We start from the raw sequence: 56743 nt of genomic DNA on the forward strand, positions 1-56743 counted from the left end.
AATAAAACGCTTGCCGAAATCTCGGTGATATTCAAACATATCTTATGACGACACGCCCTAGAACAAGAGCGCGAAGAACAGCGACACCATCGAGGCGGCCGCCACGCCCATCTGTGGCGGGCGCAGAGCCGCGAAGAAGCCCGGCACCTCGCCGCGCCGCGCCGCGCGTGGATCCAGTACCGCGATACCGGCAAAGCCCAATCCACACAGCAGGACGGCGATAATGGCATAGGGCATGATGAAGATCACCAGCCCCAGCGCGAACAACAGTCCCATCGTCAGCAGCTGAGCCGGCTGCGGCCCGCCCTCGGTGAAAAAGCTCAAACCGCGTCGCACGCCGGCCAGGAAGAAGAACAGGATTGCCGACCAGTAGATGGCGGCCGTCACAAGAAACGCCAGCGTCAGCGGCCCGACGAACCACACCAGAATGCCTGCGATCACCAGCGGTGCCATCGGCAGATAACCCAGTACCAGGCTGCGTGTCGGAATCTGGTGATCGGAAGTGTCGTACATGAAAGCCAACGTGTGAGAGGGACTAATCGAGCATACCGTCTTGCGTGCAATCTAACACTGCCCGGCGCCTGGGTTGTCGCTAGTGAAAAGCCACTGCCCAGCTGTCTTCGGCGATCTCGACCGTGCGCGCGATATCGGCGTCGGGAATGGCCGAGGGGTCACCTTTTTCCAACGGGTCATAGTGATAGACAAACAGACGCGAGGCGAAAGCGGAAAACGGCAGACTGGCCTCGCCGAAGAACTCGCCGTGGCCTTCGGTGGAGGTGACCACACCCTTGCCCCAGTCCTGGCCGCTGTCGTTGTTCGGGTTGAAGAAATAGACCCGCATCACGCCGGTGGGGTCACGCCCGATACGCAGGATGGTAATGGCATGGCGCCCGATATAACGCGCCGCGCTGTCGGTGGCCGCGATGCCGGCCGGTTGCGGATGAACCACCGGCAGGTTGTTGTTGTAATCCGGGTGATAGCTGGCATAGAACTGACGCACGAAATCCGCATGATCGACGATCCTGTCGGTCGCCGGGTCCGCCACGACACGAAACCCCTGGCCGACCCACCAGCCGTAGAACTCGGGGTGAATCCAGCGGTGTAGATCATCGTCGCGTGGCCCGCACAGCCGGCCCATCTCGATATAGATCCGGTCCAGATGCGGCACCAGAATCATCGACACCGGGTCGACGTCCAATGGCCGTGTCTTGGCCAGCCCGTCGGCCAGGCCTTTCGAGGATACGGTCTGGCCCTCGAAGCGAAAGAGAATCTCCTCGTCGCGCGCGGCCCAGGCCAGTAGCTGAAGCAGGTAATCCGGATCGTTGGCGGCCCACATCGAGACCCCGATCACCGACTGACAGGTCGGGTTGTTGCCCTGGCCCACGCCCAGGGGTTGGCCCAGTAGCGACAACACGCCGGCCAGCAGGAATTGCCGCGGTGCCAATGCCGTGCCAAAAGCGCTGGCAAGCGTCGCCTGAGTCTCGGCGGACAGGGGCAGCTGAATCTGGCGCCACAGCCCGGCCGAGACCGGGCTGCTGTAGAGCACCCCGCGCTCGAGCAGACAGGCCAGACCGTAGACCGCCTGTGCGGTCTCGACGTGAATACATTCATCGATCAGCGTATGTACCAACAGCTGATAACAGCCCAGGGCATCGCGCCCGGTGGTCGACAGGCCCAGGGCGACCGGGATCAGCGCGTCACCCTCGGCGCCCAGCGCGCGCAGATGCCGCAAGAATACCGCGTGATAATCCGACACCAGGCCCGTCTGGTGAATCGCACGCGCGAAGCCTTCGGCCTCGTCGGTCAGGGCGCCGGGCATCATTTCCGTCAGCCGGGTGGCATAGGTCACGATGCCGGGATCCTCGGCACAGCCCGGGGTGGGCGAGAACAGACAGTTCACCAGGGCCGCCGCCCCGGTATTGTCGGTATCGATCGACGGGTCGTACAGACAGTGCGCGATCTGGATGACCATGCCACGCGCCTGGTCGATATCGATCGGGCGCTGATCGAGAATCCGCCAGACCTCACGCACCAGGCTGTCCAGAATGCTTTCGTAGCCCATCGTGGCCAGCTCAAAGGCATAAAGCGCGGCCACGGCCTCGCCCAGGCCATGCGCGCGTTCACGATCGGACTCGTTGAGCCGCCCGCCCATCAGATCCAGGTTGAGCGCCATGACCTGTGTCATGAACTGATGCGCGCGCCGTCGGGTGATGCGTGGATGTTCGTAATCACCCACGGCCACGGCCAGCAGGCGCAGTTGAGACAATGCCTCGATCGTGGTGATCGCCAACTCGCCGGTGCGCAGCGATATCTTGGCGATATCGGCCTGCAGGATCGCGGGCTGATCCCAGTCGGTGCCTGCAAACACCCGCACCGATTCCAGCCGTTTGACACGCTGATAGAGCGCGGCCGGCCCGCCGTCCTCGAGCAGCACCTGACCGGCAGCCGCCAGCACCTGGATATTGCTGGCATCGGGCTGGGCCTGGCGCGCCTGGCCCAGCGCCATGATCGCCTGATCGAGTTGTTTGACGGCAGGGCTGACAGCAGCGGCGGGTGCGGACATAGACAGGCACGGGTTCAAGTGAGGCCGCTTGCAACATGACGCTGCGCTCGGCGCCTCTAATGTACATGCGAACGTCGCGCGCCGCCGGTCTATCGATGCAGCCCGGGTTCAGCTTTCAGACGCCGCCACGATGGCGCGATCAGGCGTCGTCGAGCAGGGCGCGTAGTTCGGCGTTTTCGGCCTCGAGTTCGGCGACGCGAGCCTTGAGTGCCGCGATGTCTTCATCGGCCTCATGCGGGCCGGCTTCGGCGCCGACCGGCACGCTGCGATCGACCTCGCCGGCCAGCTGGTGCATGAACTGCGCCTCCTTGCGGCCCTTGGCACGCGGCAGACGCACAACAAGGCTCGTCTCGGGCGTGTCGTCATCGATCAACGCGCCGGCCGCGGTCGCCACATCATTGTTATCGGCAAACGTATATAGGCGCCCGGCGCGGGCCCGCAGTTCGCCCGGCGTCTGCGCGCCGCGTAACAACAATAGGGTGACGATGGCAAACTGGGCCGACGTAAGCTGGATATCCACGAAACTGGTCGCCCCGCATAGCCGCTGGCGATACTTGGCCACGCCGGTCTTGAAGTTCTCGTCGACCTGAACCAAGCGCCGATCGGCCAGGGCGCGCATGGCCCGCTGCACCTCCGCCTGGGTGAGCGCCATCACCGGATCACGCGCCGATTTCTGATTGGCCGCGTTGGTCAGCGTGTTCAACGTCAGCGGCATCTGATCGGGTGTCGTCACGGATTTTTCCATCAGACAGCCGATCAGGCGGGCTTCGGTTTCAGACAGGTTCGGGAGCATGGCGCGTCGTATTGAGGCTTTGCGCTCATGCTAACGCGTTGCTGGCTTTTATCCGCAGATGGCGGCCGTTTCAGCGCTCGGCGGCTTCGTTCTTTTGTTTATCCGCAGATGACGCAGATGACGCAGATTACGCAGATGGCGGTTAGGCCGCGGGGCTGTGAACGATTCAGGGGCGCCTTGGTTCAAAGGTGCGCTTCGTTGCGAAGAAATAGAGACCTATTTTTCGAGTGAGTCAGAACCGATAGCGCCGAAAAACGGGGCGCCCGTTCAGCCGAGCCGACACCCAGGCCGCCCGTCATCTGCGTCCATCGGCGGATCAATGCCTTCGAGGACTAAAACGAGGCCCGGAACCTGGCAGCGCCTTGAGCGAAAGACGTTTCGACAGTTCAACCGCCAATCTGTGAAATCTGCGTAATCTGCGGATAAAAAGCCGGCCGTATCTCGTGGCCGGCCACGACTCAGAGGAAGGCGCGCTGTCGGTCGCCCCAGGCTTTGAGTTCCAGCAGTAGTTGCAGCTGTTTGGGCTGGCCTTTCACACGCTCCATGAGCGTGGCCACGACCTCGTCGTATTCGTCGAGCGTCAGGCCGCCGTCGGGGGCGAATTCCAGACGTTTGGCCACCCAATTGTTCCAATCGTCTTTTTCGGCCTCGGCCAGGCTGTCTGGATGGTGCCGGGCGCGCCAACGAAACAGAAGCTCGTTCAGGCGGTTATCGGAAAACACGATATCGCCCTCGGCCAGCCGATCGGCGTGAGTGGTATGCACGTCGCGGGCCCTGGCGCGATCGTCGTTGGAGACGAAGCCGTCGTAGAGCGCGGCCTCGGCGTCGGTTTCAGCGTCGAACACACGTGCCTCGAACACGGCGATCGCCTTGGCCTCGACCTCGCCCATGCGGTCATGGATAGCTTTCCAGTGACGTCGGCACTGGTTGATATCCAGGTTGAGCCGGGTGGCTTCGTTGTCGCGCATCATCTCGAAGGGGGCCAGCACCGGGCACTTGTTCACGTGAACGCCCTTGAGCGCAACGCGCGGGGCATCCTCGGGCAAGTCTTCGCTCGGCGTGAAGATCCGGTCGAAGATCTCGTCGGCTTCCAGTTCCAGCAGCGGGGCCGGATCGTGGCGCAGGTCGTAGGTGATGATGCAGTTCTTGTTGACCGGGTGGGCCGCGATCGGCATCACCGGCGACAGACAGCCGTTGGCCGCGCCGAACTTGGCCGAGACGTGCAGGGCGGGCTTGCGGCTGTTCATGTCCAGCAGGGCGCGCGCGCTTTGCTTGTCGCGATGGCCGGTGACCCACTCGAACAGCTTGGGCTGCTTGTCACGAATCAGCCGGGCCAGGTCGATCGTGGCGTGTACGTCGGACAGGGCGTCGTGGGCCGTCTCCTGCATGAGGCCGTTGGCCTGGGCCAGGTGTTCGAGCTTGAAGCTCGGCGTGCCGTCATCGCGCGTGGGCCACTCGATGCCGTCCGGACGTAGCGCATAGGCCAGGCGCACCATGTTGATGATGTCCCAACGCGAACAGCCGTTCTTGTATTCGCGTTCGTACGGGTCATGGAAATTGCGCCACAGCGCGTGGCGCGTGATCTCGTCGTCGAAAGCCAGGGAGTTGTAGCCCACGCTGCACGTGCCGGGCACGGCCATCTCGGCGAGAATCGTGGCGATGAACTGCGGCTCGGGCACGCCGTGTTTCAGGGCGTACTGCGGCGTGATGCCGGTGATCAGTGTGGCCTCGGGGTGGCCCAGCATATCGGCCGGTGGCTGGCAGTAGAGCGTGACCGGCTCGCCGATGATATTGAAATCGGCATCCGTGCGAATACCGGCGAACTGGGCCGGCTTGTCGCGCTTGGGGTCGGCGCCGAAGGTTTCGTAATCGTGCCAGAAGTAAGAGAACTCGCTCATGACCGGCTCATGCCGCGCTCGGATTGGACAGCGCTTCGAGCTCTTCGGCGGCGGCCATCCAGCGGGCTTCGGCCGTGTCGAGCTGGCGCGACAGGGTGGCGCGCTCCTGGGTCACGCGGGCCGCATCCACCGGGTTGCCATAGACGCTGGGCTTGGCCAGCTCGGCGTCCAGGGCCTCGATCTTTTTCGTCAGCCGCGCCATTTCCTCGTCGGCTTTTTTGATCTGGTTCTTGAGCGGCTTTTCGGCCGCACGCTGTTCGGCCGAGCTTTTACGCGCGGTCTTGTTGTCGCTGACCTTGGGTTTGGCCGTTTCCTTGCCTTCCTTGGCAGCGTTCTGGCGCGACAGCCACTTGGCGTAGTCGTCCAGATCGCCGTCGAAGGGTTCCAGCGCACCGTCGGCCACGCGCCAGAGCTGGTCACAGGTGGCATCGATCAGATGGCGATCATGGGCGATCATCACTACAGCACCCGTATAACCGGCCAGCGCGGTTTCCAGGGCGTGGCGCATGTCCAGGTCGAGATGGTTGGTCGGCTCGTCGAGCAGCAGCAGATTGGGTTTTTCGTGCACCACCAGCGCCAGCGCCAGACGGGCTTTTTCGCCGCCGGAGAACGGGGCGATGGGCTCCAGCGCCTTGTCGCCGCGGAAATCGAAGCCGCCGAGGAAGTCGCGGATATGCTGCTCGCTGGCCTTGGGGTCCTGGCGCTGCAGGTGCTGGGCCGCACTGGCCGTGTCGTCCAGCACTTCGAGCTGATGCTGGGCGAAATAGCCGATCTTCAGATACTTGTCCGGCTGGGCCTCGCCGGTCATCGGGGCCAGCTCGCCGGCCAGCAGCTTCATCACCGTGGACTTGCCGGCCCCGTTGCGGCCCAGAATGGCCAGCCGGTCGCCGGGTACGAGCCGCAGCTTGATATCGCCGACCAACGGGTTGCCGTCATAACCGATATCCGCGTCGTCGATACGCAGCAGAGTTTCCGGCAGCCGTTCGGGCTTCAAGAACTGGAAAGAAAACGGTGTGTCCCAGTGGGCGGCCTCGACTTTTTCCATCCGCTCCATCTGCTTGAGCTTGGACTGGGCCTGACGCGCCTTGGTCGCCTGGGCACGAAACCGATCGACAAAGCCTTGCAGCTGGGCCAGCTTCTTCTGCTGGTTTTCATACGCCGCCTGTTGCTGGGCCTTGGCCTCGGCGCGCATCAGCTCGAAGGTGGAATAGTTGCCGGTATACAGGGTGGCGCCGCCGTGCTCCAGATGCAGGGTATGGGTGACCAGGGCATCCAGAAAATCCCGGTCGTGGGATATGACCACGAGCGTGGCCGGATGGGCCGCCAGATATTCCTGTAGCCAGAACACCGCATCCATGTCCAGATGGTTGGTCGGCTCATCGAGCAAGAGCAGATCACAGCGATGCATGAGGGCGGCGGCCAGGTTCAGGCGCATGCGCCAGCCACCGGAGAAATCATCGATCGGCGCATCGTGCGCACTGGGCGCGAAGCCCAGGCCGTGCAGCAGGCGCGCCGCCCGGGCGCGTGCGGCGTAGCCGTCGATCTCGGCCAGGCGGCCGTGCAGTTCGGCCATGGCGTTGCCGTCGCCATCGGCCTCGGCCGTGGCCAGTTTGGCTTCGACGCCGCGCAGCTCGCTATCGCCGTCCAGCACATACTCGATGGCGGGCTGGCTGCCGGCCGGGGCATGCTGGCGCACGGTGGCGATATCCAGATGCGTGGGGATCTCGATATCGCCGGCATCCGGCGTCAGCTCGCCGAGCATCATCGAAAGCAGCGAGGACTTGCCGGTGCCGTTGGCCCCGACGATGCCGACCCGCTGGCCGGCCTGAATCCGCAGATCCACGTCTTCGAGCAGCTTGCGCGGCCCGCGACGCAGGGTGAGGTGTTTGAACGCGATCATGCACGCATTGTAGAGGACTTAAGCTGCAAGCGAGACGCGCGGGCCGATACGAACACGAAAAGCGACGGTTATACTCGCGCTTATGCTGATACTGACTGGCCACCCGCGTTCGGGCACCGAGCTGCTCTTCGAGCTCTGTAGCGCTCATCCCGATATTGAGTTGACGCTGGAATCCGGCGTTTTTCGTTGCCTGGGCGTGCCGGCGTCGTTGTTTCAACTTTCAATGCTGGGGCGTTCGATCGCCCGACGACACGAAACGGTCTTCCGGCTCGATCAGAACAACAGGACGCGTTGGCAACGCCTGCAGAGCCACCGGTTCATGGCCGGCATCGCGCGCGACGTCGCGGGGCGTCAAAAAGGGCTGGTAAGCGCGGATGATATCGGGGCAGCCTTGCACCGAGCGTGGCCGCATGCACGCATCGTCGGCGACAAGTTTCCGGATTATGTGTTCAATCTCGGCCCGCTCGTGGACGCGCCGACAATGAAAACCATCGTTATAGAACGCGATGGGCGCGACGTCGTAGCCTCGTATCTGGCGCGCCTGTCCGGTGGGTGGGCGGATCTTCCCGTATTTGGCGCGTGGCAAGACGCTGCCTCGATCGCCGGTCGTTGGGTAGAGGCTGTGGAAGCGGTCGAACGCCAGGCCGACAAATTGCTGGTGCTTCGTTACGAGCGCCTGGTGGCCGAGCCTTTGTCAGAGCTTGCGCGAGTCGCTGCGTATCTGAACATCGATCCGGCCGGTTTTGAAGGCGCGGATGAAAAAATTCACGGCGCTAGCGTCGGCGGCTACGCTGAGCGATTGACTGCGGCACAACAAGCTGACGTGATGCGCGTAGCAGGGCCAACGCTTGCGCGTCTTGGGTACACATAAGGACCGCTATCCGTCGGGCGAAGGCTTCCGGCACGGGCAACGTTTGATGGCGAGCCCGGTCAAAATGGCTGATTGATACAAAAAGACGAGCCGTGGCTCGTCTTTCTGCTGCCGGAGCGGTTTAGCTCTGTGGCTTGTTGCCACCGCCGCCAGAGCGTCGCCCGCCGCGACGATTACCGCGTTTGGGGCGTGCGTGGCCGGCCTCGTTGGCGCCGCCGTCGCTGCCCGAACGTCGGCGCCCGCGGTTGCCCGGGTTATTCTGGGGCTTGTCGCCGCCGCCGGAATTGTTCCCGCCGCCGCGGCGCGACGGTTTGTTGCCACCGCGGCCGCCCCGATTGCCGGGTGTCTGCTGTGGCTCGTTCTTGGCCGCCTCGGCGTCGCGTGCGGCGGCGGCCTTGATGATTTCGGGGTCCATGCCCTCGACTTCCATGCGCTCGACGCTCTGGTCGATGAGCTTCTCGATGGCTTTGAGATAGCTGCGCTCGTCCTTGGCCACCAACGAGATGGCTTCACCGGCCGCGCCGGCGCGGCCGGTCCGCCCGATACGATGGACATAATCCTCGGCGACGTTGGGCAGCTCGTAGTTGACCACGTGCGGCAGGCCGTCGATATCGATGCCGCGGGCGGCGATATCGGTGGCGACGAGCGCGGTCACGGTGCCGTCCTTGAAACCGGACAGCGCCTTGGTGCGCGCATTCTGTGATTTGTTGCCGTGCAGGGCGGCCGCGGTGATGCCGTCGGTTTCCAGCTGTTTAACCAGGCGGTTGGCGCCGTGCTTGGTGCGCGTGAACACGAGCACCTGGCTCCAGTCGCCGCTGCGGATCAGGTGCGACAGCACCGCCCGTTTGGCTGATTTTTCGACCAGAACGGCGCGGTGGCTGACGCGTTCGGCCGTGGCGTTGCGCGGGGCGACATCGATTTCCACCGGGTCGGTGAGCAACGAACCGGCCAGCTTGCGGATTTCCTTGGAGAAAGTGGCCGAAAAAAGCAGCGTCTGGCGCGATTTGGGCAGATATTTCAACACGCGCTTGATGTCGTGGATGAAGCCCATGTCGAGCATGCGATCCGCTTCGTCGAGCACCAGTGTGGTCAGATCCGACAGATCGAGACGGCCTTCATCGAGATGATCGATCAGCCGGCCCGGCGTGGCCACCACGATATCCACGCCACGCTTGAAGGCCGAAATCTGGGGCTGATAGCCCACGCCGCCAAAGACTACGGTGTGCTTGAGCTTGGTATCGCCGGCATAAGTGGCCACCGACTCGGCGACCTGGGCCGCCAGTTCACGTGTCGGGGCCAGGACGAGCACGCGTGGTTTTTTCTGATGGCCGGTGCCCAGGCGCTCCAGAATCGGCAGTACGAAGGCTGCGGTCTTGCCGGTGCCGGTCTGGGCCGCACCCAGCACGTCAGCGCCCTTGATGATCGGCGGGATTGCCTGTGATTGAATCGGCGTCGGCTGGGTATAGCCGGCGTTCTCGATGGTCGCCAATAGATGCGGCGACAGGCCCAAGCTGTCGAATGACATAGGTGTCCTGATCGGTCCTGATCGATGGAAGGGCCGAGCGGGTCACATGAACGGGATGTCATGGGGTCGGCCGAGAGTGAGTCGATCGCAAGCCGCGATCGACAGGCAAGTATAGCAGGGCGTGCCGATCGGCATGCGGCTATGGCAGGCTAGTCGCTTGTTGCCATCCCGATCATCGCCCATGGCCGACGCATTCGTTGCTCTTCGTATTGCTGTTCTCACCGTCTCGGATACACGAGACAGCCAATCGGACAAATCCGGTGCCGCACTCGTGGCGCGCCTGGAAAACGCCGGCCATGTGCTACACGACAAGCGGATCTGTCGTGACGATATCTACGAGCTGCGGGCGATCGTTTCGCGTTGGATCGCCGATGAGGCGCCGGATGTTGTCATTACGACCGGTGGCACGGGGTTGACCGGGCGCGATGTGACGCCGCAGGCGCTGTCGATCCTGTTCGACCGCGAGATCGACGGCTTCGGTGAGATGTTTCGCTATCTATCTTATGAAACGATCGGCACCTCCACGCTGCAATCGCGGGCAATCGCCGGCGTGGCCAAGGCCACGTTCATTTTCTGCCTGCCGGGATCGTCCGGCGCGGTGCTCGATGCCTGGGACAAGTTGATCGCCGCGCAGATCGATTGTCGGACCCGCCCCTGTAATTTGCACGACCTGCTGCCGCGCTTGACCGAGCGTTGATCAACCCACGGTAAAACCGATAAAAAAATCTGTCACGCACTGATGTGTCAGTCGCCAATGCGTTGATTGCGCAGAATAATACGCCTAAAGGTGTATGCGACATCCACCTATAAAATCGCTAGTCTGTGCTCGCTTTAATCGCTGGATAAGGGGGCATTAATATGACATCGGTGGTATGTCGACTCATCGGGTCGGCCACGTTGGGTATGACGATCGCGACGGCTTATGTGCCGGTAAGTCTGGCGGCAGACGGCCCGACCAACGAAGAGCTGGCGGCGCTGGTTCAGCAACAGGCCGCACAGATCGCGCGCCTCAAGCAGCGTCTCGACACGGTCGAGGCCAATCAGGCACCGCAATCGTCACGGATCGCCGCCAACGACAAGGCTCGCTCGCCGGCCACGCCCGGGCGGCGCGAACCCGCCAGCGAGCCGTCTCGCCAGAACCAGATCGAGCCGGGCGCCGACGAGGCGACTGCACCGGCCGTGGGTAACCAGGCGACCGGCAATGATCGCTTGGCTGCAATGCAAAACGATATCAATACGCTCAAGGAAACCGGGGTCAAAGTTGACTGGTCATCGGGCACGCCCGAGTTTTCGAGCCCCGACGGGCGGTTCACGTTCGGTTTCGGGGGGCGAATCCAGTACGACGGCTCGACCACGAGCGGTTCGCGCTTTGACGGCGAGTCCGGTGATCTGAACTCGCGCAATATTGCCGGTACCGAGTTTCGGCGGGTGCGTCTGGATGTCGAAGGCCAGATCACCGACCCGATTCTCTACAAGATCGAGATGGAGCTGGCCAACAGCACCATCGGCCTGCGTGATGTCTATCTCGCCGGTCAGCGCCGCTTTGAGCTGGGCCAGGGCATCGTTTATCTGGGCAGCAAGTTCGCCGACTCGGGGCTTGACGGGCGTACCTCGTCGAAGTGGACCTGGTTCACGGATCGTAACGTTGTCTCCAACGATATCGACGGCGTGCCCGGGTCCTACAACGTAGGCTTGACCACCGCGTTCTACGGCAACCACGACGATCATATCTCGTTTGCCGTGAGCAAGGGCTCGACCAACGAAAGCCAGACCTCGTCAAACAATTTCCTGGTGCGCTCGCGGGCGCATTGGAACCCGATCAACACGGGCGACGTGATCCTGCATCTGGGGGCTAACGGTTATTACAAGGACTTTGATCGTGAGCGCGAGCCCAACTTCGTGGATCGCTCAGTCATTGCCGGCGCTTATAACGACAATCTGCGGGTGACCGGTCCGGTGGTGGATGCCAAGGACAGTACCTCCTGGGGGCTGGAACTGGCGGGCCTGGCCGGGCCGTTCGCCGCAGGCGCGGAATACGGCTCGCTCAACGTCAACTCGCGTAGCGGCGGCGACGCCCACCTGGAGGCTTACTCCGCACAGGTCGGCTGGTCGATCACCGGTGAGCAGTTCGGCTATTCCACCAAGCAGGGTGTGTGGACACTGCCCGAGATCGAGAATCCGGTTACCAGTGGCGGCATGGGGCACTGGGAGATTATGGCTCGTTACGGCGCGATCAATAGCGACGACACCCGCTTTGGCGGCGGCAGTGGCCACGGCACCACGTTCGGGGTGAACTGGTATCTCAACCGCTTCGCGCGCTTGATTCTCGCCGACACGATCTGGACCACCAACAACAAGCAGTCGACCCTGGTGGGCGCGCCGACCGATGGCTACAACGGCCACGATGACGGCAACACCGTCAACGCCCGCGCGCAGATCGTGTTCTAGGGCGTGTTGACATAAGATAAGGGGGCGCACCGGCGGCCACGCCGTGGCAAGACAAGGCATCGCGAGTGCGGCGTGGCTGCGCCGTGTAAGCGAGCCAGGCGGATGACGATAACGCCGGATTGCTGCGGCTTGGCCACCGGCCCCTTTTGGGGGTGCTCGCGCCGGACGCGCCATGCTGCTGACGGACTTTAACCTGATACGCCACGCTCGGCGGCCCGCGCCTTGCTCGGCACGCCCGGCGCGAGCGATGCGACGTCATATTTCATGACGACACGCCCTGGCATCCATGCATACCCGCGGCTTCGCCGATCATCCGGCGTGGATCTTGCTTGGCCGTGCTCGGCCCGCGCGTACGCGGCCGAGCACGACAGGGGCAGGGCATGACAACCACTTCGGGACCGCTTGTAGCTAAAGGTCGATCGTTTTCGACGGTCTGCCTGATCGAACTCTGGGAGCGCTTTGGCTATTACGGCATGCAGGCGCTCATCGTCTATTTCATGGTCCAGCAGTTGGGCTTTGATGATCGGCGAGCCAATTTGGTCTGGGGGGCCTGTGCAGCATTGATTTATGTCTCGCCCGCGATCGGCGGCTGGATCGGCGACAAGATACTGGGCACGCGGCGCACGATGTTGCTCGGTGCGGCGGTGCTTTCATTGGGCTATGCGTGCATGACCATGCCCACGGTGAACAGCTGGCTGCTGTTTTCAGCGCTGGGCGTGATCGTGGTCGGCAACGGCCTGTTCAAGGCCAATGCCGGTAATCTGGTGCGCAAAATCTTCGAGGGCGATGATTCGAAGCTGGATAGCGCGTTCACGATCTATTACATGGCGGTCAATGTCGGGGCGGCTGTCTCCCAGCTGTTCACGCCCTGGGTCAAGGATTACGTCAACGTGGTCTACGGCCACGGGTATGGCTGGCACGCGGCGTTTGCGGTGTGTTGTATCGGCCTGTTGTTCGGGCTGGTCAACTATTTCCTCATGCGTCAATCCATGCGGCATATCGGCTCCGAGCCGGATTACCGGCCGATCCAGTGGGGCCGGTTTTTCGCGGTTGTCGCCGGGGCGGTGGCGCTGGTCGGGCTGTCGGCCGCGATCCTGCAATACGAATGGTTGGCCCGCCTGTTCGTGATTGTTGCAGGGCTCAGCGTGCTCGCGATCTTTTTGTTTCTGATCAACAAAGGGGATCGGCGTGAGCGCGCCGGTTTGATCGCCGCACTCGTGCTGATCGTTCAGACCGTGTTTTTCTTTATCTTCTATCAGCAGATGTCCAGCTCGCTGGCCTTGTTTGCGCTGCGTAACGTGGACTGGGATTTCACGCTGTTCGGTACTCATTTGTGGACATGGTCGCCGGCACAGTTCCAGGCTCTCAACCCGATCTGGATCATGGTGTTGTCGCCGATTCTGGCCACGATCTATGCCCGAGCCGGTAGCCAGGGCCGGGATCTGCCGATCGCCGCGAAATTCGCGCTGGGGTTCGCGGTCGTGGCCGTTGGCTTTTTTATCTATGGCTTTGCCGCGCAATTCGCGACCCAAGGCAAGACCTCGTCCTGGATCATGATCTGGGGCTATGGTTTCTACTCGCTGGGCGAGCTGTTGGTCAGCGGTCTGGGATTGGCCATGATCGCGCGTTATGTGCCGGCCCGGATGGGCGGCTTCATGATGGGCGCTTATTTCGTCTCCTCGGGCTGCTCGCAGTATCTGGGCGGTATCGTCGCCAATTTCGCCAGCGTGCCCGAAGGCATCACGAACCCGCTACAGACGCTGCCGATCTATACCCGACTGTTTTTCAATCTCGGCTGTGCCGCGGTGATTTGTACCGTACTTGCCCTGGCAGTCCTGCCCTGGATGCGACGCCTCACGCGCATTCATCAGGGCCTGGACTGATCGAAAGCCGCGTCTGACAAAGTCGCAACCGACGGGTCACGGCTTCGGCGTTGCATCGTCTTTTGTCGAGGCGGTGCCGGCCGTCGTTGTCGTGTCGTCGGCGTTGTTGTGGGGTGCCGCCCGGTTTTCTTCGTGCCGATCATCAAACGGTTGTTCGTCGGCCAGGCCGCGATATTCAAGCATTGGGCCCACGGTAGGGTCGTGGCCCAGCCATGCGAGATAAGCATCATGCAGATCTCGGGTGTTGCCGATTGACAGGATCATTCGACGAAACCGATCCCCATTATCTCGGGTCAGTCCGCCGTGGGCCTTGAACCATTCAAAGCCGTTGTCGGCCAGCATCTGGGTCCAGAGATAGGCGTAGTAACCCGCAGCATAGCCGTTGCCCCAGATGTGCTGGAAATAACTGGAGCTATAGCGCGGCGGTACCTTGTGCGGTAGATAGATATTCGCGCTCTTGAGCGCCCGTTTCTGAAAGATGGCCGTATCTTTGTTGGCCGCGCCGGCAGAGATGGTGTGCCAGGCCATGTCGAGCAGGGCCGCGCTGATCAGCTCGGTCATGCGATAGCCCTGATTGAAATCGCGTGCGGCTTTCAGCTTGGTCTTGAGCGTCTCGGGCATGGGCGCGCCGGTCTTGTAGTGCAGCGCGTAGTGGTCGAAGACTTGGGGCGCCATTGCCCAGTGCTCATTGAACTGTGACGGGAATTCGACGAAATCCCGGGGCGTCGCGGTCCCGGATAGTGTGGGGTAGGTCGTATTGGCGAAAAAACCGTGCAGGGCATGGCCGAATTCATGGAACATCGTGATCACATCGTCATAGCCCAGCAGCGCAGGCTCACCCGGCGCCGGTTTGGCGAAGTTGCAGACGTTGTAGATCACCGGTTTTGTGCCGAAGAGTGTGCTCTGGCCGACAAGGCTGGACATCCATGCGCCGCCGCGTTTGTTCTCGCGCTTGAAATAGTCGGCGTAGAACAGGCCGAGTTCGCTGCCGTCGGCGTCGTATACCGTGAAGACACGAACATCGGGTTGATAGACCGGCAGGTCTTTTCGTTCTTTGAATGTCAGGCCGTAAAGCTGATGTGCGGCATAGAAAACGCCTTTTTGTAGGACGTTATCCAGTGCGAAATACGGTTTGACGGCGGCCTGATCGAGATCGTAGCGCTTCTTGCGGAGCTTTTCGGCGTAGTAGTTCCAATCCCAGGGCTCAAGCTTGAACGACTTGTCATCAGCTTCGATCTCGGCCTGAAGATCAGCGGCCTCAGCGTTGGCGCGCTCGACCGCCGGTTTAGCCAAGCGGTGCATGAAACCCAGGGCAGTCTGCGGCGTTCGAGCCATCTGGTCATAGAGTTTGTAATCGGCGTAGGTGTCATAGCCCAGCAGTGCCGCCTTGTCAGCGCGCAATCCGGCCATGGTTTCGATCACATCGCGGGTGTCTTCGTCACCGCCCTGGGCGGTTCGTGTCCAGGAAGCCTGGAACAGCGTCTTGCGGGTTTCGCGGTTTTTAAGATCTGCCAGCGGTGGCTGCTGCGTGGTGTTCTGTAGTGCCAGGCGATACGCATCCTCTTGGTCGTTGTCGGCCGCTGAGCGCTTGGCTGCGGCGATATCGCTTTCAGAAAGCCCTTCCAAAGCCTTGGCGTGTTTGAAGATCGGTGCTTGCGCCTTGTTTGCGGCCAACAGCTTCTGCGTAAATTCGGTGGCTAGGCTGGACAGCTGCTTGTTGATCTCGCGCAGCTGGGCCTGGTCAGCGTCGGAGAGTTTGGCGCCGCGGTGCACGAACGTCTTGTAGTAATGGCGTAGTAAACGCTGTGCCTCGGCGGACAGGTCGAGTGAGTCGCGCTGCTCGTAGAGCCGGGCCACACGTTTGAACAGGGCCGAGTTCAGATAGATCCCATCCTGATGGGCGGCAAGGCGCGGCGCCTCGACCTGTTCAACGTGCTGCAGGGCGTCGTTGGTGTCGGCGCCGGTCAGGGCATGAAAAACGTTCGTGGTTCGCTCGAGAAGTCGGCCGCTCTTTTCAAGTGCAACGATCGTGTTCTCGAACGTTGGGGCCGCCTCGTTCTGCGCTATCGCAGTGATTTGCCGGGCCTGGCGGCGCATGCCTTCGTCGATCGCCGGCATGAAATCAGCATCGTCGATCGTGTCGAATGCCGGGGCCTGGAAGGCCAGTCCGCTCGGTTGAGCGAACGGATTATCGGCGGTGAAGGCGGATTCGGTAGCCGGTGGTGTCTGTTGCTTGGCTTGGGTTTTTTCGGTCGTCTCAACGTCGCCCGGCTCCGGCGTATCCGCAGCCTGGGCAAGCCCCGTCGTACTGCCCAGAGCGGCCAGACATATAAGCAGCGCGCGGGGCTGCACACACCGCTGGCGGTTGTCGAAAGGTTTCATAGTCGGTATGTCCTTTGAGAAGACCGCCGCCGGGCGCGCGTGGCGATGGGGCAAACGCTGGGCCCGTACCAAAGCAGTCGATATATCCAATATCCATGTTTGCGGGTTTGGTCGGCGCGGCCAACCAGCTGCTCTATCTGCACGAGATATGCCATCTCGGCGCGCCAGGTGTCGTGCTCCAGCTTCGGGGCGGCATGGCACGTTGTTTGCTTCAACCCTGTCGCTGGCCGGCACGGCTGACAGCCGGGTCGTGGTTTTCTATTTCGAAGCAGCCCTACACGTATGACCGAGGATTTCGAGATCAACGACTCGCGGCCGCCCCGGGCTCGTCGGCGCGGCCTGGGCACGCTCGAGATCGGCGGCGTCATTTTGCTGTCGGGCCTGATTCATTTCGGGCTGTGGACGCTGTACCAGAAAGCGCCGATAGAACAGCCCGAACCGCTGAAGATCGCCAGCCCGCCGCCGGTACAGGTAACTCTGAGCCAGCCGACACCGCCGAAGCCAAAGGCGCCGGTCGTGGACAAGCATGCGGTCAAGCCGCCGGAAGAAAAGAAACCCGAGCCGGAACCCGAACCGGAGCCGGAGCCCAAACCCAAACCCAAACCCAAACCGGAACCAAAGCCAAAGCCTGAACCCGAACCGAAACCCGAACCGAAACCGGAACCGAAACCCGAACCAGCGCCCAAGCCGGCACCGGAGCCAGAGCCGGCGCCGGAACCCGCTCCGGCACCGGCCCCAGAAAAAGTCACGCCGGCGAAGTCATTCGGGCCCGGCGGCGTGGCCGGAAACCCGCATCCGACATATCCGTCTCGTGCGTTGCGTCGTGGGCACGGCGGCACGGTCCAGCTCAAGATTCTGGTCAGTCCGGACGGTAGCGCCAAGACCGTGACCGTCGTGTCGTCCAGCGGCTATTCCGAGCTGGACCAGGCCGCGGTCGAAACGGTTCGCAAATGGCACTTTGAGCCGGCTCATCGCGGCGATCAGCCGATTGCCGGTTATGCCCTGCAAAACATCAGTTTCACGCCGCCGAATTGATATCGCCACGCGCATTTTTTTTTAAGCGTTCCAGGAGCACGCCATCATGTTGAGTACGTCTATTTCATCCTTCGTGGTACCCGGTGTTCTGTGGTGCCTGATCCTGTTGTCGGTGGTGACCTGGGCGCTGCTGGTCATCAAGTTGATCCAATATGGCCGCGCGCGTGCGCTCGACGGTCGTTTCCGCCGTAATTTCTGGGCCGCAGACAGCCTTGAGCAAGGCGAGTCGGTGAGCGACACCGCCAGTGGGCCAATGGCCGAAATCGCCAAAGCCGGCTTTGCGGTAATCACCGGCCGGGATATCGCGCCCGGCAATCGGGATCTTGCCCACCAGATCGACAAGGGGGAGCGGCTCGAGCGCACCCTCAAACAACAGATTGAGCGCGAGCGGCGCTCGCTGGAAGGCGGTTTGGCTATTCTGGCCAGCTTCGGCAGTACAGCGCCCTTCATCGGCTTGTTCGGCACGGTCTGGGGCATCATGGAAGCGTTGGTCAATATCGGTGAAAGCGGGGCGACAGGCCTCGAAGCGGTCGCTGGGCCGGTCGGACATGCATTGATCGCCACGGGGCTGGGTATTGCCGTGGCGGTGCCGGCCGTTCTTATTTATAACTTTCTGGTGCGTCGACTCAAGGTCGGCACGCACTCAATGAATGATTTCGCCTCGGATTTCTATGCCTTGTGTCAGCAAGGCGGCTTTCGTATCGAGGGGGCAACGCTGGGCTCGCGACGTGAGACGCCGAAAGCCAACGCGACTGTCGGTCAAAAAACCCATGCAACGGCCTGAATCTCGATCGCGTTTGATCGATTCCAACGACTCGGAGAATTGACTATGGCCATGTCAGGTGGTGGTGGAGAAGACGACGAAGTCCTGAGCGAAATGAACGTAACCCCGCTCGTGGACGTAATGCTCGTGCTGTTGGTCATGTTTATCGTGACGGCGTCGGCTGTGACCACGTCGGTACACGTTAATTTGCCCAAAACCGATGCCGTGGCGCCGCCGGATACCAAGGAACCGCTCGTTATCGCGGTTGATAAATCCGGGCAGTATTTCCTTGATGACAAGGCGATGGATCTGGACACGCTCAAGCAGAAGCTGGCAGCAGCACATCAACAGAATCCGAAAGTAGCCGCGCAGCTGCAGGCTGATGAAGGCGTTCCCTACGGTAAGGTCGGGAAAGTCATGGCCGCGTTACAGGCCAACGGAATACAGAAGATCGCGGTGCTCTCCAGCCCGCAGTGAATGGCCGGGTGCCGTGGCGGTGCATTGGCTTCGCACCGGCTGCTCGGCTTTGAGGTGTGTCGTCACGGTGAAAGATGTCTCGTTGACGGCGCCCCGGACAACAGCCAGAGCGGCCATAGGGCCTCTAGTTGCTTGGAGTCACATCATGCCGGTCTTGGCCCGTAGCGTCTGATTGGACCAAAAAATTCTTTTGATTCGACGGCATCGTCATCGTTATAGCCATTCATTAATGAATGTATTTACAGGAACGGAAAAAATACCGTTCGGTCGTGCTAGATGTTTTTCTAGATAAATAATTTTGTTTTTTTGTTTAATAAACAGTTTTATTAAAAACTGGCACGCCCTGTGCTTTTGCTTGATTACGACAAGCCAGCGACTATCGCTTGTCGTGGGGGACGCCGAAGTTGATCGGTGTCGCAAACGTCAGTACAGGGGAATTTCGCATGACGGTAGAAACCAACGGGGCCGCCGTTGCAGCGCTTTCGCGCCGTAAACGACGGTATGCTTCGGCCAGTTCACTAGGCCTCACCTTAGTATCGGTCTTGGCGCCATTCTCCGGCGCCTGGGCCCAGCCGGAAGAGCTCCAGGGCGATATGCGCTACATAGCGCAAACGAATGCGGCATCGGAAGACACGGATCCAGCCGCACCGGCGCCTGCCGAACCTGCGCCGGCAGCGCCTGCGACACCGGCAGCACCGGCAGCCGCCGCCGCGCCTGCTGCTGCCGCGCCTGCTGCTGCCGCGCCTGCTGCTGCCGCTGCGCCCGTGTCGGGCACCACCACGCGCCAACTCAGTGATATTGCGGTCACCGGTAGTGCACTGGCCGGCACGACATCGGCGACCGCGTTGCCGGTAAGCCGCTACTCCAAGGAACAGCTCGTTCAGCAGGGCATTACGTCCACCGAGCAGGCACTGGCCCAGATTCCGGCACTCAGTACGTCGACCGGGGCCGGGGCGGCAACGGGTACAGCTATTCTGGGCGGGGCACGGTTTGCATCACTGCGCAGCTTACCCTCGGATTTCACGCTCGTATTGCTCAACGGCAAGCGTCTGCCGCTCGAGCCGTTCAACGGCGGCGCGGCGGTCGATATCAACCAGATCCCTTTCGCGGCGATCGAGCGCGTCGAGGTGCTTCGAGACGGTGCTTCGGCGCTTTATGGTTCTGATGCGGTCGCCGGTGTGATCAACTTCATCACAAAGAAGAATCTGCAAGGCGGCGATGTGGCGCTGCAGTACGGTATCCGTCCTGAAGATGGCGGCGGCAATCAGCGTTTTCTGAGTGGCACCTGGGGCAAGGGTGATCTGGAAGAGGATCGCTACAACATCCTGGCCACATTCAATTATCGCCGACAGGATGCCGTGAGTGCCCGGGGTCAGGATTTCGTCGTCGACCGGGACCTGCGCCGTGGCATTGATGCCACGTCCAGCTTTCCGATTCCGGCAAGTTATCGGGTGGGACAGAATCTGTATAACCCGGCCGCCCCGGACTGTGGCGGCCGCTTGTTGAGTGCGTCAGGCGACAACTGCCGGTTCAATTATCAACAATACGGCAATATCGTCACGCCCAGTGACCAGTTCTCGTTGTATACCGATGGTACTTACAAGATCGCGGACAACCACGAGGTTTCGTTGTCGTATCTGTACTCGGCCAACGACAGCACGGATATCGGCGCGCCAGGGCTGACCTCCAACACCGTGGGCTTGTCGCCACAGTCACCGTTTTTTCCGGGGAACGCCCAGGGTCCGGCGGTGCCTGATGCCGACATGTTCGACCCGGATAACGAGGTGCCCTTGTACTACCGAAACGCCGGGCTGGGACCGCGAGTCACGGAGAACGAAAATCGCTATCATCATGCCGTGCTGACATTCGATGGCCGTTTCGAGCGCGTTGATTACAATACGGCCTTCACCTTCAACCAGGGCGATACCGAAATCGCCTATGCCGGCGGGTATTTCAATCCCGGCCAGCTCGGCGCCTTGTTCAACAACGGCACGGTCAACCCGTTCACACGCTTTGACGATCTGACACAAGCCGAACGCAGCGCCATTGGGGATACGCAGTCCACAGGTACGGTGACCGATAACCGCTTTCGTGAATATGTCTGGGATGGCCAACTCTCGCGCGAACTCGGGGATTGGTTCGGTGGCGGCCAGGTCGCGATGGCGCTGGGCAGTCAGTATCGTCATCAGCTGTTCGAGGTTAGCCGCAACGGCGGCTTGCTGACCCAGGTCGCCGGTTCCGGCGGCGGGCTGTCGCCGGCCGATCCGGTGTCGGAAACACGTGATATCGGCAGTCTCTACAGCGAGCTGAACGTGCCACTCATCGATTCGCTCGAGGTCACCGGCTCGTTTCGTTACGATAACTATGACGACGTTGGGGACACCGTGAACCCCAAGGTCACATTGCGCTATCAGCCGTTCGAGCAGCTCGTTCTACGCGGCTCCTACGCCGAAGGGTTTGCAGCGCCCACGCTTAGCGATCTCTATGACCCGGCCTCTACCACGTTCACGACCGTACTCAACGATCCGCGTTACTGTGACGAGCAAGGCAACCCGCTGGGCGGCGCACCGGCCAATAGCTGTAACTTCCAGTTCAATCGTCAGAACGGCGGCAATGCGGATCTCGACCCGCAAACTTCGAAAAGCTGGACACTGGGCCTCGTGGCCACGCCGATCGAACGCATGGATATCGGCGTCAGCTTCTGGTGGATACAGATCAAGGACCAGGTATCTGCGCTTTCGCCCTCGTATGTGTTGGACAATGCCGGCCAGTTTGCCGACAACATCGTGCGCAACCCGGATACCGATGCGATCGATTTGATTCGTACGCCGAACTTCAATTTGGGCAGCACCTATACCAACGGGGTAGATTTCACGTTCGATTACGTTCTGCCGACAAAGTCCTTCGGTAGTTTTGCACTGCAATTTAACGGCACGTTGACCAACAAGTACGAGTTCCAGAGCATTCCCGACGGCGAATATATATCGGCCGAAGGGCGTTATGCCGTTGCCACTGACCAGGTGGTGCCCGACTGGAAACATTTGATTCGTCTATCGTGGGTACGCGGGCCTGTGTTCGCTAACGTTACGAATAATTTCTTTTCCGGCTACGATGATTTTGACCCGACGCTCAACCCCGAGGTCAACGATTACACGACTTTTGACGTGTCCACCGGCTATCGCTTTGACAGCGGCATCGAGCTGTTGCTGGGCTCGCGAAATATCTTTGACCAGGATCCAGTGTTTTCCAACCAGCCCTCGGTCGGATTTCGGGGCTACAACGCGTCGTATTCCGATCCCCTGGGGCGCACCGTATTCGGTCGCGTAAGCTATGAGTTCTAGCGACGCGGGATGACCGATGACAGGAGCCGCCACCCAATAAGGTGGCTCTTTTTTTGGCCATTCGTCACCGGCTAACAAACGAATACGCGCCCGCCCCCCCCAGCGCCCGCAGCCGTGATCTACAAGCCACGCCAAGCCCACATCGGCGCAATCTGTGTAATCTGCGGATAGTCTTGAAAGAACAAAGCCTAAAATCAAAAAAGCCTCCGATGCATACAGCATCGAAGGCTTTGAAGCGCGATACCGGCTTCGATCAGGCGTTGTTATAAGCGTCGATCGATTTCTGGATTTCGGCCTTGGCTTTCTCGGCGCCTTCCCAACCGGAAATCTTGGACCACTTGCCTTTCTCGTGGTCTTTGTAGTGCTCGAAGAAGTGGGCGATCTTGTTCTTCAAGCGCTCGTCCACGTCGTCTAGATCCCGCACGTCCTTGTAATAGTCCGTGGCGACCTTGTCTTTCGGCACGGCCAGGATCTTGGCATCCAGGCCGGATTCGTCTTCGGTGCCCAGCACGGCCACGGGGCGGCATTCGATCACCGAGCCGGGTACGATCGGCTCGGGGGTGAGCACCAGCACGTCGACCGGGTCGCCGTCGTCGTACAGGGTCTTGGGTACGAAGCCGTAGTTGGCCGGGTAGTGCATGGCGACGTTCATGAAACGATCGACCATCAGACAGTTGCTGTCCTTGTCGACCTCGTACTTGACCGAGGATGCGCCTTCGACGATCTCGATGATGACGGTGATTTCCTCGGGCGCCTTATCGCCCGGGGTCAGTGCTTCATAGCCCATGAGCTGTCCTTTTGTGCATGAATGTGAAAACGGGTGTTGAGTGTCTCAAACCTCGAAAGAGGTGCCGAGTTTTTTCGCAACCGGCGCCAGTGTGAGCCGCGCATAGTCCGGCAGCCCGTCAACATAGGGCGGGTAGCTTTCTCCGGCGATCAACGGCTTGAGATAGCGTCGCGCGGCGTCGGTGATATGAAAGCCGTCGTCGCTGATGAAGTTACGCGGCATGAACTTCTCGACGTTGGCCACTTCCGAAAGCGGGGCCTCGCCGATCGTCCACTCATAGGGGGCGTCGTTTTGGCGATCGATGGTGACCATCACGCCGGATTTGCCGGCCACGGCGTATTCGACCGCGGCCCGACCCACGGCATAGGCCTGCTCGACGTCGGTGGCCGAGGCGATATGCCGGGCCGCGCGCATCAGATAGTCGGCGATCGCATAGTGGTATTTGTAGCCTAGCTCTTTCTTGATCAGCTCGGCCAGCGTGGGCGCGACACCGCCGAGCTGAACATGGCCGAAGGCATCGATATCGCGGTCGTCACGATCGTTGGCCACCTCGACGCCCTCCGAGGCCACGATCGTACAGAAACCGTGGGCCTTGACCGTGGCATCGACCTTGGCCAGAAACTTGGCCCGGTCGAACTCGATTTCCGGGAACAGCAGGATATGCGGGGCATCGCCCTCGACCTCGGCGGCCAGGCCGCCGGCCGCGGCCGTCCAGCCGGCGTGCCGGCCCATCACTTCGAGAATGAAGACTTTGGTCGAGGTCTTGCACATGCTGTGTAGATCAAAGCCGGCCTCACGGATCGACACGGCCGTGTACTTGGCCACGCTGCCAAAGCCCGGCGAACAGTCGGTGTGCGGCAGGTCGTTGTCCATGGTCTTGGGGATATGGATGGCCTGGATCGGATAGCCCATCTCGTCGGACAGATGGCTGATCTTTTCGCAGGTATCGGCCGAGTCGCCGCCGCCGTTGTAGAAGAAATAACCGATGTTGTGGGCCTTGAAGACCTCGATCAGCCGCTCGTACTGGGCCCGGTTCTCTTCCAGGCTCTTGAGCTTGTAGCGGGCCGAGCCAAAGGCGCCCGCCGGGGTATGGCGCAGGGCCGCGATGGTCTCGTCGGTTTCGGCCGAGGTATCGATCAGGTCCTCGGTCAGCGCGCCCACGATGCCGTCGCGCCCGGCATAGACCGTGCCGATGGTGTCGTGGTGTTGTCGTGCGGCCTCGATGACGCCGGCGGCCGATGCGTTGATTACGGCGGTCACGCCACCGCTTTGGGCATAGAACGCGTTCTTCTTCGTCATCGAGTTTTCCCCTTGCCGAGTGGTTGTACTTTTGCGGTCCGGCGACGGGCGGGCCAGCCGGTGATGCATCGATCAGGGGCCAGAGCATACGCGAGCGCTTCTGGCGCCGACAATTGACTTGCCGCAGGCGCACCGCTAAGTTGCTGGGTCGGTCGGTGACGGGCAGGAACGCTCGTGCGCAGATGACCGCAAAAATGTTTTATACCAAGGTCTTTTGGCGGAGATGACATGCTGAAAATCGTGCTGCTGGGCGCGCCCGGCTCGGGCAAGGGAACACAGAGTGCCAAGCTCGTGGAGCGCTACGGCGTGCCTCAGGTTTCGACCGGTGATCTGCTGCGAAACGCGGTGGCCGAACAGACCGAGCTGGGCCAGAAGGCCAAGGCGGCCATGGATGCCGGCGAGCTCGTCTCCGACGATATCGTGGTGGGCATGATGCGCGAGCGCCTGACCCAGGCCGATACCGAGAACGGTTTCATTCTGGATGGCTTTCCGCGGACTGCCGCTCAGGCCGAGGCACTCGATGAGCTGCTTGCCGAGCTGGATCGCCCGCTCCAGGCCGTGGTGCATCTGCAGGTCGACAACGAAGAGATCGTGGGCCGGCTGATGGCCCGCGGGCGCTCGGACGACAACGAGGACACGATCCGTAATCGTCTGTCGGTGTTTTCTGAGCAGACCGCGCCACTTGCCGAGCACTATCGCAAGCAGGGCCTGCTCAAGGAAGTGCACGGCATGGGCGAGGTCGATGAGATCTTTGCGCGTATCGAGGCTGCGCTCGAAGACGTCTAGCGTCGACTCATAAACAGGCCAAGGGCCCGGTACGCGTTCGCGCGACCGGGCTTTTTTGTGGGGCTAGTTGGCCGCCTGATGGGCCTGGATGGCGGCGAGCACATCGCGCCCGGCGATTTCCTCTCGCCAGCCGGTCAGCAGGCGCGTATCGCGCCGGCCGGCGACAAGACGCGCGATCTCGGCGCGGCTGCCAAGCGTGGCCGCGGGCAGCTCGGCCGTCTTTGCGGCCTGCTCCAGGGCCTGCATGCCGTGCTTGATGGCGCGCTTGGTGGGGCCATCGGGCGGGCCGGCATCCGGATCCAGCACGGTGGCCGGGGCGGCCTTGCCGCGCTTGATGGCGGCCAGCAGCTCATCGGCGTGGCGGGCCAGCATCTTGTCAGACAGCTCGACGGTGTCGGCCAGGGCCATGTCATCAGCCGGGCCCTGTTCGGCCAGCGTCATCAGGGCCGTATCGCTGACGATCCATCGCCGCGGCCGGTCAGCCTCGATCGCCACCCGCTCACGCCAGGCGGCAAGCTCGGCCAGTATTTGCTGGGCGCCTGCGGGCAGATGGAACCAGCCTTTCACGCGTCGCCAGGCGGTTTCCGGCGCGGGGGCAAAGCGGGCGGGGTCAGTCATGCGGGCCGTGTCGTCCATCACCCAGCCCAGGCGATCACGTGCGTTCAGAGCCGCGACCAGCCGCGGATAGGCCACGGCCAGATACCGCACGTCGTCCGCGGCGTAATCGATGGCGCCGGCGGGCAGCGGACGCCGACTCCAGTCGGTGCGGGTATGGGCCTTGGACAACGAGACATCCAGCAGTGCCGCGATCATGCGGGCATAGCCCATCTGATCATCCAGGCCGACGAGCGGGGCGGCCAGCTGGGTATCGAACAAGGGCGCGGGCATGACGCCGAAGGTATGCAACAGGACTTCCAGATCCTGCTCGGCCGAATGAAAGACCTTGATCGTCTCGGCATCGACCAGCAGTGCCACGAGCGCGGATAAGTCATCGATCGCCAGCACGTCGATGACGCCCGATATGTCGGCGTCGGCAATCTGGACCAGGCAGAGCTTCGGGTAATAGGTTTTTTCCCGCAGGAACTCGGTGTCGATCGCGACCCACGCCCGATGCGCCACGGCATCAATGAAGCGTACAAGCTCAGCTGTGGTGGTTATCGTTGTCGCTTGGGCCGGTGGCTCGGGTATCATCGGGTTCGCCAACTCGCGCTTGGACTGCATAGGACGCGCCTTGAACATAGGAATTGTCCGCCGACTCATCGATCTGGTGCTTTTCCGCTGCGGTCCACAGGACCTGCCGGGCAACCAGTCGACGCTGATCGCGACGGCCGTCGCTTATTGTATCGCTCAATTCGCCCAGATCGGCTTGCTGGGGGCGCCGACGGCTGCATTCGTCCAGGCGATCCTGGCGACGATCCTGCTCGGCCTGTATGCCGCGGCGGTGCTGCGTATTCGTAAACTGTCGAACCGGCTTCACCAGACCGGTACGGCGCTGTTCGGCACGGGCAGCTTGCTCACGCTGGCCATGCTGCCGGCGACCTGGGCCTTGTTGCCGTATCTGGAAAGTATTGCCCAGGCTCAGCGCGCCAGTGATATCACCCTCAACTCGCCGCTTGCCGCATTGGCCTACGTGATCATCGGCATCTGGGGCCTGGCGGTCTACAGCCATATCTATCGTCATGCCCTGGATGTATCGATCGCCCTGGCGATCGGTGTGACCATCGGCTTCGAAGCGCTCGTGCTCGTGGTGTTTTCGGTTCTGGGGTAGGCGGGTAGCGCCCGGCTGCCGGCGGGCACCAAAACGACCTGAATTGTCGGCGACAGGCTGTCGTCGTGTTTCCAAGGAGTGCTGATGCACGTTCATATTCTGGGCATCGGCGGCACGTTCATGGCCGGTGTGGCCATGCTGGCCCGCGCGGCCGGCCATCGCGTGACCGGCTCGGATGCCAATGTCTATCCGCCGATGAGCACACAGCTGGCCGAGGCCGGTATCGCGGTCTGCCAGGGTTATGATCCGGCCGATCTTTGCCCGCACCCGGATCAGGTGATCATCGGCAACGCCATGAGCCGTGGCAACGCCTGCGTGGAATATGTTCTCGATGCCGGCCTGGCCTATGTCTCGGGCCCGCAATGGCTGGCCGAGAACGTGCTGGCCGGGCGTCATGTGATCGCCGTGGCCGGCACCCACGGCAAGACCACGACCACGAGCATGATCGCCCACGCGCTGACCCATTCCGGGCGCCGCCCCGGGTTTCTGATCGGCGGCATCGCCCAGGATCTGGGTGTGTCCGCCGCGCTCGGCGATGCCGACGAAGTCTTCGTTGTCGAGGCCGACGAGTACGACACCGCGTTTTTCGACAAGCGCTCGAAGTTCGTCCATTACCGGCCGCGCATGCTGGTGTTGAACAATCTCGAGTTCGATCACGCCGATATCTTTGATGATCTGGCCGCCATTCAGCGCCAGGTTCATCACTTGATTCGTACGGTGCCCGCGGCCGGGCAGCTGGTGGTTAACGGCGCCGAGCCGGCACTGGCCGACGTATTGGCCCAGGGATGTTGGACACCGGTCACCGAGTTCAACAGCGCCTCCGGCTGGCACAGCCAGCAGGCGAGTGCCGATGGCCAGCACTGGACACTGGTACGCGGGGCACAAACGCTTGGCGAGCTTGAGTGGCGACAGCGCGGGGCCCATAACATCGCCAACGCCTGTGCCGCGCTGGCTGCTCTGGATGCGGTAGGCGTGGCGCCCGGCGAGGGCTTGGCCGCGCTGTCGGTCTTTCGCGGTGTCAAGCGACGCCTGGAGCTGCGAGGGACACCGGGCGGTATCGCGGTGTTTGACGATTTCGCCCACCACCCGACGGCCATCGCGGCCACGCTCGACGGGCTGGCCGGTGCCACCGCCGGCCGGCTTGTCGCGGTGTTTGAGCCGCGTTCGAACACCATGCGTGCCGGGGTACACGCCGCCACCCTGGCGGCCAGCTTTGCCAGTGCTGATCGCGTGTTTGTCTATGCCGACGGGCTGGACTGGTCGCCGGAAACCGTCTTTGCCGAGCACAAGACGGGCGTGGCCAGTGCCACCGATATCGAAACCCTCATCGACGATATCGCGGCGGTCGTACAGGCCGGGGATACGATCGTGATCATGAGCAACGGCGGGTTTGGCGGTATTCACGAGCGCCTCATCGCACGCCTAGAGCAGGCTTTATAGACACAAAAACGGATCATCGCAGATTAGCGGGACGCCACGCCGCGCAAGCGAATCGTCCGCAAAGAACGCAAATGAGCGCAAATAACGTGCGATGTGGCATCGAAGCGACTCGGGCAGCCCGAACGCGTGCGCGCTGAAAGGGAGTTATTCCGAAAGACGTCTTTCATGGGCCTTCATCGCCCACTTGATCCGCATGAATAGACCGTAACCGCTATGGCCTGTGGTCTTTATTTGCGTCTATTTGCGGACTGTCATTGTCGAATCCCGGCGATCTGCGAACAACCAAAAAAAAGGCCGCTTGCGCGGCCTTGGATCGCTGATTCAGCGACAGTAAAAGAGCTGTTTCAACAGCTTTTATATTTCAGATCCGTTGAGCCGAGCCGACGACGCCGAGGCACGAGGGGGGACCGGGAGACGCCGGCACGATCAACGAAACATCTGGCGATCTCGAAGATCGCTTCTTAATTCGCCTTGATCGGGCCACGTTGCCGAGGCACGAGGGGGGACCGAGGGTTCATGGCCCGACCAGGCGAAACCGGGACCGAGCACGCCGTTGCGGCTCGGCCTTGAACGGTGTTGTGTCACGGTCTAAAACGCGATCGCACCCGCGTTTCTGTTGGTGTTGATCTATACCTAAGCAAGCCGCGTGCCAACTTAAAAACAGTTATTAATCAGTGGCTTGAAAAGCAATCGATCAAACATCGTGGTCACGGATACGCTGAGTGCGGCGTGTGGGCGACGAAACGTTGCCTGACGGCGACACATCATGGCCGAATTCGGCCAAAGCCTTGATTAGAGGAAGACAGTGACTGTCGTCGATAGGCGACATATGGGCCGTGTCGTCGCAGATACTGTCGTTGATCGGCTACAGCGAGCCGGCATCCGGCTTGTAGCGGCCGGCGTCCACGCCGTGTTTCGACAACAGTTTGTAGAACTCGGTGCGGTTGCGCTCGGCCAGACGTGCGGCGCGCGAGACGTTGCCCTGGGTCAAACGCAACAGGTGGATCAGATAATCGCGCACGAACTCGTCACGCGCCTCGGCCAGTGGGCGTACCAGCGTGGCTTCGGCGTGTGCATCGCCGTATTGTGCCAGCGCCTTGTCCACGGTCTGTCGATTGATCACCGGCCCGCGCGAGAGCGCGATATTGTGTTCGACCAGGTTGGACAGCTGGCGAATATTGCCGGGCCAGCCATAAGCCACAAGGCGCTCCATGGCGTTGGGTGAATACACCTTGGCCCGGCTGCCATCGACCGCGCTGAAACGCTCGAGAAAATGCCGTGCCAGCGGGGCGATATCTTCCGGGCGCTGGGCCAGCGGAGGCAGCGCCAGCGTGACGACCGCCAGGCGGTAGTACAGATCCTGGCGAAAACGGCCCTCGGCGATCGCGGTATCGAGCTGGCGATGGGTGGCCGACAGCACGCGCACGTCGATGGGAACCGTCTGGCTGGCCCCGACGGGCTGCACCTCGCGTTCTTGCAGCACGCGCAGCAGTTTGACCTGTAACGACAGCGGCATATCGCCGATTTCGTCGAGCAGGATCGTGCCGCCACGCGCGGTGCGTAGCAGGCCGGGCTTGTCGGTCTTGGCGTCGGTGAATGCGCCTTTTTCATGCCCGAAAAGCTCGGATTCCAGCAGCGACTCGGCCAGCGCGCCACAGTTGATGGCCACGAACGGCCCGTCGGCTCGCGGGCTGGCCTCGTGAATCACGCGCGCCATGACTTCCTTGCCGGTGCCAGAGTCGCCGGTGATCAACACGCTGGACTGGGTGGCCGCCACGAGCCGGGCCTCTTCCAGGCGCTCGGCCATGAGCGGCGAGCGGGTGATCAGGCGTTTCTGCCATACCCGTCGCCAGCCGCCGCGCGTGGTGCCGCCCTGGGCCAGCGCCTGATCCACGCGCGCAAGCAGCTCGGTCTTGTCGATGGGTTTGGTCAGAAAATCGAGTGCGCCGGACTGGGTGGCCGCCACGGCTTCGGGAATCGTGCCGTGCGCGGTGATGAGAATCACCGGTAGATCGGCGTGCTCGGCACACAGGCGTGTCAGCAGGCCCATGCCGTCGATACCGGCCATGCGCAGATCGGTGATCACGCATTCAACGGGTTGCTCGTTGGCGACGACCAGCGCGGCCTGTGCATTGTCCACGTCGGTGACCGTATGGCCCACGCTTTCCAGGCGAAGTGTCAGAAGCCGGCGCAGGCTCGGATCATCGTCGACGAGCAGGATATGACCGGTGCGCGGGCTTGACGTCATTGTCCGCCCCGGTCGCGTTCGATCTGGCGCTCAATATTCGAAAGCGCGGATATCTTGGCCCGGGCCGCGGCCAATTCCTGCTCGAGGTCGGCGATTCGTGCGCGGTCGCGTGCGGGCGCTGGCGTTACGTTGTTATGGCGCGCCGCTTTGCTGCTGATGCGATCCATGTGGCGTGCCTGATCGATCAGAAACCGACGGCTGATCCGGTCCCAGTCGTTGGGTGTCGTGGCCAGTGCCTTGCGCGCATAGCGCGCGGCTTCGTCGGGGGTATACAGCCGCTGACGCGGCATCCCCAGCGCGATCGACAGCCGCGCATAGTTGGCCGCCGTGGGATGAGCGCGTACCCCGCGGCGCATCTGATGCACGGCTTTTTGTCTGACTTCGGGATTGGCCCGATCCAGCATATCGCTGTACTCCAGCAGGCCCACCACCGGTGAAACACGAGGGCTGGCCACGCGATCCGGGGCCGACGAACCGGTCGACGGCCGATGGGCACAGCCGACAGCCGTCAGCGCGGCGATGAAAGCCACGAGATTAACCAGCGCGATTTGTCGGATGCGGGATATGGACATGAAAGACACTTGAATGAACAGAGTGAGCTGCGACCTCGGCATACCCGCCATGTGCCTCGGCACACTCGCGAACCACGGACAGGCCGATGCCGGTCCCGGTGACATGGGCTCGACCGGCCGCGGGGCGTTCACCGCGTTCGAACGCCTGGAAGATGCGGCGCCGATCGGCTTCGGGCACGCCGGCGCCTTGGTCGATCACATGGAAATCCAGGCCGTTGTCGTCGCGACTCAGCGTAATACGAATATCGCTGTTATCGGGCGCGTATTTCAACGCGTTGGTCAACAGATTGTCGACAATCAACTGCATTCGGTCGATATCGAGTGCGAAAATGATGCTTTCGGCCGGTGTGTGGACGGTCAGGCCGCGTGCCTGCTGGACAAGACGATGCCGCCTGACCTGGGCCTCGATCAAGCCCGAGACATCACACTCGGCGATATCCAGACGAACCTGGGCATCCTGCCAGCTGGCGAAGTTCAACAGGTTATCGATCAGGCTGGTCAGTTCCTGAGTATTGGCATCCACCAGGCGGGCAACCTCGGTCTGAGGCGTGCTCAAGTGGCCCAGCGAACCATCCACCAGAAGCGCCGAGCCTTCGCGTATCGAGGCCAGCGGTGTTTTCAGCTCGTGCGACATATGTCGTAGAAACTGTTGCTTCTGGGCTTCCTGATCGACCAGGCGGGCGCGCATCCAGTCCAGACGCTCACCGATGCGATCGAATTCGGCCACCGGCGCCCCGATCTCGATCGGCGAACGCATATCGCCTTCGCCCAGGGTGCGGATTGCGGCCACGATTTCGCGCATCGGCCGGGCAATGAGAAAGCCCAGAAACACAGCCAGGGCGATCACGATCGGCACGAGCGCAAACAGACAGACGAGCATCACATGGCGCGCGGTGGCCGCGGTCGCACGCAGCGCGGTCAGACGCTCGCGCACGAAACGCCGCCCGTGTGCCGCGAGATTCTCGATGACCGTGCGACTGGTATCCAGATCGGCGATGACCCGGCCGACATCGGCCGGATCGGCACGCAGATGTGACGTCATGGCCCGGGTGCGCCGGGCCAGCGTGGCCAGGCGACGATCCGGCAGGCCGGTAATATCAAGGTCTGCGAGATCGTTCAGGGTTGCGGTCACGGCCTCGGCCTGGCCGGCGAAGCGATCGATCAGGGCCGGATCGCCCAGCACGCGATACTGACGCGCGCTGCGTTCCATATCCACGACCAGCGAAGCCAGGTGACGCGACTGGCGCGTCACGGTCACGCCCTGAATCACCAGGCGCTCGCTTTGTTGATACAGGCTATCGACATAAAACAGCCCCGTGCCGATCGCCACGATCAAGGGCAGGGCCACGATGGCAAAGGCCGCGAGCACCAGGCCGATGATCGAGCGCGGTCGAAAGTAACCACGACGGTCGCGAGCGATATCGGCTGGAGGTTGCATGGCCGCATCATAACCGGCACCGGCCCGGATTGCGCCGCAGGCCCCACCCCGTTATTTTGGCCTGCTTTCCCGAACGAGCCGCCTGCGTATGGCCACCGATACCGAACTGACCGCGGCCTGGCGTGATCTGCCCGAGCGCGACACGCTCGAGGCCTCGATCTGCGACATGCTCGCGCAAGCCAAACGCCTGGGGGCGGATGCCGCCGAAGCCAGCCTGAGCGCCTCGCGCGCCCTGTCGGTCTCGGTGCGCGACGGCAGGCGTGAGGCACTGGACTTCGAGGGCGATCGCACGGCCTCGATCACGGTCTATCGGGCGACGGGCGATGGCCAAAGCAAAGGCCAGGCCAGCGGCTCGGCCTCCACCACGGATCTCTCCAGCGCCGGCCTGACCCAAGCGCTGGAATCGGCTTTCACGATCGCCCGCTTCACCGAGGCCGATCCCTATGCCGGGCTGGCCGATGCCGATCTCATGGCCGGTGAGCCGCCGGATATGGGCCTCTACAACCCCTGGCCGATCACAGCGGCCGAGGCAGAGGCGATGGCCGGCGAGATCGAGCAGGCCGCGCTGGGTTACGACGAGCGGATCACCCAGACCGAGGGCGCGACCGTGGCCACCCAGGACGCAATCTCGGCCTATGCCAACAGCCACGGTTTCATCGGGATCGAACAGGCCAGCCGGCACGTGCTGTCGTGCAGCGCGATCGCCCGTGATGCCGATGGCGGCATGCAGCGCGAGATCGCGTTTTCCCAGGCACGCCGGGCACAGGATCTCGAGGCCAGTGCCGCCATCGGGCGTTTGGCCAGCCAACGCGCCATCGACCGGCTGGGCGCGCGCTCAGCCACCACCGGCAGCTATAGCGTGGTGTTCACGCCGCGCGTGGCACGGGGCTTGTGGGGCCATCTGCTGGGGGCGATCTCGGGCGGGCCGCTCTATCGCGACGCCAGTTTTCTCAAGGACGCGATTGATACCCAGATTGCCAATCCCGCGCTGACAATCACCCAGCACCCGCACCGACGTCATGGCCTGGCCAGTGCCGGCTTCGACGGCGACGGTGTGGCCACGCGTGATCGCACGCTGGTCGCTGACGGCATTTTGCGCGGCTATGTGCTTTCAGCTTATTCCGCGCGTCGGCTGGGCCTGCCGCCGACCGGCAATGCCGGCGGCGTGTTCAATATCGATATTGCACCCGGCGCGGACTCTTTTGAGGCACTCGTGGCCAATATGGGCACGGGTCTGGTCGTGACCGAACTCATGGGCCAGGGCGTCAACCTCGTCAACGGTGACTACTCGCGTGGAGCCGCCGGCTGGTGGGTCGAAAACGGCCAACTGGCCTATCCAGTTGAAAACGCCACCATCGCCGGCAACCTGGCGGATATGTATCGCGGTATCACACTGGGTAACGACGTCGATCGCACCGCGGCACTGGCCACCCCCAGCGTACGTATCGAGCGCATGACCGTCGCCGGCTAGGCGTTTTCTGGTTTTGTGAGACTGATTCTTTGGAAACGATCCACAGATTTCACGGATTGCGCAGATTTGGCGGACGATTGCCACGGCTTCGAATGCTTTGGAGGCGCCATTTCGTCGTCTCGGCTTCGTTCTTTAAGGCAATCCGCAGATGGGCGCCGATGAACGCAGATAAGCACGAATAAGGCAGTAGAAGACAGGTCAAACGCCAATGCCCAGGTTTCAAGCGTTGGCCTGAACTTGATGGATAATCAAGAAGCGGATTGTTTTATTTTGATGGATTGCCGGCATCGCCAAGCCCGAGCGAAAGCCGTCGTGATCGCGGAGGACCACCCAATGCACATCGGCGGCCATCTGCGGATTAAGTTAAGTCAAGGACAGCGCCCCGAAAAGCGATGGCGCCACGCTCTCGAAACATCTCGTGATCGACCGCCACAATCTGCGCAATCTGTGAAATCTGCGGATAGTTCTTAAAGAACGAAGCCCCAAAAGACAGCGGCGCGGAAAAACCGGCAATGTCTCATGACAAAATCCGCCATCGGCGCTTATCGGCGCGCATCGGCGGATTGTTTTCAGAACTTCGCTCGCGCCAGGCCAATCAGTGCATGAGGAACAGGGTGCCCAGACCCAGAAAGGTCCCGAAGCCGACGACGTCGGTGAAGGTTGTGAGCACCACGGAGCCGGCCAGGGCCGGATCGATGCCCATCTTTTTCATGGCCAGCGGCACCGCCACGCCCGTGATCGCGGCGTTGAGCTGGTTGAGCACCAGCGCGGCGGCCATGATCAGGCCGAGGGTGAAGTTGCCGAACCAGACGAGGGCGATGCCGCCAACCACGACGCCCCACAGGATGCCGTTGATCAGGGCCACGGCCAGTTCCTTGGCCAGCAGCGCACGGGCGTTGGCAAAGCCGATCTGGCCCAGCGACAGGCCACGGATCATCAGGGTCAGCGTCTGTGAACCGCCGATGCCGCCCATGCTGGCCACGATCGGCATCAGCACGGCCAGGGCGACGACCTGCGACAGGGCCTCGGAGAACAGCCCCACGACCTGAGAGGCCAGAAACGCGGTGGCCAGATTGGCACCCAGCCAGACCGCGCGGCGCCGGGCGCTACGCGTAATCGGGGCGAAAACGTCTTCTTCTTCATCCAGGCCGGCCAGACTCATGATGCTGTGCTCGGCCTCGTCGCGAATCACGTCCACGACGTCATCGATGGTGATGCGGCCCAGCAAAATACCGTCGGCGTTGACCACGGGGGCCGAGATCAGGTCAAGATCCTGAAATCGCTTGGCCACCTGAGAGGCCGGCATGTCCACGGCCAGGGCATCGATATCGGTATCCATGATCTCGGATACGTCACGCTCGGGATCCAGCGTGACCAGCTTGGACAAGGGCAACATGCCCAGATAGCGGCCGTAGCGGCTGACCACGAACAATGCCTCGGTGTCTTCGGGCAGGCTGGCGCGCTGCTTGAGATAACGCGAGACGACATCCAGCGACACGTCGGGGCGGACCGTGACTGTGTCGTTGTTCATCAGACCGCCGGCCGAGGCCGGGTCATACGACAGGACGACTTTGAGGCGTTCCCGGTTCTCGATATCCATCGCCCGCAGCATTTCGCGGGTGACCTGTTCGGGCAGATCCTCGATCAGATCGGCCAGGTCATCGATGGCCAGGCCTTCGGTGGCGGCCAGCAGCGTATCGTGCTCGAGCGCGTCGATCAGCTCGGCGCGGACTTCGTCGTTGACGTGGAGCAGTGTCTCGCCGTGGTCGGCCTCGGGCACGAGGTTCCAGACCACCTCGCGCTTGTCGCGCGGGATCGATTCCAGCAGCAGCGCGGTTTCGGCCGGATGCATCGAGGCCAGCATCGGTTTCAGGCGACGCATGCGGCCCGAGGCGACAGCCGAATCGAGCTTTTCCAATCGCTCTTCAAGTGCTTTTTGATCGGTCATGCGCGCTCTCGCTGGCCGGGGCTGGCCCCGGGTGGATTACCGTATCGTCATACGATCAACATGCCACGTTGCCCTGCGGCCCGGCAGCTTGCCTGGCAGGGGTGGCGCCGCGATCAGACGCGGCCACGAGGCATAGCCTACGCCAGACCGGCTGAACTCAGGCCGCGATCTCGCGGCCCAGGGCGTCGAGTGCTTCGCGATAGGCCGCGACATCGGTCAGCGCAAGGATCTCGCTGGCACGCTGGCGCAGGCGGGCGACATCGGCCCCCATCACGGCGCGTTTGACCTCGAGCACGCTGGCCGGGTGCATCGAGAACTCGGTCAGCCCCAGGCCGAGCAGGAGCGCGGTATAGCGTTTGTCCGAGGCCATCTCACCGCACATCGAAACACTGATACCGGCGGCCTTGCCGGCCTCGATGGTCATGCGGATCAGCGTAAGCACGGCCGGGTGGAGCGGGTCATAGAGATAGTTGATCTCGTCGTCGATCCGGTCGATGGCCAGGGTGTACTGGATCAGATCGTTGGTGCCCAGCGAGAAGAAATCGCAGTAGCGTGCCAGCGTGGGTGCGGCCAGTGCGGCGGCCGGCACTTCGATCATCGCCCCCACGGCCAGATTCTCGTCGAAGGGGATGTTCTCGCGCTTCAACTCCTTGCCGACTTCGTCGATGAGATGACGGGCCTGGCGCATTTCACCCACGGTGGAAATCATGGGCAGCATGATGCGCATGGGGCCTTCGGCCGAAGCCCGCAGCAGGGCCCGTAGCTGGGTCCGAAACAGGCCGGTTTCCTTCAGGCACAGACGAATCGCGCGCAGGCCGAGCGCGGGGTTGGTCGCGATCTTGCTGGTACGGCCCAGCTGCTTGTCGGCGCCGGCATCCAGGGTACGGATCGTGATCGGCCCGTCGACGGCGGCCAGAACCTGTCGATAAGCCTCGAGTTGTTCTTCCTCGCTGGGGGACTCCTCGCGATTCATGAACAGAAACTCGGTGCGATACAGGCCGACGCCTTCAGCGCCGACCTGGCCGGCTTCTTCGGTATCGGTGGGCAGCTCGACGTTGGCCAGCATGGTCACGTGTACGCCGTCGGCCGAGACTGCCGGCTCGTCTTTCAGAACCGCCAGCATGCGTTGATAGCGTGCATTGGCGGCCTGGCGATGCCGGAAGAACGCCAGCGCGCCCTCGTCCGGGGTGGCCAGCAGATGCCCGGCCTCGCCGTCGATGATCAGCGTTTCGTCATCGGCCAGAATACGCCGCACGCCGCGTACGCCCACGAGTGCCGGGATACGCAGGCTGCGCGCCAGAATCGCGGTATGCGACAGCGGCCCGCCGTGCTCGGTCACGAAACCGGCAATGCCCTGCTGGTGCAACAGGATGATATCGGCCGGGGCCAGCTCGTCGGCGACCACGATCGGCGGCGGTGTATCCGTGTCTGGGTCGGCCGGGCGTACGGGCTGCTCCTGGTTGAGCAGCACCCGCTGCAGGCGCGCGGTCACATGCGCGATATCGTCGCGCCGGGTGCGCAGGTAGCTGTCGTCCATCTGATCGAAGACATCGATCAGCTCTTCGGACTGGAGCTTGAGTGCCCATTCGGCGTTGCACAGATCGTTGGTGATCCGGGCGGCCACGGTATCGATCAGGGCCGCATCGTCCATCATCAAAAGATGGGTCTCGATGAAGGCGCCGATTTCCGAGGGCGCGTTGGCCGGTATCTGTTCGCGCACGGCCGCCAACTGCTCGCGCCCGTCGCGTGCGGCCTGTTTGAAGCGAGCGATCTCGGTGTCGACATCGCTGGCCTCGATCCGGTATTCCGGAATATCCAGATCCGTGCCGTGCATGCGATGACACCGTCCGATGGCGACACCGCGCGAGATCCCGATTCCTGATAGCCAGAGACTCATGGCGTGCCTATTGGGATTCGCCGAAGCGATCCGCCACCAGATCGGCGATACCGTCCAGGGCTTCTTCGGCGTCCGGGCCTTCGGCGGTGACCGAGATATGGCTGCCGCGTGCTGCTGCCAGCATCATCACGCCCATGATCGACTTGCCCGACACCTCGCGCCCGTCCTTGACCACGGTGATCCGTGACTCATAGCGCGAGGCCACGGTCACGAACTTGCTGGCCGCCCGTGCATGCAGGCCAAGCTTGTTGACGATAGGCAGATCACGCGTGGGCATAGGTCGTTCCTTGTTTCAAGACGGCGGTCAGGCCGGCGGCGTCAGTCGAGCGGTGCTGCGGCTGCCGGCCTCGGCGGCCAGCGTGGCCAATGTCGCCAGATCGCTGTCGTGGTAATTATAAACCCGCAAGAGCATGGCCAGGCTGAGGCCCGCCACGATCTCGATATCGCGACGGTCTCCGGCCGCGCGCAGGACACTATTACACGGCGAGGCGCCGGCGACATCGACCAGTACCAGCGTATTGGCATGCGCTGAAGGGGCCAGAGCGGCTACGATCTCGCGCGCGGCGCCGCCCTCGGCGCGAGCGTGGTCGAAATCGATGGCCACGGTCGACAGCATCGGCGGGCCGAGAATCGTCTTGGCCGCTGTGGCCAGCGCCGAGGCCAGCGGGGCGTGAGCGACCAGTACCAGACGCGGGCTCATAGCTCGTTGTGGCGGACCAGGACATGGTCGTTATCCGCGCGCAGACAGGCCGCCACCGCCTCGGCCAGATAGACCGAGCGATGCTTGCCGCCGGTACAGCCGATCGCCACGGTGATGTAAGTGCGGTCCTGGGCGGCGAAATCCGGCAGCCAGCGGGTCAGAAAGCCGGCGATATGATCACGCATTTCCGGCAATGCCGGCTGGGCGTCCAGGTGATCGATGACGGGTTGATCCCGGCCGGTCAGCGCGCGCAGCTCGGGCACCCAGTGCGGGTTGGGCAGACAGCGCACGTCAAAGACGAAATCGACCGCCGGCGGCAGGCCGTATTTGAACCCGAACGACTGCACCAGGATCGCCAATTCGCCGGCCACGCGGCCCTCGACCTCGTTGCGCACCAGATCGCGCAGCTGATGGATATTGAGCCGGCTGGTATCGATCGAGACATCGGCTTTTTCGGCGATAGGCCGGGTCAGCGCGATATCTGCGGCCACCGCATCCACGAGCGTGCGGTTGTCGCCGGTCAGCGGATGCCGTCGTCGTGTCTCGGAATAACGCCGTAGAATCGTCTTCTCGTCGGCGTAGAGATAGAGCACGTGCAGATCGATGCCGGCGGCGCGCAGGGTATCGATGCGCTCGGCGAAATGGCCGATTTCGGCCTCGCGCGCCCGTGCATCCACCCCCACGGCCAGACGATCGAAATCCAGGCCCTGGCGGTGCAACGTCTCGGCCGAGACCTCGCCGAGCAGGCCCAGCGGCAGGTTATCGATACAGTAATAACCCAGATCCTCGAGCATGTTGAGCGCGACGGACTTGCCGGCGCCGGCCAGCCCGCTCACGACGGTCAGTCGCATTCGTTTCTCCCGATCGCCTGTGCTTGACGGGCGGCAAACTGCTCGTCGGAGTGCTGGCCCTGCATGCGCAGCAGATGATCGCGGGCCGCGGCCTCGACCAACACCGACAGATTATGCCCAACGGCCACGGGCAGACAGATCTCGGGAATCCGGGTATCCAGAATATCGCGCGTCGTGCGTGCCCCGGTCAGCCGATCCGGCTCCAGCGGCACCTCGGCGTCGGGGCGTACCAGCCGGATGATCAGGCCGAGCTGCTTGCGGCGTTTGATCGCGGCCTCACCGAACATGGCACGGATATTGAGAATACCCAGGCCGCGCACTTCCAGAAAATCCTGGAGCAGGGGCGGGCTGCCGCCGTTGAGATCGTCCGGGCCGAGCAGCACGAACTCCGGCGCATCGTCGGCAACCAGGCGATGCCCGCGATTGATCAGCTCCAGAGCCAGCTCGGACTTGCCCACGCCCGGATCACCGATCAACAACAGCCCGATCGAGAGCACTTCAAGAAACACGCCGTGCAGGGTGATCTGACGCGCCAGGCTTTCGCCGAGGAAATGACGTAGCCGATACGCCACGCGATGGCCGCTGGCCGCAGTCGTGAATACCGCGATATCGGCGCGGCGCAGGGCGTCGTGCAGGCGTGATTCAAGCTGACAGTCGTCGGCCAGGATCACCAGTTTGGTACGCGCCGTGGACAGCTGTTCGCTGACATGAGCGGCCAGCTCCGGCGACAGCCCGGCCAGGTAGGCGATCTCGGGCTCACCGACGATCTGTACCTGGGGCGGGTGAATGAAATTGAGATAGCCGACCGTTGGCACGCGCCAGCCGCGATGTTCGGTCGGCCCAATCGTCTGGCCCGCGCCGATATCGCGATCGGGCCAGGCCAGCGCCAGCGAGGCCGCCAGCTGTTCATGGACGGTCTCGATAGCCACCCGCCGTTCGCTGGCATGGGCTTCAGCGCTCTGGGCCACGTGTTCGGACAGGTCTTCGTGCATCAGCTGAGCACGACGTCGTTTGCCAACAGGGTGCGATAAAGCGCGGCGTCATCGTCGGCATCGCGCAGCTCGATGATCACGGCCTCGTTGGAAAACAACTCGGCCAGGGCGCGCAGCAGTTTCAGGTGCTCGTCGGTCGCGGCCTCGGGGACCAGCATGCCGAAGATCAGATCGACCGGCATATTGTCGCTGGCCTGGAAATCCACGCCCTGGGGCAGACGGATGAACGCGCCGATACAGTCATCGGTGCCTTTCATGCGGGCATGCGGCAGGGCCACGCCGTCGCCGACGGCCGTGCTGCCCAGTTTCTCGCGCCCGATCAGGCCGTTGAAGACATCGGCCGCCGTCAGATACGGGGTGCCCTCGGCCAGGATCTCGGCCAGCTGTTCGAGCGCGCGTTTCTTGGATTGAACATCCGGCACGCGACGCACGCGCTCGGGGGCAACGATATCGGCGATGGTCATGCCGAACAGCCCGCGGGCACGAAACGAGACAAACCGAAAAGACTGTTCATGCGACACCGGTATCAATGGACGAATAAGGCCGGCCGAATCAGATAGATCCGGCCGGCAGGTGATGATCACCGACGGCCCGACCCGGGCAACGGGCCGAGCCGGAGACTGTCTAGTCGGTGCTCATGTCGATATGACGGGCCTCGCGATTGTGATGATCGCAGGCTTTTTCCTTGTGCTTGACGGTCTGGCGATCGAGCTTGTCCACCATGGCGTCGATCGCGGCGTACATGTCGTCCTTGGTGGCCTCGGCATGCAGCTTGGCCCCACGGATCTGCATGGTGGCCTCGGCCTTGTGACGCAGCTTTTCCACTTCCAGAACGACCTCGGCATCCAGCACGTGATCGAAATGGCGCTCGATGCGCTCCATCTTCGAGCCGACGTAGTCTCGCAGGGCATGGGTCATATCCAGATGATGACCAGAGACATTGAGGTTCATTGCGTGCTCCTTGGCAGCAGTGGGTAAACGCTGCGACCGGTGCGGCGACAAGACCCGCGCCGGTCGGATCCGAATCTATGTCTTTCTGCGTCGTTCGTGCGAGGGCGCGATCGATAGCGCCTCGCGATACTTGGCCACGGTACGCCGGGCGACACGGATGCCGTTATCCAGCAGCCGCTCGGCGAGCTTGCTGTCGGATAGCGGCTTGTCCGCGGCTTCGCCGGCCACCATGCGCTTGATCATGGCCTGAATCGCCGTGGCCGAGGCGCTTCCGCCGTCGGTGGTCGATACATGGCTGGAAAAGAAATACTTGAGCTCGAACACGCCGCGCGGCGTCTGCATGTATTTGTTCGCCGTCGCCCGGGAGACGGTCGATTCATGTATGTCCAGTCGTTCGGCAACATCACGCAGCACCAGCGGCTTCATGGCCTCCTCGCCATATTCCAGAAAACCGCGCTGGGCTTCAACTATGGCGTGGGCGACCTCGAGCAGGGTGTCGTTGCGCGACTTGAGGCTGTTGAGAAAGAACCGGGCCTCCTGCAGATGCGAGCGCAGCGTGCTCTGGTCGGCCGACTTGTCCGCGCGCTTGATCAACGACAGGTAGTGCGCGTTGATACGCAGTTTCGGCGCGATCTCCGGGTTCAGCGCCACCTGCCAGCCGGCCGCACTGCGCGTGACGTGAACCTCAGGCACGACGTAGTCGGCGGCCTGGGCCGAAAACGCATCCCCCGGATAGGGCGTAAGTGAGCGCACCACGCGCCGGGCGGCCGCCAGATCGTCGGCGTCCACGCCCAGCTGGCCCGCCAGATCCGCGTGCTCGCCCTCGGCGAGCACGGCCAGCCATTCATCGCTGAGCAGGCGGCCGGCCAGGGCATGGCCGGGCAGGCTCGAATCCAGGCCGGCCCATTGAATCTGCAAACATTCGCCCAGCGAGCGCGCGGCCACGCCCGGCGGGTCAAACGCCTGGATCGCGGCCAGCACGGCCTCGGTCTCGGCATGATCCAGCGTGGTGTCGCGCGCGACGGTGGTGGCCAGCTCGTCCCAATCGTCGATCAAACCGTTGCCATCGATGGCATCGATGATGATTTCGGCCGCCGCCCGCTCGGCGGGTGAAAAACCGGCCATGTCGGCCTGCCAGATCAGGTGCGTGGCCAGATCCGGGGTGCTCGACAGATTGGCCTGGCGATAGGCCCAGTAGTCGTCGTCGTCACCGGCGGGCGCGCTGCTGGTCGGGGCGGGCGCACTGGCGTAGATGTCGTTCCAGTCGGCGTCCACGGGCAGGTTTTCCGGAATATCGGGGCTGTCGCCGCCCGAGGCGTCCGGCTCGGCCTGGCGCGTCTTGGCATCAACTTCCTGTGTGCCGTCGTCGGCCTCGAGCATGACGTTGGTTTCCAGCGCTTCCTGGATCTCGGTCTTCAGGTCGAGCGTGGACAGCTGCAGCATGCGGATGGCCTGCTGCAGGGCCGGCGTCATGGTCAGCGTCTGGCCGAGGTTGAGGCCCAGTGACTGTTTCATGCTCATTGGGCTCAGGCACCGCCCGTCGTGGCGTTGCAAACACGGCTCATAGCCGGAAATCTTCGCCGAGATACACGTCGCGCACCTTCTGATCGGACAGGATCTTGTCGCCTGCACCTTCAGCGATCACCTCGCCGTCGGCCAGGATATAGGCCCGGTCACAGATCGACAGCGTTTCGCGCACGTTGTGATCGGTGATCAACACGCCGATGCCGCGATTCTGCAGGTGGCGGATGATCGCGCGGATATCGCCGATCGAGATCGGGTCGATCCCGGCAAAGGGCTCGTCCAGCAGCATGAAGGTGGGCTCGGCCGCCAGGGCACGGGCGATCTCGACCCGGCGCCGCTCGCCGCCCGACAACGACAGGCCGGTCGAATCCGCGATATGCCCGATCGACAGCTCGTCGAGCAGCTTGGTGAGCTCGGATTGAATATCGGCCCTGGACAGGCCGGGCCGAACCTGCAGGATCGCGCGGATATTGTCGGCGACGGTGAGTTTGCGAAACACCGAGGCTTCCTGCGGCAGATAGCCGATTCCGAGCCGGGCGCGTCGATGCATGGGCAGGCCCACGAGATCGGTCTCGCCCAGCCGGATCTGGCCGGCATCCGGGGCCACCAGGCCCACGATCATGTAAAACGAGGTGGTCTTGCCTGCGCCGTTGGGCCCCAGCAGGCCCACGACCTCACCGCGGGCAACGCGCAGATCCACCCCGGCGACCACTTCGCGGGCCTTGAAACGCTTGCGCAGGCCCGTGGCCACCAATTCGGCGTGTTCATCCGCCCGAGTGGCTCGGGCCTGGCGTTCGGCTTTGGAATCCGCCATTACGAGCCTGCCTCGCCGGCGCTGTCGGGCTGGATCGTGATGCGTACCCGGCCATCGTTGTTGGCCCCGGCGCCGCCACTGCCCTGGGCCTGGGTCTGGCCCGTGTCCAGATTGCGCGTGATCACCGGCGAGTTGATCGTGTCACCCCCGGCACGGTTGAGCACAGCGTCGCCGCGCAGGGTCAGCGTGGCGTTGGCATTGGTGTATTCGAGCTGGTCGGCGTGGCCGGTGATGCGCTCGGGGCTCGTGCTGTCCGGCTGCTTGTCGATATGGGCGGGGTTGCCGGTCAATACTGCTTTGACGTTACCGCGGTCATTGATACGGGTGATCACCAGCCGGGCGCCGGTCAGCGTCAGCCCGCCGCGGGTGAGATGCACGTTGCCCGTGTAGGTCGATACCCCGGTTTTCTGGGCGAAATCCGCGCTGTTGGATTCGATCTGGATCGGCAGGTTCGAGTTGCTTTGGGCGATGGCGGCCAGCGAGACACCGGCCAGCAGCCCGGCGGCGCCCAGGCGCGACAGACAGGTCAGACGAAGAGTGTTACGGCGCATAGCGGGCCTGTACGTTGCTTAAGAGATAGATCGTGTCGCTGGCCAGATCGGCGCGCATGCCGTCGCCTTCGACCTGTTCGCCCGGCTGGCGCGCCACAACGTGGGCGTCGGAGTCGATCTGATCCTGATCGGGCCGGATCCAGGCGTGATCGGTGGTGACATGCACGACCTCGCCGTTGGCCTGTTCATGGGTGGCCACGATGCCGTCATAGAGATAGATATCGTGGGCGCCGGGCGGCATGCGTGCGCGTTTGGCATCGATATCCCACGGGGCAGCCAGTTCGCGCACGTAGTGCACGGTTATATCCTGCAGGCGCGCGGCCTCGTCGGGAAAATGAAGCGCCTGAACGGTGTGGGCCCTGTAGGCCAGCGCGCCGTCCTTGTCCAGCTGATAGAGCGTGGCGTCTTCGAGATAATAGTCGCTGTTGTCCGGCGTGGTGACGACATCACGCGCCGGGTCGGCGGCGCTACGCTGGCCACCGAGCCAGCGCCCGACCCCTATGATAATGACGAGCGCCACAACCAGCGCAATCGCATAGCGCCACATGGCTCAGCTGCGCCCGGCCGCGCGGGCGCCAATCAAGAGTTCACAGGCCTCGCGCACGGCACCGGCGCCGCCAGGGGCCGCACTGATCCAGTCCGCGGCTCGGCGCAGCTCGACCACGGCGTCGGCGACAGCCAGTAAAAGCCCGGGCCCGCCGGTCAGGCTGTCCGCCAGGGCCAGGTCGGGCAGATCATCGCCCATCACGGCGATATCGCGTGGGGCCAGGCCCAGCGCATCGCGGATGCCGGCCAGGGCGCCGGCCTTGTCCTGGCAGGCCAGATGGACACGCTCGATGCCCAGTTCCGCCATACGACGGGCCACGGCCTCGGAGGGCCGGCCACTGATCACGGCGATCTCGATACCGGCGGCCTGCAGGCGTTTCAGGCCCAGGCCGTCGCGTACGTGCATGGTCTTGATTTCGCCGCCGTGGGCGTCGAGATACAGCCGGCCATCGGTCATCACGCCATCGACATCAAAGACCGCCAGGCGGATGGCGGCCGCCCGGGTCTGGATATCGTGGGCGCCGTTGTCGCTATCCAGAAAGGTCATAGCACACCGGCCCGCAGCAGGTCCTGCATGTTCAGCGCGCCCACCGGGCGATGCGCGTCGTCCACCACGATCAGCCCGCCACCGCCGATACGATGTGTCTCGAGAACATGCACCGCCTCGGCGGCCAGTATGTCGGCAGTGACGGTCTTGGGCGATACGGTCATATGATCCGCGATGACGGCCTGTTTGATATCGATATCACGATCGAGCGTACGCCGTAGATCGCCGTCGGTGAATACACCGAGCAGGGCGCCGTCGCCGTCCACCACGCCGGTCATGCCCAGGCCCTTGGCCGTCATCTCCAGCAGTGCGGCGCGCAGGCCGGCGTCGTGAGGCACCAGGGGCAGGGCATCGCCGGTGTGCATCAGATCGGCCACGGTCAGCAGCAGCCGACGGCCCAGCGAGCCGCCGGGATGGCTGCGCGCGAAATCCTCGACCGTGAACTCTCGTGCCTCGAGCAGGGCGATCGCCAGGGCATCGCCCATGACCAGTGTGGCCGTGGTCGAGGCCGTGGGGGCCAGTTCCAGCGGGCAAGCCTCTTGGCTGACCGAGACATCCAGATGCACCTCGGCGTGGCGGGCCAGTGTCGAAGTCGGGCGCCCGGTCAAGGCGATGATCGGCGTGCCGATGCGAGCCAACGGGGCCAGCAGGGTCAATACCTCGGCGGTCTCGCCGGAATAAGACAGGGCGATGACCACGTCAGCCGCGGTGATCATGCCCAGATCGCCGTGGCTGGCCTCACCGGGGTGCACGAAAAACGCGGGGGTGCCGGTCGAGGCCAGTGTGGCCGCGATCTTGTTGCCCACATGCCCGGATTTGCCCATGCCGGTGACGATGACGCGCCCGGTGCAGCCCAGAAGCGTGCGGGTCGCCCCGGCGAAGGTTTCATCGATGCGATCAGCCAGGGCGGCCGCTGCCGCGGCCTCGATGCCGATCACGCGTCGGCCGGTGGCCATGAGAGTCGCAGTGTCCATGACGCGCCAGTCTATCGCAGCTGGCCGGGCTCGCGTGCAACATCGATGCCACAACGAGGCCGGTCGGGCGATGAGGCGGCGGATCGCTGGGAGCGGCGGGGCACGAGGCGTATACTCCGCCGCCTTGCCCGATCATCGAGCCTTGCATGACGGAACCGGCGATCTCTTTCAAAAACGTCCAGAAACGCTATGCCACCACGCATGCGTTGAAGGGCGTGTCCTTCGATATCAAACGCGGCGAATACTTCGGCCTGCTGGGGCCCAACGGCGCCGGCAAGTCCACGTTGATCTCGATCACCGCGGGCCTGGCCCAGGCCAGCGGCGGCAGCGTAGCTGTGCTGGGCCACGATGTCGTGACCGACTATCGCGCGGCCCGTCGGGCGCTGGGCGTGGTGCCCCAGGAGCTGGTCTATGACCCGTTCTTCTCGGTGCGCGAGATGCTGCGCCTGCAGGCGGGCTATCAAGGCTGTGGCAAAGAGGTCTGGCCGTGGATCGACGAGCTGCTGGAGCGCCTGGAGCTCGAGGACAAGGGCGCGAACTCGATCCGTCAGCTCTCCGGTGGCATGAAGCGGCGTGTACTGATCGCCCAGGCCCTGGTGCACAAGCCCGAGGTCGTGATTCTGGACGAGCCGACCGCCGGCGTAGACGTCGAGCTGCGGCGCACGCTGTGGAAGTTCACCCGGGATCTGAACGCGGCCGGCCATACCATCGTATTGACCACACATTATCTCGAAGAGGCCGAGGAGCTGTGTGATCGCATCGGTATCCTCAACCACGGCGAGCTGCAGGTGCTCGAGGACAAGGCGGCCCTGCTGGGGCGCCATCCGTATCGCTTCCTGTCGCTCGAGCTGTCGGCCCAGGGTGAAACACAGGCCCTGCCCGACCACGTCGAGCGCTTGGTCGAGGCCCGCCGCGGCGACACGCTGGATCTGAAGCTGCGCCAGGGCGAGGACTTTATCGGCGAAGTGATCGAGGGCGTACGCGGGGCGGGCTATCGCATCGTGGATGTGCATACCCGCGAGCCGTCGCTGGAGAATATTTTCGTCGAGCTGACGATGGATAAGGATCAGAACACCGATAACGAGGTGACGGCATGAACTGGCGCGGCTGCTACACCCTGTTCGTCAAGGAGATCCGGCGTTTCTACAGCGTGATCCTGCAGACCGTGGGCGCGCCGGTGATCACGGCGCTCTTGTATATGCTGGTCTTTGGTCAGGTGCTCCAAGGCCAGACCATCGAAGGCGTGCGTGCGGTGGAGTTTCTGGTGCCCGGGCTGATGATGATGTCGATCATCCAGAACTCGTTCGCCAACACGTCGTCATCGATCACGCAGTCCAAGATCATGGGCAACCTGGTCTTTCTGTTGATGTCGCCGTTGTCGGCCTTCGAGATCTATCTGGCTTATATCGCGGCCTCGTTGGTGCGCGCGGTGCTGGTGGCGATCGTGCTGTATCTGGTGACCCAGTTCTTCGTGAGTGTGCCGATCCACGAGCCGCTGCTGATGCTGGTGATGTTGATCTTCTCCGGCGGCACGCTGGCCGTGATGGGGCTGATTGCCGGTATCGTGGCCAACAAGTTCGATCATCTGGCGGCGTTTCAGAATTTCTTCATCCTGCCGATGAGTTTTCTCTCCGGCGTGTTCTACTCGATCCAGAACCTGCCGCCGTTCTGGCAGCAGCTGTCTTATTTCAACCCGTTCTTCTACATGATCGACGGGTTTCGCCACGGCTTTTTCGGCGTGGGGGATGCCAACCCGCTGGTCAGCCTGATCGTGGCCGCGCTCTTCTTCGTGGCCGTATCGGCCGTGGCCATCACCATGCTCTCGCGCGGCTACAAGATCCGTGGTTGATCGCGTAGCATTTCGCGTCAGTTTTTAGAAGGAACACGTCATGTACAGCCCAGACGCTATTCGCGAACTCATCGAAACCGGCCTGCCGGACGCCAGTGTCGAGGTGATGGGCGACGACGGCACTCATTTCGCAGCCCGCGTGATCAGCGCCAGCTTCGAAGGCAAGGGCATCGTCGAACAGCACCGTATGGTCTATGCCACCCTGGGTGATCGCATGGGCGGCGAGATCCATGCGCTGTCGCTCAAGACGATGACGCCCAAGCAGGCCAGCCAGGCCGGCCTGGCCTCGTAACCGGAAGCGAAACATGGATCTGTTGCGTATCCAGGGCGGTGGCCCGTTGACGGGCACCGTACGGGCCAGCGGGGCGAAAAACGCCACGTTGCCGATCATGACAGCGGCGTTGCTCATCGATGAGCCGCTGTTCGTGGAAAACGTGCCGCATCTCGAGGATGTGACCACCACCAACGTGCTGCTGGCGCATATGGGGGTATCGGTCACGGTGGGCGACTACATGGTCATCGAGGCCGATGCCTCGACCATCACCCGCTGTGTGGCGCCGTATGATCTGGTCAAGACCATGCGCGCCTCGATCCTGGTGCTTGGCCCGCTGCTGGCCAAGCGCGGGGAGGCTGAGGTGTCCTTGCCCGGCGGCTGTGCCATCGGTGCGCGGCCGGTGGATATCCATCTGCGTGGCCTGGAAGCCATGGGGGCCGAGATTCGCGTCGAGAACGGCTATGTCAAGGCACGTTGCAGCCGCTTGCAGGGCGCGCATATCGCCATGGACATGGTTACGGTCACCGGTACCGAGAACCTGATGATGGCGGCCACGCTGGCCGACGGCGTCACGATTCTCGAAAACGCCGCCCGCGAGCCCGAGATCGTCGACCTGGCCAACTGCTTGACGGCCATGGGCGCAGACATCGAGGGGGCCGGTACGTCGACGATCAAGATCCGCGGCAAGAAAGCCCTGCACGGGGCGACGCATCGCGTGGTGCCCGACCGGATCGAGACCGGCACTTATCTGGTGGCCGGTGCGGCCAGTCGCGGCAAGGTCACGGTCACGCACACCGAACCCGCGCTCATTGATGTAGTGCTGGCCAAGCTGGAAGTGGCTGGTGCTCAGGTCGAGCAGGGCAACGACTGGGTCAGCGTGGACATGAAGGGGCGGCGCCCGACATCGATCGATGTGCGTACTGCCCCGCATCCGGGCTTTCCCACGGATATGCAGGCCCAGTTCTGTGTCCTGAACGCCGTGGCCGACGGCGTCGGCATGGTCACCGAGACGGTGTTCGAGAACCGCTTCATGCACGTCTCCGAGCTCGAGCGCATGGGCGCGCGTATCCGTCAGGAAGGCCATACCGTTCGGGTCACCGGTGTGGAAAAGCTCACCGGTGCGCCGGTGATGGCCACCGATCTACGGGCCTCGGCCAGCCTGGTCATCGCCGGGCTGATCGCCGACGGTGTGACCGAGGTGCGTCGCATCTATCACATCGATCGCGGCTATGAATGCATCGAGGAAAAGATGGCCCAGCTCGGCGGTATCATCCAGCGCGTGCCGGACAAGGCACCGGTCAATGCGCGTGAGGTCACCCCATGAATCAAAGCCCCGATACGCTGACGCTGGCCCTGTCCAAGGGCCGTATCCTCGAGGCCACGCTGCCGCTGCTGGCCTCGGCCGGTATCACGCTGCAAGATGATCCCGAGACGTCGCGCAAGCTGGTGTTCGAGACCAACAAGCCCGGTCTGCGCCTGTTGGTGATTCGTGCCTCGGACGTGCCGACGTTTGTCTCCTACGGCGCGGCCGATATCGGCGTGGCCGGCAAGGATGTACTCATCGAGCACGGCGGGGCCGATCTCTATGAGCCGGTGGATCTGGGCATCGCCAAGTGCCGGCTGATGACCGCGGGCCTGCCGGGTGCCATGGACGCCGCCAAGCATCGCCCGCTGCGCGTGGCCACCAAGTATGTCGAGACCACGCGGGCGCACTTCGCCCGCATCGGGCGACAGGTCGAGATCATCAAGCTCTATGGCTCGATGGAGCTGGCCCCGATCGTTGGCCTGGCCGATGTTATCGTGGATCTGGTGGATACGGGCAACACGCTCTATGCCAACGGCCTGGAGCCGTTCGATCTGATCGAGGACATCAGCGCGCGGCTGGTGGTCAACAAGGCCGCGCAGAAGATGAAGCACGCCCAGATCGGCGAGCTGGTGTCGTTGTTCGGCCAGACCGAGGCCGCGTGATGCAGCGGATCAGTACCACCGACGCCGATTTCCAGGCGATCTTCGAGCGTCTGATCGATCGTGATGCCCCGGGCCTGGCGGAAATTGACACCCGCGTGAGCCAGATCATCGCCGATGTGCGCCAGCGCGGCGACGCGGCCGTGCTGGAATACACCCGCACGCTCGATCGCCGGCCCGAGGCCGACCAGGCCGCGCTCGAGGTGTCTCAGGCCGATATGCAGGCTGCGCTGGACGGTCTGGCCACCGAGGATCGCGCAGCCCTCGAAGCCGCGGCTGAGCGGATCGCCGACTATGCCCGCTCGCAAAAGCTGGTTGACCATTCGTATGAGGATGACCACGGCAATCGTCTCGGCCAGGTGGTGCGCCCGATCGAGCGCGCGGGGGTGTATGCGCCCGGTGGCAAGGCAGCTTATCCCTCGAGTGTGCTGATGAACACGGTGCCGGCGAAAGTCGCCGGTGTTTCCGAGATCATCATGGTCTCGCCCACGCCTGACGGCCTGCGCAACCCCTGGGTATTGGCGGCCGCTGCCGTGGCCGGGGTGGATCGGCTGTTCACCATCGGCGGGGCACAGGCGGTGGCCGCGCTGGCCTATGGCACCGAAACCATCCCCGAGGTGGACAAGATCGTGGGGCCGGGCAATGCCTATGTGGCCTCGGCCAAGCGACAGGTCTTTGGCCGGGTGGGCATCGAATCCGTGGCCGGGCCGTCGGAGGTGTTGATCATTGCCGACGGCACCGGCGAGCCCGAGTGGACCGCGCTGGATCTGTTCGCCCAGGCCGAGCACGACGAAATGGCACGCGCCATGGTCGTCTCGCCCGACGCTGATTTTCTGGATCGGGTAGCCGCCGCGGTCGAGGCGATGATCGAGACCCAGCCCCGGGCCGATATCATCCGGGCGTCGCTGTCCGGCCAGGGCGCGCTGATTGCCACCCGCGACATGGCCGAATGCGTGGCGTTGTCCAATCGGATCGCCCCCGAGCATCTCGAGCTTGCCGTCGATGCGCCCTGGGCACTGGTCGAGGATATCGTGCATGCCGGTGCCATCTTCTGTGGCCACCGCACGCCGGAGGCTTTCGGCGACTACTGCGCCGGGCCGAACCATGTGCTGCCCACCGGGCGCACGGCACGCTTTTCATCGGCGCTGGGCGTCTACGACTTCCAGAAACGTATCTCCGTGGTCGAAGCCAGCGCCGACGGCGCGGCCCATCTGGCCCCCATCGCCTCGCGCCTGGCGCGCGGCGAAGGCTTGTTTGCGCATGCGGCGTCGGCCGAGGCTCGGGCGCGCGACTCGTAAGTCTGGCCGCGAATGAATAAAGACAGGAAGACAATCCGCCGATGAATGCCGATGGCCGCAGATGAAGATTACGATGGCCTGAACTTAGTGGCTGATCGTGCAAGATGTTTATCCGCAGATTTCACAGATTAAAAGACTAGGTTTATGAGCTGATTGACCCGGTGAGTGCGATGACTCCGGGCCCGTGACACCGCCCAGCCAATCTGCGTCATCTGCGAAATCTGCGGATTATCTTCCTGCCTGTATTCATTTGCGCGTATTAGCGTTCATTCGCGGACGATGCTTTGCTAGTGCGCGCTTTCAAAGCCAAGGCTTCTTGATTGATTGACTTGGTGAGCGCGATGACTCCGGGCTCGTGGCATCGCCCAGCCAATCTGCGTCATCTGCGCAATCTGCGGATTGTCTTCCTGCCTGTATTCATGCGCGGATAACCAACCAAGCGTTCTCCAAACGCCGACCGAAGCCCGCAGGCCGCGTGCTATAGTCGATGATCGTTCGGCGCGCGTTGTTTGCGTCGCGTTACGGGAAATCGTCTATGGCCAATCGCCGCGCATCCATCACCCTCTACAGCCGTCCGGCCTGTGTGCACAGCCATCGTGTTCGTCTGGTGATGGAAGAAAAAGGTGTTGCCAACTACGATATCGTCGAGCTGCGCGAGGGTGAGGAAAGCGAAGACCTGCTTGATCTGAACCCGTACAACACGGTGCCCACGCTGGTCGAGCGCGAGCTGGTGGTCTATGACCCGCGCATCATCATCGAATACGTCGACGAGCGTTATCCGCATCCGCCGCTGATGCCGGTCGATCCGGTGTTGCGCGCCCAGTATCGTCTGGCGATCTATCGCATGGAAAGCGATCTGTACCCGTTATTCGATGACCTGGAATCTACGCCGGCCGTGGCCAAGAAGGCCCGTGCCCGCATGACCGAACTGCTCACCACGCTGGCTGCCGATTTCGCGCCGAAAAAATGGATCGGCGAAGAGTTCTCGCTGTTGGATTGCACGCTCGCGCCCATACTTTGGAGGCTGGAGCATTACCAAGTGAAGCTGGGCGAGCGTCACGGCGAACGACTCGAAAAATACGCCGCGCGCCTGTTCGCGCGCGACGCGTTCAAGCGGAGCCTGTCCGCGATCGAAGCCGAGATGCGCCCGTCGCTTGCCACGCACTGATTCAACGCATTCGAGGCAATCCCATGGCCGACGAGCAGAAACTCACCTCGCGCCGTCCGTATCTCATTCGTGCCCTGTACGACTGGGTGCTGGATAACGATTTGACGCCGCATCTTCTGGTGGCCGCTGACGCCCCGGGCGTGGATGTGCCGCGCCAGTTCGTCACCGAAGACGGCAAGATCACGGTTAACGTCGCCCCGGGTGCGGTGCGTGCGCTCGCGCTGGAAAACGACATCATCCGCTTTTCGGCGCGTTTCTCCGGTGCCAACTACAACGTCGTCGTTCCGCCCGGTGCGGTGCTGGCCCTGTATGCGCGTGAAAACGGCGAGGGCATGCTCTTCGGGGAAGTCGAGGAGAGCGAAGATGTCGCCATCGCCGACGGCGAGAGCGGTGACGAGCCAGCCGCCGAGGAAAGCGCCGAAGAAGCCGCCAAGAAGAAACGCTCGCATCTGAAGGTCGTCAAATAGCGATTCGTCGGTTTGCGGGCAGTTCGCATAAGGCTGTCTGCGAATAAGCGCGAATGAATACAGGCAGAAGACAATCCGCCGATTAACGCCGATGGCTGTAGATGAAGACTACGGTGGTCTGAACTTCGAGGCCGACCGTGCAGGATGTTTATCCGCAGATTTCACAGATTGAAAGATTAGGCTTTCAAGTCGATTGATCCGGTAAGTTCGACGACGCCAGGCTCGCGGCATCGCCCAATCAATCTGCGTCATCTGCGGATCGTCGTCCCGCCTGTGTTCATTTGCGCTTATCCGCGTTCATTCGCGGACGATGCTTTGCTCGTGCGCGGTTTCAAAGCCTAGGCTTATTGATTGATTGCCCTGGCGAGCGCGATGACTCCGGGCTTGCGGCATCGCCCAACCAATCTGTGTCATCCGTGTAATCTGCGGATTGTCTTCAGTCGAACGCGCGCCCAGCGGCTCGATCAGTCTTCCGAGGCGATGCGATCCTCGATCAGCCGACAGATGCAGTGGATGAACAGCAGGTGGATCTCCTGGATTCTTGCGGTCACGGGATCGGCGACCCGTAGCTCGATATCCTCGGGCCCGAGCCGGGTGGCCATTGTGCCGCCGTCGCGGCCGGTGAGTGCCAGTACGGTCATGTCGTGTGCGTGGGCCGCGCGTATGGCCTCGACCACACTGGCCGATTGGCCACTCGTCGAGATGGCCATGAGTATGTCGCCCGGGCGCCCGAACGCCTCGACCTGGCGCGAAAACACGGCCTGATAGCCGGCGTCGTTGGCGATCGCGGTGAGTGTCGATGATTCCGAGACCAGCCCCATGGCGGGCAGGGCGCGCCGGTTACGTTCGAAGCGATTGACCAGCTCGGAGGCGAAGTGCTGGGCATCGCCCGCCGAGCCGCCGTTGCCACAGGCCAGCACATGGCCGCCGGCGTTACAGCTGGCCAGGATCCGGTCGGCGGCGGCGATCAGCCCGGCCTGATTGGCCGCCAGCGCGTTTTCGTTGGCCTGCCGGGACTCGGCAAACAGGTCAGCGATGAGCGCCCGGCGTGGGTCGGTGTCATTCGGCATAGAAGGCATTCTCGATCCAGTCGATCTCATCGTTGGCATCCACGCCGACCACATCAAAACGTATCGGCTGGCGGGCCAGGCGCGGGCGTTCGGCCAGCAGGTGGCGCGTGGCCAACACCACGCGGCGCTGCTTGTGGTGGGTGACGCTGGCCGCGGCCGTGCCGTAGTCGGCCCGCGAGCGATACCGCACCTCGACGACGATCACGCTGTCCGGGCCTTGATAGACGCGGTCCAGCTCGCCGCCACGCACCTGATAGTTGGCGGTGATCAGCCGCCAGCCCCGTTTTTTTGCTGCCGCGTCCACGCGCGCCTCGGCGGCATCACCGAGGCGCTGGCGTCGCGTGCGGGACAACATGCGGCTACTTCAGGCTAGTTCAGACCGGCGCCGACGTTACCTTGGGTAGGCGCTGTGTTGGTGCGGTAATCGCTGCCGCGACTCGGGGCGCGCGAGCTGGGCATGGCTCGCACGTCCGCGGTCGACGGCATCGAGAGCGTCTGTGGCCGGCCGTTTCGGAACACGGCCCAGCCCAGATAGCGCGTGATGTGCCCGTCGCTGCGCGGGGCCAGCACGCCGGTCATGCCTTCCAGCGGTTCGTCGGCGCTCAGCTCGGCTTTGGCCACCCGGCGAGCCAGTACCCAGGCATCCATACCCATGGCAAACAGACGCGCATAATCGGTCGCGCTACTGCCATACGTGCTGGCTGCCTCTTGGCGCAGGCGTGCGATGGTGCCGCCATTGCCCAGCACCCAGGGCATGTCCACGAAGTTGACGCCGTTGAGATCGATATCGCTGTCCGGATCCGGCTGGCCGGCGTAGGCATGCGAGGTGGTGACCATGGGCAGGTCGCCGGCGTGGTAATACTTGAGCTGGCTGCGGATCAGACGTGCCTGCGTGGGCTGACCGGCCACGAAGATGACGTCGGCGTTGGCCTGGTTGCCACGCCCCAGCACGGCCTGGATGGCCTGGCTGTGATCGTGGGTATCGCTGTTGTAGGTGCGGTAATCGACGAGCTGGCCGCTTTCGGCGTTGAGTGCATCGCGAAAACCGTCGAGCACGCGATCGCCCCAGTCGCCCTGGGGCACCAGGGCGATGGCGTTACGATCCCCCTCATCGACGGCATGACGAGCCGCCGAAGCCGCCTCGTCCGCCGGATCCAGGCCGAACTGATAAAAACCGTCCCGACGAACCGGCTCATCGATCGTGTTCAGCCCGATTTCCGGCATGGGCAGCTGCTGACGTGCCATGGCCGCGACCTTGTCCTTGTCCAGCGGGCCGACGAGGATGCCGATACCGTCGTTTTCGGCGCGCTGGGCGAGGGCCTGGGCGTTCAGGTTGCTCGAATCATAAGAGATCGGGCTCGGCAGGCCGCCGGTGTTGTTGCGATAGGCAAAGGTAAAGCCATCACGAATCGCCCCGGCGGCATTCTTGAATGCACCGCTCATCGGCAGCGCCAACGCGACCTGATCGCTGCTGGGCTTGGCCGCGGCGCTGCCGGCGGTGTTCACGCCGCCGCGCGTGACCGGCTGTACTGCCATCGTGCCTTGATAATCGAACTGATCGGCCAGCACGAAGCGATTGGCGGGGTGGCCGCGATAGGTCTGCTGCCACTCGGCCAGGGCGTCGTCGCGCTGGCTGCGATCAGAAAACGCGCGCTGGCCGATATCGGCCAGGGCCAGCCAGCCGCGCACGGTGTCGTCGGCATTGGCGGCATCCGTGCTGTCCGGGCCGATCCCCAGGCCGATGGCGTCGGCGGCCGCATCATAAGTGCGCTCGTCGTTGGCTTGAACCGCGGTCTGGCGTTCGAGCCAGGCGCCTCGCTGGACAAGGGCCGCGATGCCCTCGACCGGCCGGTTGGCCGAAAACTGGATTTGGGCGCGTTTTTCCCACACGCGCTCAGCCACGGCCGGTGCCGTGTTCTTGGCCGGCGGTGGCAGGTTGGCCAGTGCCTTGCCGGGTGCCATGTCCGCGATCGCGATTTCACGCTGCGCCAGGTTGTAGCGGGCGTGATCGACCGGGCCGAGCGTTGACGGATCCAGGCTGGCCAGCATCTGACGCGCGGTCTGTACATCACCCGCCTGAGCGGCGGCCAGGCCGGCCTCGAGTCGATACATGCGTTGGGTATCGGCGTTCGTGGTTCGGCCAGCGGCTTCGCCGTAGCGCGCGGCCGCCTCGGCGTAATCGCCCTGGTCGGCGGCGCGCTGCGCGGCATCGGCCGGTGACAGTCGCGCCTCGCCCCCGGCGGTGCCCGGGCCGGCGTTCTGGCTGGCACAGCCGGCGACAAACAGCATCAGCAGGCCGATACAAAAAAGACCGGCGCGTGTGCCGGCGCCGCCATTCAATCGGATCATCATGATCAAACTCCCGAAGACGTGGCCTGGCAGATCGCCCCCGTCTAGGCCACTATGCGCGCATCATAGCAGTGCCACCGTGTGGTCGTGCCAGCCCGCCGGCCTGGGGCTGTTCGACTGCGGTTGCCTACGACCGCGCCGCCATCGCGTGGCCACGTCGATTCGCCACCCCTGAAAGCGATTCTTTATCTCGAGTCTCTTATGAATCAAGCATCGACGCCCGGCATTCTATGGATCGTGGCCACGCCCATCGGCAACCTCGGTGATCTGTCGACGCGAGGCGCTGCGATCCTGGGCGAGGTCGATCTGATCGCGGCCGA

The 56743-nt window shown here is 63.1% G+C and carries 51 protein-coding genes (1 of these 51 cut by a window edge); 21 read left to right on the plus strand and 30 right to left on the minus strand.

Features of this window, described 5'->3' with window-relative positions; all coding sequences use genetic code 11:
* Positions 1–57: 57 nt before the first annotated feature.
* The 5 genes from SAJA_RS06115 to SAJA_RS06135 form a co-directional block, all read right to left on the minus strand.
* Positions 58–513 (minus strand): DUF3429 domain-containing protein, encoded by a 456-nt coding sequence (locus tag SAJA_RS06115; RefSeq protein WP_123657782.1) that lies wholly within the window; start codon positions 511–513, stop codon positions 58–60.
* A 79-nt stretch (positions 514–592) separates the two neighbouring features.
* Positions 593–2563, minus strand: coding sequence for a hypothetical protein (locus SAJA_RS06120; RefSeq protein ID WP_123657783.1), 1971 nt, complete (start codon positions 2561–2563; stop codon positions 593–595).
* A 139-nt stretch (positions 2564–2702) separates the two neighbouring features.
* Positions 2703–3356 (minus strand): YceH family protein, encoded by a 654-nt coding sequence (locus SAJA_RS06125; RefSeq protein ID WP_123657784.1) that lies wholly within the window; start codon positions 3354–3356, stop codon positions 2703–2705.
* A gap of 458 nt (positions 3357–3814) precedes the next feature.
* Entirely contained in the window at positions 3815–5254 is a 1440-nt protein-coding gene (gene sbcB / locus SAJA_RS06130) for an exodeoxyribonuclease I (protein WP_123657785.1), read from the minus strand.
* Positions 5255–5261: 7 nt separating this feature from the next.
* A complete protein-coding gene (locus SAJA_RS06135) occupies positions 5262–7154 on the minus strand; it encodes an ATP-binding cassette domain-containing protein (RefSeq protein WP_123657786.1) in 1893 nt (630 codons plus the stop codon).
* An 82-nt stretch (positions 7155–7236) separates the two neighbouring features.
* Between SAJA_RS06135 and SAJA_RS06140 the strand changes: the two genes are divergently transcribed.
* A complete protein-coding gene (locus SAJA_RS06140) occupies positions 7237–8025 on the plus strand; it encodes a sulfotransferase family protein (protein WP_123657787.1) in 789 nt (262 codons plus the stop codon).
* Between the two features lie 121 nt (positions 8026–8146).
* Here the strand turns inward: SAJA_RS06140 and SAJA_RS06145 are convergent, their stop codons facing one another.
* The gene (locus SAJA_RS06145; RefSeq protein WP_123657788.1) at positions 8147–9550 is read right to left on the minus strand and encodes a DEAD/DEAH box helicase; all 1404 of its coding nucleotides are present in this window, start codon (positions 9548–9550) and stop codon (positions 8147–8149) included.
* A gap of 181 nt (positions 9551–9731) precedes the next feature.
* On the opposite strand from SAJA_RS06145, the gene moaB reads away from it, so the two are divergent.
* From moaB to SAJA_RS06160, 3 genes are all read left to right on the plus strand, one after another.
* Entirely contained in the window at positions 9732–10247 is a 516-nt protein-coding gene (gene moaB, locus SAJA_RS06150; RefSeq protein WP_123657789.1) for a molybdenum cofactor biosynthesis protein B, read from the plus strand.
* A gap of 161 nt (positions 10248–10408) precedes the next feature.
* On the plus strand, positions 10409–11998 hold the full coding sequence (locus SAJA_RS06155; RefSeq protein WP_123657790.1) for an OprO/OprP family phosphate-selective porin: 1590 nt from the start codon (positions 10409–10411) through the stop codon (positions 11996–11998).
* A gap of 380 nt (positions 11999–12378) precedes the next feature.
* Positions 12379–13881 (plus strand): peptide MFS transporter, encoded by a 1503-nt coding sequence (locus SAJA_RS06160; RefSeq protein ID WP_123657791.1) that lies wholly within the window; start codon positions 12379–12381, stop codon positions 13879–13881.
* 36 nt (positions 13882–13917) lie between these two features.
* Here SAJA_RS06160 and SAJA_RS06165 read toward each other — a convergent pair whose 3' ends face one another.
* Positions 13918–16263, minus strand: a complete 2346-nt coding sequence (locus SAJA_RS06165; RefSeq protein WP_123657792.1) for a M3 family metallopeptidase — start codon at positions 16261–16263, stop codon at positions 13918–13920.
* 369 nt (positions 16264–16632) lie between these two features.
* On the opposite strand from SAJA_RS06165, the gene SAJA_RS06170 reads away from it, so the two are divergent.
* The 4 genes from SAJA_RS06170 to SAJA_RS06190 all read left to right on the plus strand — a co-directional run bounded on the left by SAJA_RS06170 (position 16633) and on the right by SAJA_RS06190 (position 21879).
* On the plus strand, positions 16633–17298 hold the full coding sequence (locus tag SAJA_RS06170; RefSeq protein WP_221180146.1) for an energy transducer TonB: 666 nt from the start codon (positions 16633–16635) through the stop codon (positions 17296–17298).
* A 46-nt stretch (positions 17299–17344) separates the two neighbouring features.
* On the plus strand, positions 17345–18082 hold the full coding sequence (locus SAJA_RS06175; RefSeq protein WP_123657794.1) for a MotA/TolQ/ExbB proton channel family protein: 738 nt from the start codon (positions 17345–17347) through the stop codon (positions 18080–18082).
* Positions 18083–18127: 45 nt separating this feature from the next.
* Entirely contained in the window at positions 18128–18538 is a 411-nt protein-coding gene (locus SAJA_RS06180; RefSeq protein ID WP_221180147.1) for an ExbD/TolR family protein, read from the plus strand.
* Between the two features lie 764 nt (positions 18539–19302).
* Positions 19303–21879, plus strand: a complete 2577-nt coding sequence (locus SAJA_RS06190) for a TonB-dependent receptor (protein ID WP_123657796.1) — start codon at positions 19303–19305, stop codon at positions 21877–21879.
* A 253-nt stretch (positions 21880–22132) separates the two neighbouring features.
* On the opposite strand, the gene ppa is transcribed toward SAJA_RS06190, so the two are convergent.
* A complete protein-coding gene (gene ppa / locus SAJA_RS06195) occupies positions 22133–22666 on the minus strand; it encodes an inorganic diphosphatase (protein ID WP_123657797.1) in 534 nt (177 codons plus the stop codon).
* Positions 22667–22711: 45 nt separating this feature from the next.
* Positions 22712–23965 carry a 6-phosphofructokinase gene (locus tag SAJA_RS06200; protein ID WP_123657798.1) on the minus strand — a complete coding sequence of 418 codons (1254 nt, stop codon included), beginning with the start codon at positions 23963–23965 and terminating at the stop codon, positions 22712–22714.
* 228 nt (positions 23966–24193) lie between these two features.
* On the opposite strand from SAJA_RS06200, the gene SAJA_RS06205 reads away from it, so the two are divergent.
* The gene (locus tag SAJA_RS06205) at positions 24194–24751 is read left to right on the plus strand and encodes an adenylate kinase (protein WP_184999774.1); all 558 of its coding nucleotides are present in this window, start codon (positions 24194–24196) and stop codon (positions 24749–24751) included.
* A 63-nt stretch (positions 24752–24814) separates the two neighbouring features.
* On the opposite strand, the gene rnd is transcribed toward SAJA_RS06205, so the two are convergent.
* Positions 24815–25972 (minus strand): ribonuclease D, encoded by a 1158-nt coding sequence (gene rnd, locus SAJA_RS06210; protein ID WP_184999775.1) that lies wholly within the window; start codon positions 25970–25972, stop codon positions 24815–24817.
* A 10-nt stretch (positions 25973–25982) separates the two neighbouring features.
* Between rnd and SAJA_RS06215 the strand changes: the two genes are divergently transcribed.
* Together SAJA_RS06215 and mpl are read left to right on the plus strand one after the other, a co-directional pair.
* Positions 25983–26519, plus strand: coding sequence for a hypothetical protein (locus tag SAJA_RS06215; RefSeq protein WP_123657800.1), 537 nt, complete (start codon positions 25983–25985; stop codon positions 26517–26519).
* 84 nt (positions 26520–26603) lie between these two features.
* The gene (gene mpl, locus SAJA_RS06220) at positions 26604–27959 is read left to right on the plus strand and encodes a UDP-N-acetylmuramate:L-alanyl-gamma-D-glutamyl-meso-diaminopimelate ligase (protein ID WP_123657801.1); all 1356 of its coding nucleotides are present in this window, start codon (positions 26604–26606) and stop codon (positions 27957–27959) included.
* Positions 27960–28824: 865 nt separating this feature from the next.
* Here the strand turns inward: mpl and SAJA_RS06225 are convergent.
* Genes SAJA_RS06225 through SAJA_RS06235 form a run of 3 tightly spaced genes read right to left on the minus strand, consistent with a single transcriptional unit; the run spans position 28825 to position 32217 of the window.
* Positions 28825–30207 (minus strand): sigma-54-dependent transcriptional regulator, encoded by a 1383-nt coding sequence (locus tag SAJA_RS06225; protein ID WP_123657802.1) that lies wholly within the window; start codon positions 30205–30207, stop codon positions 28825–28827.
* Entirely contained in the window at positions 30204–30779 is a 576-nt protein-coding gene (locus SAJA_RS06230; protein ID WP_123657803.1) for a hypothetical protein, read from the minus strand. The genes SAJA_RS06225 and SAJA_RS06230 overlap by 4 nt, the downstream gene beginning before the upstream one ends.
* A complete protein-coding gene (locus tag SAJA_RS06235) occupies positions 30742–32217 on the minus strand; it encodes a sensor histidine kinase (RefSeq protein WP_123657804.1) in 1476 nt (491 codons plus the stop codon). Before SAJA_RS06235 ends, SAJA_RS06230 begins: the two co-directional genes overlap by 38 nt.
* Positions 32218–32305: 88 nt before the next feature.
* Between SAJA_RS06235 and SAJA_RS06240 the strand changes: the two genes are divergently transcribed.
* Positions 32306–33688 (plus strand): metallopeptidase TldD-related protein, encoded by a 1383-nt coding sequence (locus SAJA_RS06240; protein WP_123657805.1) that lies wholly within the window; start codon positions 32306–32308, stop codon positions 33686–33688.
* 595 nt (positions 33689–34283) lie between these two features.
* Here the strand turns inward: SAJA_RS06240 and mgtE are convergent.
* From mgtE to SAJA_RS06310, 14 genes are all read right to left on the minus strand, one after another.
* Positions 34284–35636, minus strand: a complete 1353-nt coding sequence (mgtE, locus tag SAJA_RS06245) for a magnesium transporter (protein ID WP_123657806.1) — start codon at positions 35634–35636, stop codon at positions 34284–34286.
* 157 nt (positions 35637–35793) lie between these two features.
* Positions 35794–37533 (minus strand): phosphoenolpyruvate--protein phosphotransferase, encoded by a 1740-nt coding sequence (ptsP, locus tag SAJA_RS06250; RefSeq protein ID WP_123657807.1) that lies wholly within the window; start codon positions 37531–37533, stop codon positions 35794–35796.
* A 7-nt stretch (positions 37534–37540) separates the two neighbouring features.
* A complete protein-coding gene (locus SAJA_RS06255) occupies positions 37541–37810 on the minus strand; it encodes an HPr family phosphocarrier protein (protein WP_123657808.1) in 270 nt (89 codons plus the stop codon).
* Positions 37811–37837: 27 nt separating this feature from the next.
* Positions 37838–38233 carry a PTS sugar transporter subunit IIA gene (locus SAJA_RS06260; protein ID WP_123657809.1) on the minus strand — a complete coding sequence of 132 codons (396 nt, stop codon included), beginning with the start codon at positions 38231–38233 and terminating at the stop codon, positions 37838–37840.
* Positions 38230–39084, minus strand: coding sequence for an RNase adapter RapZ (gene rapZ, locus SAJA_RS06265; protein WP_123657810.1), 855 nt, complete (start codon positions 39082–39084; stop codon positions 38230–38232). The genes SAJA_RS06260 and rapZ overlap by 4 nt, the downstream gene beginning before the upstream one ends.
* Positions 39075–40076, minus strand: a complete 1002-nt coding sequence (gene hprK / locus SAJA_RS06270) for an HPr(Ser) kinase/phosphatase (RefSeq protein WP_123657811.1) — start codon at positions 40074–40076, stop codon at positions 39075–39077. Before hprK ends, rapZ begins: the two co-directional genes overlap by 10 nt.
* Positions 40076–40597 (minus strand): PTS sugar transporter subunit IIA, encoded by a 522-nt coding sequence (locus SAJA_RS06275; RefSeq protein ID WP_245963241.1) that lies wholly within the window; start codon positions 40595–40597, stop codon positions 40076–40078. The genes hprK and SAJA_RS06275 overlap by 1 nt, the downstream gene beginning before the upstream one ends.
* Before the next feature lie 103 nt (positions 40598–40700).
* Positions 40701–41027: a ribosome hibernation-promoting factor, HPF/YfiA family gene (gene hpf, locus SAJA_RS06280; RefSeq protein ID WP_123657812.1), complete on the minus strand. Its 327-nt coding sequence runs from the start codon at positions 41025–41027 to the stop codon at positions 40701–40703.
* A gap of 75 nt (positions 41028–41102) precedes the next feature.
* Complete coding sequence (locus SAJA_RS06285; RefSeq protein WP_123657813.1) at positions 41103–42542, minus strand: RNA polymerase factor sigma-54; 1440 nt, start codon at positions 42540–42542, stop codon at positions 41103–41105.
* Between the two features lie 46 nt (positions 42543–42588).
* On the minus strand, positions 42589–43365 hold the full coding sequence (lptB, locus tag SAJA_RS06290; protein ID WP_123657814.1) for an LPS export ABC transporter ATP-binding protein: 777 nt from the start codon (positions 43363–43365) through the stop codon (positions 42589–42591).
* Positions 43365–43916: a lipopolysaccharide transport periplasmic protein LptA gene (lptA, locus tag SAJA_RS06295; RefSeq protein ID WP_123657815.1), complete on the minus strand. Its 552-nt coding sequence runs from the start codon at positions 43914–43916 to the stop codon at positions 43365–43367. Before lptA ends, lptB begins: the two co-directional genes overlap by 1 nt.
* A complete protein-coding gene (lptC, locus tag SAJA_RS06300; protein WP_184999776.1) occupies positions 43906–44436 on the minus strand; it encodes an LPS export ABC transporter periplasmic protein LptC in 531 nt (176 codons plus the stop codon). The genes lptA and lptC overlap by 11 nt, the downstream gene beginning before the upstream one ends.
* Positions 44437–44466: 30 nt before the next feature.
* Entirely contained in the window at positions 44467–45009 is a 543-nt protein-coding gene (locus SAJA_RS06305; RefSeq protein WP_123657817.1) for a KdsC family phosphatase, read from the minus strand.
* Positions 45006–45983 (minus strand): KpsF/GutQ family sugar-phosphate isomerase, encoded by a 978-nt coding sequence (locus tag SAJA_RS06310; RefSeq protein ID WP_123657818.1) that lies wholly within the window; start codon positions 45981–45983, stop codon positions 45006–45008. Before SAJA_RS06310 ends, SAJA_RS06305 begins: the two co-directional genes overlap by 4 nt.
* 146 nt (positions 45984–46129) lie before the next feature.
* On the opposite strand from SAJA_RS06310, the gene SAJA_RS06315 reads away from it, so the two are divergent.
* The 8 genes from SAJA_RS06315 (at position 46130) to SAJA_RS06350 (ending at position 53004) form a co-directional block, all read left to right on the plus strand.
* Positions 46130–47080, plus strand: coding sequence for an ABC transporter ATP-binding protein (locus SAJA_RS06315; protein WP_123657819.1), 951 nt, complete (start codon positions 46130–46132; stop codon positions 47078–47080).
* Positions 47077–47832: an ABC transporter permease gene (locus tag SAJA_RS06320; protein WP_123657820.1), complete on the plus strand. Its 756-nt coding sequence runs from the start codon at positions 47077–47079 to the stop codon at positions 47830–47832. Before SAJA_RS06315 ends, SAJA_RS06320 begins: the two co-directional genes overlap by 4 nt.
* Before the next feature lie 40 nt (positions 47833–47872).
* Positions 47873–48124 (plus strand): BolA family protein, encoded by a 252-nt coding sequence (locus SAJA_RS06325; RefSeq protein WP_123657821.1) that lies wholly within the window; start codon positions 47873–47875, stop codon positions 48122–48124.
* Positions 48125–48137: 13 nt separating this feature from the next.
* The gene (gene murA / locus SAJA_RS06330) at positions 48138–49430 is read left to right on the plus strand and encodes a UDP-N-acetylglucosamine 1-carboxyvinyltransferase (protein ID WP_123657822.1); all 1293 of its coding nucleotides are present in this window, start codon (positions 48138–48140) and stop codon (positions 49428–49430) included.
* The gene (hisG, locus tag SAJA_RS06335) at positions 49427–50074 is read left to right on the plus strand and encodes an ATP phosphoribosyltransferase (protein WP_123657823.1); all 648 of its coding nucleotides are present in this window, start codon (positions 49427–49429) and stop codon (positions 50072–50074) included. The genes murA and hisG overlap by 4 nt, the downstream gene beginning before the upstream one ends.
* A complete protein-coding gene (hisD, locus tag SAJA_RS06340; protein WP_123657824.1) occupies positions 50074–51369 on the plus strand; it encodes a histidinol dehydrogenase in 1296 nt (431 codons plus the stop codon). The genes hisG and hisD overlap by 1 nt, the downstream gene beginning before the upstream one ends.
* A 535-nt stretch (positions 51370–51904) precedes the next feature.
* A complete protein-coding gene (locus tag SAJA_RS06345; RefSeq protein WP_123657825.1) occupies positions 51905–52537 on the plus strand; it encodes a glutathione S-transferase N-terminal domain-containing protein in 633 nt (210 codons plus the stop codon).
* Positions 52538–52560: 23 nt separating this feature from the next.
* Positions 52561–53004 carry a ClpXP protease specificity-enhancing factor gene (locus SAJA_RS06350; protein WP_123657826.1) on the plus strand — a complete coding sequence of 148 codons (444 nt, stop codon included), beginning with the start codon at positions 52561–52563 and terminating at the stop codon, positions 53002–53004.
* Positions 53005–53468: 464 nt separating this feature from the next.
* Here the strand turns inward: SAJA_RS06350 and SAJA_RS06355 are convergent, their stop codons facing one another.
* The 3 genes from SAJA_RS06355 to SAJA_RS06365 are packed head-to-tail and all read right to left on the minus strand — an operon-like array spanning position 53469 to position 56426.
* Positions 53469–54074 (minus strand): D-sedoheptulose-7-phosphate isomerase, encoded by a 606-nt coding sequence (locus SAJA_RS06355; protein WP_123657827.1) that lies wholly within the window; start codon positions 54072–54074, stop codon positions 53469–53471.
* Positions 54064–54429: a YraN family protein gene (locus tag SAJA_RS06360; RefSeq protein WP_123657828.1), complete on the minus strand. Its 366-nt coding sequence runs from the start codon at positions 54427–54429 to the stop codon at positions 54064–54066. Before SAJA_RS06360 ends, SAJA_RS06355 begins: the two co-directional genes overlap by 11 nt.
* A 14-nt stretch (positions 54430–54443) precedes the next feature.
* A complete protein-coding gene (locus SAJA_RS06365) occupies positions 54444–56426 on the minus strand; it encodes a penicillin-binding protein activator (RefSeq protein ID WP_123657829.1) in 1983 nt (660 codons plus the stop codon).
* A gap of 198 nt (positions 56427–56624) precedes the next feature.
* Here SAJA_RS06365 and rsmI point away from each other — a divergent pair, with 198 nt between their 5' ends.
* Positions 56625–56743: the 5' end (the start) of a 16S rRNA (cytidine(1402)-2'-O)-methyltransferase gene (rsmI, locus tag SAJA_RS06370; protein ID WP_123657830.1), read on the plus strand. Its footprint extends 742 nt past the window's final position; only the first 119 of its 861 coding nucleotides appear in the window; it begins with the start codon at positions 56625–56627; its stop codon lies off the right edge, out of view.

Origin of the sequence: Salinisphaera japonica YTM-1 (genome assembly GCF_003788585.1) — a bacterium.
Lineage (GTDB): Bacteria > Pseudomonadota > Gammaproteobacteria > Nevskiales > Salinisphaeraceae > Salinisphaera > Salinisphaera japonica.

What these genes read in the sequence shown, in the direction of transcription:
- SAJA_RS06180 (WP_221180147.1), top strand. Translation starts at nt 18,128, where the DNA reads ATGGCCATGTCAGGTGGTGGTGGAGAAGACGACGAAGTCCTGAGCGAA.
- SAJA_RS06140 (WP_123657787.1), top strand. Translation starts at nt 7,237, where the DNA reads ATGCTGATACTGACTGGCCACCCGCGTTCGGGCACCGAGCTGCTCTTC.
- SAJA_RS06240 (WP_123657805.1), top strand. Translation starts at nt 32,306, where the DNA reads ATGGCCACCGATACCGAACTGACCGCGGCCTGGCGTGATCTGCCCGAG.
- SAJA_RS06285 (WP_123657813.1), bottom strand. Translation starts at nt 42,542, where the DNA reads ATGAAACAGTCACTGGGCCTCAACCTCGGCCAGACGCTGACCATGACG.
- SAJA_RS06345 (WP_123657825.1), top strand. Translation starts at nt 51,905, where the DNA reads ATGGCCAATCGCCGCGCATCCATCACCCTCTACAGCCGTCCGGCCTGT.
- SAJA_RS06205 (WP_184999774.1), top strand. Translation starts at nt 24,194, where the DNA reads ATGCTGAAAATCGTGCTGCTGGGCGCGCCCGGCTCGGGCAAGGGAACA.
- SAJA_RS06310 (WP_123657818.1), bottom strand. Translation starts at nt 45,983, where the DNA reads ATGGACACTGCGACTCTCATGGCCACCGGCCGACGCGTGATCGGCATC.
- mgtE (WP_123657806.1), bottom strand. Translation starts at nt 35,636, where the DNA reads ATGACCGATCAAAAAGCACTTGAAGAGCGATTGGAAAAGCTCGATTCG.
- mpl (WP_123657801.1), top strand. Translation starts at nt 26,604, where the DNA reads ATGCACGTTCATATTCTGGGCATCGGCGGCACGTTCATGGCCGGTGTG.
- SAJA_RS06365 (WP_123657829.1), bottom strand. Translation starts at nt 56,426, where the DNA reads ATGATGATCCGATTGAATGGCGGCGCCGGCACACGCGCCGGTCTTTTT.
- SAJA_RS06145 (WP_123657788.1), bottom strand. Translation starts at nt 9,550, where the DNA reads ATGTCATTCGACAGCTTGGGCCTGTCGCCGCATCTATTGGCGACCATC.
- SAJA_RS06200 (WP_123657798.1), bottom strand. Translation starts at nt 23,965, where the DNA reads ATGACGAAGAAGAACGCGTTCTATGCCCAAAGCGGTGGCGTGACCGCC.
- ppa (WP_123657797.1), bottom strand. Translation starts at nt 22,666, where the DNA reads ATGGGCTATGAAGCACTGACCCCGGGCGATAAGGCGCCCGAGGAAATC.
- SAJA_RS06355 (WP_123657827.1), bottom strand. Translation starts at nt 54,074, where the DNA reads ATGCCGAATGACACCGACCCACGCCGGGCGCTCATCGCTGACCTGTTT.
- rapZ (WP_123657810.1), bottom strand. Translation starts at nt 39,084, where the DNA reads ATGCGACTGACCGTCGTGAGCGGGCTGGCCGGCGCCGGCAAGTCCGTC.
- SAJA_RS06315 (WP_123657819.1), top strand. Translation starts at nt 46,130, where the DNA reads ATGACGGAACCGGCGATCTCTTTCAAAAACGTCCAGAAACGCTATGCC.
- lptA (WP_123657815.1), bottom strand. Translation starts at nt 43,916, where the DNA reads ATGCGCCGTAACACTCTTCGTCTGACCTGTCTGTCGCGCCTGGGCGCC.
- moaB (WP_123657789.1), top strand. Translation starts at nt 9,732, where the DNA reads ATGGCCGACGCATTCGTTGCTCTTCGTATTGCTGTTCTCACCGTCTCG.
- hprK (WP_123657811.1), bottom strand. Translation starts at nt 40,076, where the DNA reads ATGCACGAAGACCTGTCCGAACACGTGGCCCAGAGCGCTGAAGCCCAT.
- SAJA_RS06120 (WP_123657783.1), bottom strand. Translation starts at nt 2,563, where the DNA reads ATGTCCGCACCCGCCGCTGCTGTCAGCCCTGCCGTCAAACAACTCGAT.
- SAJA_RS06165 (WP_123657792.1), bottom strand. Translation starts at nt 16,263, where the DNA reads ATGAAACCTTTCGACAACCGCCAGCGGTGTGTGCAGCCCCGCGCGCTG.
- SAJA_RS06155 (WP_123657790.1), top strand. Translation starts at nt 10,409, where the DNA reads ATGACATCGGTGGTATGTCGACTCATCGGGTCGGCCACGTTGGGTATG.
- SAJA_RS06115 (WP_123657782.1), bottom strand. Translation starts at nt 513, where the DNA reads ATGTACGACACTTCCGATCACCAGATTCCGACACGCAGCCTGGTACTG.
- SAJA_RS06230 (WP_123657803.1), bottom strand. Translation starts at nt 30,779, where the DNA reads ATGTCCATATCCCGCATCCGACAAATCGCGCTGGTTAATCTCGTGGCT.
- hisG (WP_123657823.1), top strand. Translation starts at nt 49,427, where the DNA reads ATGAATCAAAGCCCCGATACGCTGACGCTGGCCCTGTCCAAGGGCCGT.
- hpf (WP_123657812.1), bottom strand. Translation starts at nt 41,027, where the DNA reads ATGAACCTCAATGTCTCTGGTCATCATCTGGATATGACCCATGCCCTG.
- rnd (WP_184999775.1), bottom strand. Translation starts at nt 25,972, where the DNA reads ATGCAGTCCAAGCGCGAGTTGGCGAACCCGATGATACCCGAGCCACCG.
- SAJA_RS06360 (WP_123657828.1), bottom strand. Translation starts at nt 54,429, where the DNA reads ATGTTGTCCCGCACGCGACGCCAGCGCCTCGGTGATGCCGCCGAGGCG.
- SAJA_RS06160 (WP_123657791.1), top strand. Translation starts at nt 12,379, where the DNA reads ATGACAACCACTTCGGGACCGCTTGTAGCTAAAGGTCGATCGTTTTCG.
- SAJA_RS06125 (WP_123657784.1), bottom strand. Translation starts at nt 3,356, where the DNA reads ATGCTCCCGAACCTGTCTGAAACCGAAGCCCGCCTGATCGGCTGTCTG.
- SAJA_RS06320 (WP_123657820.1), top strand. Translation starts at nt 47,077, where the DNA reads ATGAACTGGCGCGGCTGCTACACCCTGTTCGTCAAGGAGATCCGGCGT.
- sbcB (WP_123657785.1), bottom strand. Translation starts at nt 5,254, where the DNA reads ATGAGCGAGTTCTCTTACTTCTGGCACGATTACGAAACCTTCGGCGCC.
- SAJA_RS06225 (WP_123657802.1), bottom strand. Translation starts at nt 30,207, where the DNA reads ATGACGTCAAGCCCGCGCACCGGTCATATCCTGCTCGTCGACGATGAT.
- SAJA_RS06350 (WP_123657826.1), top strand. Translation starts at nt 52,561, where the DNA reads ATGGCCGACGAGCAGAAACTCACCTCGCGCCGTCCGTATCTCATTCGT.
- hisD (WP_123657824.1), top strand. Translation starts at nt 50,074, where the DNA reads ATGCAGCGGATCAGTACCACCGACGCCGATTTCCAGGCGATCTTCGAG.
- SAJA_RS06235 (WP_123657804.1), bottom strand. Translation starts at nt 32,217, where the DNA reads ATGCAACCTCCAGCCGATATCGCTCGCGACCGTCGTGGTTACTTTCGA.
- murA (WP_123657822.1), top strand. Translation starts at nt 48,138, where the DNA reads ATGGATCTGTTGCGTATCCAGGGCGGTGGCCCGTTGACGGGCACCGTA.
- ptsP (WP_123657807.1), bottom strand. Translation starts at nt 37,533, where the DNA reads ATGAGTCTCTGGCTATCAGGAATCGGGATCTCGCGCGGTGTCGCCATC.
- SAJA_RS06260 (WP_123657809.1), bottom strand. Translation starts at nt 38,233, where the DNA reads ATGAGCCCGCGTCTGGTACTGGTCGCTCACGCCCCGCTGGCCTCGGCG.
- SAJA_RS06305 (WP_123657817.1), bottom strand. Translation starts at nt 45,009, where the DNA reads ATGACCTTTCTGGATAGCGACAACGGCGCCCACGATATCCAGACCCGG.
- SAJA_RS06135 (WP_123657786.1), bottom strand. Translation starts at nt 7,154, where the DNA reads ATGATCGCGTTCAAACACCTCACCCTGCGTCGCGGGCCGCGCAAGCTG.
- SAJA_RS06325 (WP_123657821.1), top strand. Translation starts at nt 47,873, where the DNA reads ATGTACAGCCCAGACGCTATTCGCGAACTCATCGAAACCGGCCTGCCG.
- lptB (WP_123657814.1), bottom strand. Translation starts at nt 43,365, where the DNA reads ATGGCGGATTCCAAAGCCGAACGCCAGGCCCGAGCCACTCGGGCGGAT.
- SAJA_RS06255 (WP_123657808.1), bottom strand. Translation starts at nt 37,810, where the DNA reads ATGCCCACGCGTGATCTGCCTATCGTCAACAAGCTTGGCCTGCATGCA.
- SAJA_RS06175 (WP_123657794.1), top strand. Translation starts at nt 17,345, where the DNA reads ATGTTGAGTACGTCTATTTCATCCTTCGTGGTACCCGGTGTTCTGTGG.